Source organism: Pseudomonas sp. 05N433 (assembly GCF_056396925.1).
Map to the genome: position 1 here is coordinate 1 of NZ_JBFTML010000047.1, position 43,293 is coordinate 43,293.

A 43,293-nucleotide genomic window follows, 5' to 3' on the forward strand; every position below is an offset into this window, starting at 1 on the left:
CTACAAAGACTGGGCGGACGGCTTCCTGACCGGCTGGGCACTGGATGTCCTACAAAGACTGGGCGGACGGCTTCCTGACCGGCTGGGCACTGGATGTCGACCAGACTTTCAAAGTCGGCAATGAAGTCAGCGTGACCAAACGCAAGACCAAAACCGGTAAGGTCGAGACCTACGCGACTTGCCCCCTGGCGGGCGACTTCACGCTGATCCACATGTTCGAGTCGGCGCGCTTCGTACCGATCGGCAACACGCCAGTGAAACTGGAACCCGTCACCAAAGGCACTTTCTACGACGACGTCACCGGTCCCGTTATTGAAACAACGATCGGCCCGAGCGGCATCAAAGTGATCGACGGCTGCAAAAAGGGCCAGATGTACCGCATTACCTTTTTCCCGAACGTATCCCAAAGCAATGTCAAAGCTCTCTACGACTCTTATCAGGGCGTGATCGGCAAACTCAACGGCTGGCTGCAAAGCGAATGGTCGGGCAAGTTCCAGCCACAGTGGGCCAGCTACTCGGCAGCTGACCGCATGGGCCGCTCGGTCATTCTGCTCAAACGCGCGATGGATGGCCTGGAGAAAGCCCTGCTCCGGCTGTGGGACGACATCAAGAGCCTGTTCGAATTGCTCGCGCACCCAAAGGAAAACCTCAAAAAACTGCGCAAATATCTGTCGGACATCGAGATCGACAAACTCTATGCCGCGTCCAAGGAATCGATTGCCTCGGGGCTGTTGATCCTCAGCGACGAACCGCTGATGTTCATCTACGTCGCGGCGATTGTGGCGTGGGTCGGCATGCTGCCGCCCCAAGTGGTTGTCGACGTGGTGACCGCTATGGCGTCCGAGTTCCTGATCAACGTGCTGGTGGGTATCTGCCTAACTGGCGGTGCCGGTATCGCGGTGCGCGTCGGGACCAAGGTCCTGTCCACCGTCAAGTCCGGTGAGGCCGTCAGATACCTCGAAGAACTGGCCGCGACATTGATGAAGTTGAGTGGCGAGCACAGCTTGCCGGCGCATGCCGAGGTGTCGAAACCAGTGATCGCCAGCGCCAAGAACGTGCCGATGAAACCGACAAAAACGGCAGCGATAAAGATCGACGAAGCGGCGGCCAACGGCTCGAAGAGTCAGGTGCCGAAAACCACGGATACACCGAAGCAGGAGGTGAAGGATGCCTCTTCGTTTCCGCGTAAGAAAACCGAAAAACAAACCAAGCTGGAGCCCAAGGAAAAGGTCGACGACGCTTCTACTCAGTCGAAAACACCTGACGATAAAAGCGCTGCCTGCGCCAAGAAAACCTGCACCAATGGTTGCCCCGTATCGATGGTCACTGGCGAAGAGCTGCTGACGCTGACCGACGGTGAACTCGGTGGCCTGCTGCCCTTCAGCTGGACGCGCCTCTATCGCACCAGCGCCGCAGAAATCGACTGTGGCCTCGGTTACGGCTGGAGCCATGCCCTGGCGCAACGCGTCGACATCAACGACGATGAGGTGGTCTGGACCGACCACGAAAACCGCGTCACCACCTTCCCGTTGCCCAGCGTGCAGCGCCCGGCGATCACCAACAGCCTGTCGGAAGCGGCAATTTTCCTTGGCGACGATCCGTCCGAATTGATCCTCACCCAAGCCGGCGAACGCACCCAGTTCTACCACTTCCGCTACAACAGCAAAGGCGCGACGCTGATCGCCATCAGCGACAACTACGACAACCGCCTGCACATCACCCGTGACATTCACGGACGAATCAAACGTGTCGATAACGGCGCCGGTCGCGCCCTCCTCGTGCGTTACGACCGCAAACACATCGTCGCCATCGACTACCAGCAGTTTAGCCCGGCGGATAACCTGGAAGATGCCTGGAGCACTGTCCAGACCCTGGTCACCTATGGCTACGACGCCCAGTACCGCCTGATCGAAGCCAAAAACGCCGCCGGTGAAGCCGAGCGTTATGCCTATAACGACCAGAACGTCATTCTCGAGCGGCAACTGGCCGGAGGTGCCAGTTTCTACTGGGAATGGGAAAAAGAAGGCAAGTCAGCCCGCTGCATCCACCACTGGGCAAGCTTCTCCCAGATGGACGCGCACTACGCTTGGGATGACAAGGGCAGCGTCACCGTTACCAACGCTGACGGCAGCGAAGAAGTCTACACCCACGACGATCAGGCTCGACTGGTCRCCAAAGTCGACCCGGATGGTGCCGAACACCTGAAGGCCTACGATGACAAGGGCCGCCTGATCGCCGAAAAAGACCCCCTCGGCGCGGTCACCGAATACCAGTACAACGAAGCCGGTCGACTGGTTGCGGTGATTCCGCCAGAAGACGCCCCCACCACTTACGAGTACTACCACGGCTACGTCCGTGTGGTGAACCGTGGCCCAGCAAAGTGGACATACTGGCGCAACGATCAGGGCGACATCACCGAACAAGTCGACCCGGACGGCAATTCGACCCACTACAGTTACAACCGCCAAGGCCGTCTGCTGGAAATCCGTCACCCCGACGGCAGTCGTCATCAACTGGGCTGGAACAACCTCGGCCAACTGCTCGAAGAACAGTTACCGGACGGCGGCCAGCGCAAATATCGCTACGACGCCTTGGGCCGGCAGATCACCCGTCAGGACGAAAGCGGCGCAATCACCCACTACCAATGGGACGCTGCTAACCGCCTCGCGCAAATCACTTTGCCAGGCGGCGCTACGCGCGCATTCACCTACAACGCCTACGGCAAAGTCACTGCCGAACGCGACGAACTGGGCCGCGTCACCCGCTACGAATACGCCGATAACCTGCACTTGGTCAGTCGTCGCATCAATCCGGACGGCAGCCAGTTGCGCTATCGCTACGACAACCCGCGCCTGCTGCTCAGCGAGATCGAAAACGAACGTGGCGAGCACTATCACCTCGACTACTACGCCAATGGTCTGATCCAGCAGGAAACAGGCTTCGATGGGCGTCGTACCGCCTACGAGTACGACCTCAACGGCCAACTACTGAAGAAAACCGAATTCGGCGACGACGCCAGCGAGTTGGTCACAGAGTACCAACGCGACGCCGCTGGCCGGTTGCTGGTGAAAACCCTGGCCGATGGCGAGGAAATTCACTACAGCTATGATGCATTCGGCCGTTTGGTCAACGTCGACGACGGTCATTGGCCCCTCGCCTACGAATATGACCTGCAAGACCGCTTGATCACCGAACATCAGGGCTGGGGCACCACGCGTTACGAATACGACAAACTCGGCCAACTGAACCGCTGCCGCCTCCCCGACGGCAGCACACTCGACTACCGCCACCAACCCGGTGGACGCCTGAGCAGCATCGACCTCAACGGCTCGCGCCTGACCACGCACCAGTTCAGCGCCGGTCGCGAACAACGGCGCCAACAAGGCCTGCTGCTCAGCCAATACCAGTACGACGAACAAGGTCGCCTGCAAGCCCACACCGTCAGCCAGCAGGACCGTAACCTGTTTCGTCGTCGCTACGCCTACGACGCAAACGGCAATCTTGCGGGTATCGACGACAGCCGAAAAGGCAACCGCAGCTACCATTACGATCCGCTCGATCGCCTGATCAGTGTGYGCGGAGCTACGCCTGAAAGCTTCGCCCACGACCCGGCGGGCAACCTCCTGGGCCAAGGCGACCAGCCGGCCGCGAATCTTGCCAACGTCAAAGGCAACCGCCTGCTCATGCAGGGCGACCGCCACTATGACTACGACGCCCACGGCAATCTGATCCGCGAACGTCGCGGCACCGGGCAGAAACTCGTCACCGAATATCGTTACGACTGCCAGCACCGTTTAATCGGCGTCAGCCTGCCGGGTGGCAGCACCGCGAGCTACAAATACGACGCCTTCGGCCGACGCATCGCCAAAACCGTAGACGGCCAAACCACAGAATTCCTGTGGCAAGGCGAACGCCTCATCGCTGAAAGCGCCGACAACCGCTATCGCACTTACATTTATGAACCCGGCAGCTTCCGCCCTTTGGCGATGCTTGATGGCGAAGGCCCGCTGAGCGCTACACCTTTCTATTACCAACTCGATCATCTCGGCACGCCACAAGAACTCACCGACTACAGCGGAGAGATCATGTGGTCGGCTAAATACCGGGCCTACGGCAACCTCGCTACGCTGGATGTCGCTGAAATCGACAACCCGCTGCGCTTCCAGGGTCAGTACTTCGACGCCGAAACGGGCTTACATTACAACCGGCATCGCTACTACAATCCGGGAACTGGACGGTATCTGACGCCGGATCCGATCAAGCTTGCGGGTGGGTTGAACAACTACCAGTACGTGCCTAACCCTACGGGATGGGTGGATCCGTTGGGGCTGAGTTCAACGTGTCCTGGTCCTGATTGCAAGCTGCCCAATAATTCGGCAAATGCAACGAAACCCGACAATATTCCCATGTCCCAGGCTAAGTACGATGAAGTGATTAACCTTGAAAAAGGAAATAGGCCTGCTGACACACGTGAATATCTACCGGAGCATTATGTAAATATGCACGAAGAAGCCTTCAAGCAGCAGGGAGGCTCCTTTGTCGTTATTGACGAATGGATTGAACGCTCTAGTTATCCAACATTCCCTCCTAGAAAATTTGTAGGATTGCCATCAGAGATGGATACCGTGGTTGCCAAATACAAAGCTAGTGGGGGTAACTGGCAAGTGCTCAACAAGGAGCTCAACCTTGGTGCCTCGGACCTTTCCTCCGCCAAAATCTACCTCGTCAAAATCAAGCCTGATGATCCTAGATTTAAATATGAAATTCCAAATGGCAATGAAGCAGGTGCCTATCCAAAAGAATGGGTACCTGGAGGCGAAACAAAAAGCGGAACGAAGGAAGCTGCCCTGATCGGGTCCGAAAAAATCAATCACGGAGCTGACATGGACAAACTTCTGAGCCAATTTGACGACTGGGAACAACTCCAATGATCAGCAACTTTGAAAAAGCGCTAAATAGAGACGAATTCCCAGCCTACTTCAGAGGGGCTGGCATTTATTTCACGAAAGATCCTGACTGGGGAACTCAGCTACACATCATTAACTGGCAAGGACTTTGCGGCTTTCTAAAAACACAAAAAAGTCCAGAGCCCATATTAGCAAACGCATTCAAAAAATACGTAGCAACCATTAATAACACCGTAGAAGATGCAAATGATCTTCTCGAAAATATTGGCTGTTATTACTACATGCGAAAAAAGATTCCAGCCCTAGCTGCAAATGGGTTCGATCTAATCCGCGACTTGTCTAGAAATGAAAAGCAGATAATATCTAACTCCATGGGATTCCTGCGTCAAGAACTGAACAAAGCCAACAACGCACAAGACATTGAGCTTTACAATCGGCGAATGACAAAACTTCTAAATGATGGCGGACCAACAAATCTAGAAAATTTATAAGCACAAAATAAGGACAAAGGGACAGATTTATTTTCTAAGCGCTCATGAAAACAAACCTGAGAATCGTCTGGCCGACCTCCCCCTCCTCACGGAGGAGGCGCAAAATTCAAGGTGCGAACTTAGACTTTGCTAGGAGTATGCCAATTGCCTTATCCCGATCTGCAAAATGCTGTTCAACATGCTGGATTCACCGTCACCGAGTTCTCGGATCAGCGAGTATATTTCGGCTGTTGGTCGTTGACCGTCGAAGCTCATGGGTACACCTACTTAATAGTCAACGAAGGACGAGACGGTTGGTTAATGTTTTATCGCATGGGCACCGCAGGAACATTTACGGAACTGGACAAGAAAGTATCGACTTGGATGGACGACTCCGATAAAGCAACTCAATGCCTGATCTGGCTTTCTAGCTACCGTCCTCCCCTACAGCCCCACAAAGTCCGAAATTATTATGTGATTGCCGAAAAGGATCTTGTACCGGAGCAACCCCACAGCGCTGACTGGCCAAAATTGATCGGCTACTGCTACGACGATGACTACTTTTTGTTTTTCGAAGGCAAGGGTCATGGACTGAGTGGGACAGCAGTACCCGCTTGCGGAGGCAAAAAAGCTGAGTGGCTAAAGATATTCGCGGCACTGGACGTCGAGTGGTTTATGAGCTGGCTGGAAACACTGAAGTTCACGTCGGAGGAGGCATTTACCTTAGCGTTAACCAAGAAGACAGGCTCGCTCGGAGTTCGTCGATATTAAAAACCATGGTGGAGACAGATTTGTTTCTACGTGACCATGAAAATAATCTGTCCCCCTTTTGCTTCCGATGCATTGCCATCGACAAGTCACTCCCAAAGAAACCGGATCACCACCCAACAAAGGAATGAACCCTTGGTTACCATTGCACGACCATTCGCCATGCTTCTGGCATTGACCCTTTCTCTTGACGCCGTTGCGCTGTCACTTCGATCAGAAAAGCGCGAAGACGGTGCCACTGTGCTGCTGCTCACCAACGACCCTGCCCCGGAGCACGCACCACAGCTCAACGAAGATCCGGCGATACGGGCCGCCTTGATTGACTTCATCGGTTACGCGACAGGCAGCTACACCAACGATGGCTCGTTGATCGTGACGCAAGTACTGGAATCTCTCGATTCAGAGTTCTCGACGTTTGAGGAAGGTGTGCCTGCCGGGCGCAAGATGCTTACCGCCATGGATGACGGTAACCACGGCGACGAACGCGGCGCGCTGTTGCTGGACGAAAAGGGGCAGTTGATCGCCGTTGGGCTGGTCAATGGGCACTGTACCGTCAAATCACGCACAGAGTCGTTGTCCTGCAATCCCGGTCCAGAAACCGTGCTGACCATCTTCCAGGCGAAAGGCGCCAAGAAGAGCGACGCGGACCCAATCATTGTCTGGAGCAAACAGTTGCCGCCATTGATTGCGTATTGGGCCGAAAGTGAAGATCCCGAAACACGTGCTCGAGCGCAAAAAATTGCCACGGTCGAATACATCACCACTGACCCGAAAAAAGACTCCTGGAACGCCTCGCAATTACCTTCCGACTTCCCGAAGGCGATGCTCCCGTTGCTTCCGAAGAATGCCCATCTGGCGGGCGCCGGCGTCGATGGCGTGTACACCACGCCCGGCATGAAAGGCGCACCGATTTACGGTGATTTCGACGAATTGGCAGGCCGCCCACGACATGATTTCGAGGTCATGCTGAAAACCTATACCGAGTTCTCCGACGTCGTCGAGTTTTACAAACAGAATGCCAAGGGTGCCGAGTTAAGTGCGAACGATGAAAAGGCATTGATTGAAGGCGTTGCAGGTGGTGCCACCTACAAGATCGAGATCAAGGATAACGAGGAAGAAGGAACAGCCATCACCTTTTCCGCGTGGAGAAAAGAAGTCTGACTTTCTTTAACTAAATGATCGAACGCAATAGGCAGACTTATTCAAATCTTCGTGACGGGTAATCTAGCCTTTGCCCAATTTCGTTCAGGAGGTTCAACCATGACTCGATACGGCATCGACTGCACGATCCCGTCCCTGCTTGATCGACACCGCAGCGCCTGTCGATGTGCTGCATGCTGGATGTGGTCGGGCGGCGGTTACGGGTGCAGCTTTAATTCAGCCAATAAAAATGGGCGACTCCAGGGTCGCCCATTTTTATATCCGACGTTTAATATCATCCCTCAATTTTATACACAGAGCATTTGGCAAGAGGCTGCTAAAACTTCGCCCGCAAATTTCTTGATATAGGAGCAAAATTCTTCCAACTTCCACTATGGTGGGCTCTTCCGCAAAATCGCGACCTTCCCAAAAACCCAGAAAAACTGGCTACTCGGTCAAGTAACTTCCTCACTGATAAACAATGGTTTTCAACCAGTCTTCAATCTATGCTTGGGCTGACAGTATGGAGGCTGTGATGAATGTTCAAACTCAGACGGAAAACATGGGCTTTACTTTTGGTCTACATCGTAGGTGTCAGTGGCTATATCTACTACCTCTACGTCGAGACTCAAGGAATTCTCACTGACAACATTAATAACAAGCTGCTGCATGCCGCGCTGGGCGCGTCAGCCATTCTCGGCGACCGCTACCATGACAATCTGATCGACAAACAGTCGAAAACGGAAGCGCAAGACTGGGATACCATTCAGCGGCTTTCCAGATTCAACGAGTCCATGGGCACCGCGTTTGTCTACAGCGTGGTCAAACGCGATGGGGAAGCCTATCTGATCAGCTCCAGCGCCTCGAAAAAAGAGATTCAAGAGCAGAATTACGTACGCTTTTTCGATCCTTATCCAGATGCCAGTCAGGCCCTGCTCGACAGTTTTGAGCGCACCGAGCCCACCTGGATCGATTACTCGGATCACTGGGGAGACTTTCGCGCCGTCTTCGTCCCAATGAAATCCCAGGACGGGACGGTTTATGTGGCAGGTGCGGAGATGACGTTGGCGAACTACAACCAACAACTTAATCAGGACTCTCTGCACCATATCATCCTTGCCATTCTGGTATTTCTCGCCTTCAGTCTTTTGTTCGTGATCGACTTATTGCGCATGCGTGCTCATCTTCAGCAACTGCAAATAAACGAACAGGTATTGAGTCAGGCAAAAGATGCCGCCGAAGACGCGGATCGTTCCAAGACCCGTTTTTTAGCCACCATGAGTCATGAAATCCGCACCCCCATGTACGGTGTCATCGGTGCGACCGAGTTACTGGCCGGCTCCGCCCTGAATCCCGAGCAAAGCGCTCTGGTCAATACGATTCATACCAGCGGACGAACCCTGCTGTCGCTTATCGACAACATTCTCGACCTGGCAAAGATCGAAGCGGGCAAACTTGAATTGAGGCCTCGTGTATTCGAAGTGAGAGCATTGGTTTCATCCAGTATTGAAATGATCCGGCAAAACACTCAGGGCAAACCAATCATCATTGAGGCTCAGGTATCACCGGATGTACCGCACTGGGTCAAAACCGATACCGATTGCCTTCGCCAGATACTGATCAACTTGTTGGGTAATGCGGTCAAGTTCACCGAAACCGGAACAGTATCGCTCGTGGTCAAAACGAGCGGTGACAGCCCTCGAGCCCGACTCGAGTTCTCCATACGCGATACCGGCATAGGTATCCCTTTGGCGCGGCAAGACAGCCTGTTCAAACCCTTTGTTCAGTTCAAAGGGCCAGCCAGTCAACGCTTTACCGGAAGTGGGCTAGGTCTTTCAATTTGCAAGAATCTGGTCGAGGCGCAACAGGGGACTTTATCCTTTACCAGTGAGCCTGGTATCGGATCGACGTTTTCCTTCTCACTCCCCATGGAGCCTTTTTCCGTCTCGGAAATCCCCCTCGGGGACGATCATGCAACGGTTGGTTTCGACTCATCTTTTGCCGGGGATTACCCGCTCGATATCCTGTTGGTGGAGAACCATCCCATTAGTCAGAAAGTTGCCTTGGCGATGTTACAGGCGTTGGGTTATACACCCGCCCTTGCGTCAGATGGTCTGGAGGCGATCAACGAGTGCATGACGTCGATTCCAGATATCATTTTCATGGATATCAATATGCCTGTTATGGATGGGTTAGCGGCCATCCGTAACATCCGCGAACTACCACTGGGCGATACGTGCTACATCGTTGCGTTCACCGCGAGCGCTTTTTCGAGCGAGATAGAACGTTTCAGGGCCGCCGGTGCCAATGACATTTTGACCAAACCGGCAAACTTCCAGGCCTTGACCCAAGTACTTCAGCGTGCAGCCAACTACCGGCGACAGCTCCAGGCCAGTACTCCGGTAGTGGATGCAATTTCAAGTTGAAATGGGCTCAGGGTACAAACGCCATTACGGAAACAGGAGAACCCGACCCCTCTTTGAGTCGAAGCACGCCAATGACCAGTGTCGTGCCTTTCGCAGGTAGCTGATCGAGATTAGTCAGGCACTCCAGGACAATGCCATCTTTGGCCAGAATCTGGCTGTTGGTGGCATAAACCGTATCCTGACCTGGATCAGCGCCATGTGTATCGATACCGACACCGGCGATTTGGCGTTCTTCAAGCAGAAACCGGGTCGTAGCAGCGCCCACACCGGGAAAGTGTGGGCCTTTCGCGTCTTCATTGATAAAGCGCTTGGGATCGTTCCACAAGGCTTGCCATCCCGTATAAAACAGCACAACAGAGCCTTGGGCGATGCGCCCATTAGCCTGTTCCCATTTTTCGATGTCCTGGACGCCAATCACATAATCCGGGTTATCCCGAGCCTGGGTTCGTATATCAATCACAACGGCCGGGCGCACCAGGGACTCTGGTTTATAGGCATCAATCCCGATGGCATTGGGGTGAAAACTATTGGGCGCGTTCATATGGGTAGCGCTGTGCTCGCCGATGCTGAAACGCCGCAGGTAATAACCGTCTTTTTCCTGTGAAGCCACCACGTCGAATGTCACTGGAGGGTCGTTAGGCCACAGTGGAATCGTCGTGCTAACGACATGGCTGAGGTCAATGACCTTTCGAAACTGAATACTCTGCATTCCTTTGACTTCCTTATCCTCTGCGAAACTTTTAGCGACGCCGACCGACAGCAAAGCGGCCAGTACGCCGATGGATACCCGTTTAAAACAGCTCTTGTTTTGCTTTGATTTCGCCATGACGATTGACTCCCCTTTGATCATTAAGGACTCCTACCCTCGAGCCCAGCTGTGGCTCCAGCCATTCTCTACTCCCTGTTCGTTGATCCTGAAGAGGTTTGTGTATTGGAGAGTATCAATATTGATCGTTTCAATGCATCACCGTAACCGTCCAGGCGCCCCACTATGCATCGACTCGCGGCACTTTACGCGGGTTGGCCATCCCGTTGCAGGACGGTTGCGATTTGATGGATGTGGTCGGACAGCGCTTGCGGAAGCAGCTTTAGATCTTCCAATAAAAATGGGCGACCCCAAGGTCGCCCATTTTTATATCCGAAACTTTTAAACAGCACCTCCCAAAGAAGGTGTTCGCCCAGTGTAATGGCCTTGGCAATCCATGCACCGGTAAAGAGCCCTGACACCGGGCGAACGGGAAGGATTTTAATAGAATTTGGCAGATATGTCCTCGTGTATAAACATGAAATTTATGCACGTAATATTTCGTAAGGCCCCGCTTACACAACGTCTACAAACTTCTTAAAATCACCAGTTCGACCATTAAAATTGATTGTTCTTATACAGCTATCCGCACAAGAACAATCAATACGTACAAGTAATGATCAGCTTGGGTGCCGGCTGGTCACTTTCAGCACATCGTTACAGGTCAGCACAACGCTCTGCCCTGCTTTCAGATCTTTCAATTTCACCGAATAGTGTCGCGCCGAGAACTCCAATTCAATACCCGGTCATCTCCAGATACCCCTGCCCGCCATGACTGCCGCTCAGCCGCACCGGCCCTTCCCAATAAGGAATGCGCAAGTCCATCCAGGCCTTGGGATTAAGGGCATCGATGGTGATTTCGAGGTGCTTGCCCGGGATGTTGATCGACCAGCGCACAGGCATCGAACGCCCGGCGACCTTGGCGGTGTCTTGCGGTGTGAGGCTGATATCGTCGGCGTGCAACAACTGCGTCTGCCCCTGAGCGTCGATCCAGGTGCCGGTGAGGTATGGCGCGCCGTCCTTTTGCCGCATGCGGTAGAGCATCACTTGCTCACCGCTGTCCAGGTGCAGGGAGAACCAGTCCCAACCGGTCTGGTTGGCGGTCAGCGGTTGGCTGCTCCACTCGCGGTCGAGCCAGGCCGGGCCGTTGACCGTGTAGGTTTTGCCGTCGATTTCGAGGGTGCCGCTGGCCTGGAAAAACGGTTGGCTGTAGTAGTACGACGCCTGGCCTTGTTCGGATTTCTGGCTGAAGCCTTTGTCTCCTTGAAGCACCAGTGGCCGGGTTGAGGTCAGTCGAAGCTGGTAGCTGAACGCCTTGTCGCGGGCGCTGAGTTGCAGGTCTGCCAGCGGGTTTTCGTCGGTGGCCTGACTGCTGAAACGCCAGTCATCGATCCATGCGTTGAACGGCTTAAGGGTCACTCCGGCCTGGCCGACACCGCCTCGGGCATAGCGTTCGGCGGCATGGTGTGCGGTGGCGGATGTCACGGCCGCGTGGCCCAGCCAGATAGTCTGATTGGCCCAGCCAGGTTGCTCGGGCGTCGCTTTCAAGGCGCTGCGAAACAGCGTCCATTGCGCGCCGAACTCGTGCCCCTGATCGTCCTTGAGGTTGGCGGTGACGTACCACCATTCGATGCGAAAGCCATCGTGGGCGCCGTGGTCCGCCGGGAAACTGAACACTCGCCCGGGCACCACCGGGGTAAATGCGGTGGCCTGATGGCCGAGGCCGGCGAAGCCTTTTTCCGGCGCAGGCGTGTTGTCGCAGCCACTCAGCAACGCCAGCAGCAACACGCAGATTTTAATCTTCATGAGCAAACGTCCGCAGCAGATCCGCCGGTTGCGTGCGATACAGCGAGTACAACGGCCACGCCGACGCGAGCAACGTGGCGAGCAAGGCCAGGCCCATCAACTGCAACAGTTGCAGCGGAAACACCCGTAGCGGCAAGCGCCAGCCGAAGGCCTGCACGTTGATCACCGTGTCCAGGCACCACGCCAATGCGATGCCCAACGGCAATGCCAGCACCAATGTCAGCACCGCGAGCAACCAGGTCTGCCCGAGGTTGAGCAGCATCAACTGTCGCCGCGTCACGCCCAGCGCCCACAACGGCGCGAGTTGCCCGAGGCGACTCTGGCTCTGGGTCAGCAGGCTGATGAACAGCGCCACGCCCGCGACGCAAAGCGTCAGGCTGTTGAGTGCGGCGGTGGCGGCGAAGGTACGCTCGAACACTTGTGTGGACCAACCCTTGAGCCGGGCCTGATCGACGATGCGGCTGTCGTCCAGGGCGAAGCGCGCTTGCAGCGCGGCCAGGAACGCGGGAATCGACGCGGGCTCGATGCGCAGATTGAAACGGCTGGGTGTCAGCTGCGGCCAGCCGCGCAGCAGGTGATTGATGTTGACCAGTAGATGGCCCTTGGGATTGCCGTAGTCGGCGTAGATCCCGACGATCCGTGGCGACCATGGACCGTTGGGCGTGGCAATGGTCATGTGATCACCCAGGCGCACCTTCAACCGCCGGGCCAGTTGTTCGCTGAGCATCAGCGCGTCGTCCTTGGCCAGTCGTTCCCAAGGGTCGTCGCCCAAGGCCTCCAGCAACGGCCAGTGCTGGCGATAGGTCGGGTGATCGATCACGCCGAAGACATCCGCCGGCCAGCCCTGTAACTGAATCGACACTTGCCAGTTGGGTAGCACCGCGCTGACTTGGGGTTGTTGTTTGAGCCATGTGTAAAGCTCTCGGGCCTGGGCCGGATTTTGCGGATTGACATACAACTCGGCGGTCAGGCGTTGTTCGAGCCAGTTGTTGAAGGTCTGGCGGAAACCGGCGGTCATGCTGCCGGCGCCGATGTTCGCCGCCAGCGCCAATAACAGCGCCATCAAGGCCAGGCTCAGGGCCGGCAACTGCTGACGGCAATCGGCGACAAACCATTGGCCGAGCACCGAGCGACTGCGCCGCAGCACCCGGTTGAGCACACTGTTCAACACCACCGGCAAGGCCAGTGCGGCGCCGATCAACAACGCGGCCATCAGCACGAAACCACTGCTCAGGCTGTCGCCGAACATCAACGCCAATACCGCGATCAGCGCAGCCATCGCCGCGACCCAGCCCTGGCGCCGCAACCAGCGCGCGTGGGCCTGATGCCAGGCTTGCGGATCGGCCAGCGCCAGTAACGGCAAACGCGCCGCTCGCAGCAAACTGTTGGCACCGGCCAGCAACGCGCCGAGCAGGCTCAGACCGATGCCGCTGAACCACCACAGCGGGCTGAGGCTCAACTGTCCCGGCACTTCGGCGCCGTACAAGCCGCGCAAACTGGCGGCGACGTCCGGCAACAGCACGCCGGCCAGCAGGTAGCCGCTGACCACGCCAGCGACACCACCGATCAACGCCAGACCACCCAGCTCGACGGCGAGGCCGGCAATCAACATTCGCGCACTGACGCCACAGGCGCGCAGGGTTCTGAGCAAGCCTCGACGTTGCTCCAGCGCCAGACCGATCGCCGCGTGGACGATGAACAGGCCAACCACGAACGACAGAAAGCCCAAGGCATCGAGGTTCAGATGGAAGCTCTCGGTCAGGCGTGCAAGATTGTTTTCTTCGCCGCTGCTGATGAGCTGGAGTTGGCCCTTGAACTGATCAGGCAGGGTCGCGGTGAAATCCTTGGGCAGCAACAGACGTGACAGTTGATCGGGCAATTGCAGAATTTGCTGGGCGAAGCCGATGTCCACCAGCAACACACCGGGGGCCATGTCGGGTTGGGCACGCAGTGGCGGCAAGGCGATGCCGCTCTCGGCCGTCGGTGTTTCACCTTCGTGCAAGCCCAACGCCTGCAAGGTCTGCGGCGAAATCCAGGTGCTGCCCGGCACCGTGAAGAACTCGACGACCTGCTCGATCGGCAACGACCGGCCGGCCACTGCGGAACCGGCCGGCAGCGACACCGGTTCGATACCCATCAACTGCAAGCGCTGGTCTTCATGGCCCTTGAGCGTCACCCGGCCTCGCAACACGGGCGATACCGGCCAACCCGCGCGACGCAGGTCGATAAACAATTGCTGAGGGAACACCCCGCCGCCGGGTGCGCTCAGGCTGGCTTGAGGTTCGCCACCGATCAGCTGACTGGCCCGTGCGTAGCTTTCCCGTGCCTGACTGTTCAGCGCTTGCACGCCGGTCAGCAGACTGGTGGCGAGCCAGAGCCCGGTCAGCACACTGAAAAATTGCACCGGATGTTGCCGCCAATGGCTGAGCAGCGCCCGCAATGTCTCGCGAAAAACCCGCACTTCAGCGCTCGTCCGCGCCAGCCAGACGGCCATTGTGCAGCACCACTTTTTCCGCCAGCCGCGCGGCGACCCTGGGGCTGTGGGTGACCATCAACAACGTCGTCGGGCTGTCGTCGAGCAACTCCAGCAGCAACTTCAACACCTCATCGCTGGTGGCTTCATCGAGGCTGCCGGTGGGTTCGTCGGCCAGCAGCAGTTTCGGTTGCGAGGCCAGCGCCCTGCCAAGCGCAACTCGTTGCTGTTGCCCGCCAGACAGTTGTTCCGGATAGCGCTGCAACAGATCCACCAACCCAAGACGCTGCACCAGATGCGCTTGCCAGCGCGGGTCGTGGCGTCCGGCCAGACGCGCCTGAAACGCCAGATTGTCCTCGACCCGCAAACTGCCGATCAGGTTGAACTGCTGAAACACCAGGCCGATTTCGGTGCGCCGCCAGTGGGCCAATTGGCCTTCGTTCATCTGTTCCAGCCGATGCTCGCCACTGCGAATGCTGCCGCGATCGACCTTGTCCAGGCCGGCGATCAGGTGCAGCAAGGTACTTTTGCCACTGCCCGACTCGCCCATCAACGCCAGGCTGCTGCCGGGTTTCAACGTGAGGTCGACGCCTTGTAATACCGGCAATGGGCCTTGGGGGGTGGCGTAGCTTTTGAAGACGCCCTGGACCGAAAGCATGAGAGGAGGCTCGTTGAAGGCAGTTGGCCTAGGATAGCGGACGGCAGCAAGACCGCGTTATCGTTTATCGCGAGCCTGCTCGCGATAAGGCCAGGCCATTTCATCAAAATCTCACTGCCCCACCGCCACACTCGGCACCACCGGCCCCGGCGTCACAATGCTCTTCAGATCGATGTACTTCCACGCAGGCACAGCGCCGAGCCGCGCATTGAAGCGATAGTTGAAAGTGAAGTCATCCGCCGTCGACACGCTCAACGGTTTGCCATACACCGCCTCGATCCCCGCCAGGTCATAGCCCATCAACTGCAACAACGTCGGGAAGATGTTGTAGTGACTGGAGCGGTCCTTGTTGGCCGGCAACTGCGCCTGCCAGTCCATCGTCTTCAAATCGCTGCCCGAGATCACCACCAACGGCACCAACCCCTCTTCCTCCACCGGGTCACTGCCACAGTGGGTGTTGAGCCCCGGGTTACCGCGCTCATGCAGATCCTGCCCGTGGTCCGAGGTGTAGATCATCAGCGCATTACGCATATCCGCCTGGGCGAAAACCCGTGAGAAGAACTCGCCGACATTCCACAGCACCGTGTTTTTGTAGGCATTGCGGTACAACACCCAATCATTCGGCTGCCCATTGAAACCCTCGCGCGTGCCCGTGTCCGCCACCTCGACAAACTGCCCCCGAGGCAAGGTCGGGCGATACGCCATAAACGCGTCCGGGTATTTGTCGTGTACCGGGAAATGCGCGCCGACCTTGTTGATCACCACCAGCTCCGGTATGCCGTCGTTGAGCAGATCGATCAGCTTGGCCGCCGCAGCCATGTCTCGCTCACGCACGCTGGTCTGGTCGAATTGCACGAACTCGTCGATGTCCTGCTTCTCGGCATTGCTCATCAGGTTCTGCAAGTTGCCGCCCGTGCGCTGGGCATCGATGTAAACCGTGCGCAGCCCGGCTTTTTTCGCGTACTGCCAGATCGACGGCAGTGTGGTGTTGATCCGCATGTAATCGCCACGGGTGCCGCCATAGCGCAACGTGACGTTGGTGTCGGCGCTGCAATTGGCGATGGACGCGGCGTAGCCGTAATTGAAGATGTCCACGCCCGGGTGTGCTTCCTTGAGGTTGCTGTGCACACCGAATGGCGTGTTGATGTCCAGGTAATTACCGGAAATGCTCTCGTCGATGATCAGTACGATGTCGTAACCCACCGGCCGATCGATGCGCGCCAGGCTCACCGGCTCGCGCGGGCCGACAACGTTGTGCAGCGCTTCATAGGTAAACAGATTCAGATAGGCCAACGGCGTGTACATGATCGGCAAGCCACGGGCGCCCTCGCCGGCCCGCACGAACAGCACGACACTGAGCAGCAGCACGCCGAGCACCGGTGCCGCCGCCAACAACGCCCCCGGCAACGGCAACCGTCGACGCGGCTTGAGCCCGATACCCAACAGCAGCAACAAGCCACTGACCGTCGCACTGATGATCGCATCGCGGTACTGGTAAGCCGCTTCCTGAATGAACCCACCGGAATACACCAGCGACACAAAGCTGCTGTAGGTCAGGTAACTGGCGGTCACGTGCGTATACACGTCAAAGAAAATCGCCGAGCCAAACAGCGCCAACGCAAACAAATGACGGACCAGTGTCTGACGAATATAGGCGGTCATGAACAGCGCGATCGTCAGCACAACGAACATCCCGCCATACAGCAACATCGGCAAACCGATGCCCAATGCCTCGAGACGATCGAGGTAATAGTCGTAGCTTTTGAGTAAATACAGAACCAGCAACAGTTCCTTGAAGTATCGGATCATGGTGGATGCAGTACCTCCATGGCTGCCATTGGCAAATGGAAACCAATGATTATCAGCCATTTTCTGACACTAGCACCGAGCCATGAAAGCGCAAGAAATGCCGGTTTTTTGCCAAAAGCGTCAAAAAAACATTAACTCAAATCTGACGCTTCAAAACGCCTGTAACCCTTGTAATACAGGCCTTTCGACCGTTTATCGTTTTCTTGAAACCCCTCAAAACCGCGACAAATCCAGCAACGGCAAGCACTTGATACCAAATAGCCCATGAAATCAGGGTTTCCAGCCCGCGCTACCCGTCATTTTGCTGACACGCTTTCCCAAGGCTGGGCTATACCCCTTTTGACAGTCTCATTTCAGTTACATCCACCGTCTTACGAGGCACGCCAATATGGACGTGAACGTATTGGGTACGTGTTGCGTCGGCCTCATCCAAGCTGCGGCATTGGCAGCTCCAGAGGCGCCACGATCATGAAGATACTCGTCACTGGAGCCGCCGGCTTCATTGGTGCCCATTGTGTGTTGCGGCTTTTGAGCGACGGGCATCAGGTGTGCGGGCTGGACAACTTCAATGACTACTACGACCCGCAACTCAAACATGACCGCGTGGATTGGGTACGCGAGCAGGTCGGCGATTTCCCCCTCGCAAAAGTCGACCTGGCCGATGCCGAGGCCCTCGACGCACTGTTTGAGTGTGAACAACCGCAAGTGGTGATTCACCTCGCGGCGCAGGCCGGGGTGCGTTACTCCCTGGAAAATCCTCGGGCCTACCTCGACAGCAATCTGAGCGGGTTCCTCAACATTCTCGAAAGCTGCCGTCACCACCCGGTCAGGCACTTGATCTATGCCTCGTCCAGTTCGGTGTACGGCGCCAACCAGCACACGCCATATTCAGTCAAAGACAACGTCGACCATCCGTTGTCGCTGTACGCCGCGACCAAAAAAGCCAACGAGTCGATGGCCCACAGCTACAGCCATCTGTTCGGCATTCCCTGCACCGGTTTGCGTTTTTTCACCGTGTACGGCCCCTGGGGCCGACCCGACATGTCGCCGATCCAGTTCGCCCGGGCGATTGCCGAAGGGCAGCCGTTGAAGCTGTTCAACTACGGCCAGCACCAGCGGGATTTCACCTACATCGACGACATCATCGAGAGCATCGCCCGCCTGGTCGAACGCGCGCCGCAGCCGGCACCGGACTGGAGCCGCGAGCAACCGGACCCGGCCAGCAGCATGGCGCCATGGCGCATTTACAACATTGGCGGACAGCAGCCGGTAGCGCTCAAGGACTACCTGGCACTGCTGGAAAAGCACCTGGGGCAAAAGGCCCTCGTCGAGTTGCTGCCCCTGCAACCGGGCGACGTGCTCAACACCTGCGCCGATGCCAGCGATCTGGCACTGGCCACCGGTTTCCAGCCACGGATAGAGCTGGATGAAGGACTCGGACGATTCATCGCCTGGTTCCGTGACTACTACCCACTGCGTAGCGCCCACTCGCCATTCATGGCCGGGCTTTAGCGGAGGACTCTATGACTGGACATGAAAAAGGCATGTTGCTCGATCACATGCAGCATGATAATCGCCTGGATCCCGAGCACCGGATGCGCCTCGACAAGGCGATCCACGTGCAGGGTCACGGCTGGGTGACCGGCCGCAACGGCGGTCGGCCCTGGACCCTGTCGCGCACCAATCGGGTGCTCGCCTGCCTCGGTGCACTGGTGATCTTGCTGTTGATTTCCCCGGTACTGCTGGGGCTGGCACTGGCGATCAAGTTCAGCAGCCCGGGGCCGGTGATGTTCGTGCAACAACGCACCGGCTACCGCGGCCGCATGTTCGGCATGTACAAGTTCCGCACCATGGTGGCCAACGCCGAGGAGCTCAAGGAGTCCCTGCGGCATCTGAACAAGCACGGCGCCGACGCCATCGACTTCAAGATCGACAACGACCCGCGGATTACGCCCATCGGCAGCTTCCTGCGGCGCAGCAGCCTCGATGAATTACCCAACCTGATCAATGTGGTGAGCGGCGACATGCGCCTGGTAGGTCCACGACCCACCTCGTTCAATGCACGTCGTTACAAGGACAGCCACCTTGCACGCCTGAGCATCTACCCCGGCATGACCGGTCTGTGGCAGATCTCCGGGCGCAGCAATATCGACTTCGACCAGCGCGTTGAGTTGGACCTCACGTACATCGCCGAGCAGAGCCTGTTGCTTGATCTGAAGATTCTGTTGAAAACCCCCTTCATCGTGTTCAACGGCCACGGAGCGAGTTAAATGGACGGTTCATCGAATAACAGCCTGACCATCGCCAGCCCGAGCGAGTCCAACCTGACCTCGACCGTGCTCGACCTGGATCTGCGGATCCTTTTTCTGACCGCTGCCAACGCAGGCACGGGCACCACCACCAGTGCCCTGGCGCTGGCCACCCAATTGGCGTCAATGAGCAGCGGCCAAGTGCTGCTGGTGGACGCCAGCCAGTCGGCGAGCAACCTCACGCATCAGCTGGGGTTGAGCAAAGAGCGCGGCTTTCGCGATCTGCTGTTCAACGACTCCCCGCCGCTGCTGCAGGACTGCCTGGTGACCGTCTCCAGCCTGCCCTTCCACATCCTGCCGAACGGGCGGCACATCCGCGGCACCGAGCACCTGACCCGCGAACAACTGAGCCCGTTGCTCGAGCAACTGGGCGATCGGTATCGCTTCGTGGTGATCGACGGCGATGCGGTGTATGAGGCCGTCGACACCCTGGTCATCAGCACTTTGGTGGACGGCGTGATCATGGTGGTGCGCGCGGAAGACACCCGCTGGGAAGTGGCCCAGGCCGCGGCCCAGCGCCTGACCCAGGCCGGCGCGAAACTGGTGGGCAGCGTCTTCAACCGGCGCAAGTACTACATGCCCAAATGGCTCTACAAAAACCTGTAAGCACCCACCTGAAGGATGAAGTCATGAATGCCAAAGTGCTTGTCCTGCTGTTGCTACCGCTTGCAGGTTGCTCCAGCACCAGTGAAACCCAGAACATGCCGGTGCAGATCCTCACGGCCGAGCCGGCCAACGCCCAGGCCACCGATATGCCCAAGGTCGAACAGACCTTGCGGCCCAAGGACGTGCTGGACGTGATCTTCCACGTCAGCACCAGTGGCTCGGAGGCTTACCGCATTCAGTCCGGCGACCAGGTCGCGCTGAACTTCACCGCAGCCAGCCAGCTCAACGGCACGCAACTGGTGCTGCCCGATGGCACCATCGAACTGCCGGGGGCCAACACCTCAGTGAAAATCGCCGGGATGACCTCGGTCCAGGCCCGGGAGGAAATCCAGCGCGCCTATAACCGCAAATCCCTGTTCCAGCCCAATCGCAACCAGTTGACCGTGCAGGTCACCAGCCCGCTGAGCAACGAGCAAAACCTCAAGAGCGCCTTGAACCACCCCGCTACCGGCATGAGCCGGGAGATCACCGTGGGCAACGACGGCTATGCGAGTTTTCCGGAAATCGGCTCCGTGCCGCTGCAAGGCATGACCGTCAACCAGCTCGAAACGTTCCTCAATCAACGCTACGCGCAATTGCCGGGACGGATGACAGTCGACGTCATGCTCAAATCCACGTCGGGCAACGAAATCTATGTGCTGGGTGAAGTCGGGCAGCCGGGCTCCTACCCGATTCGCCGCCCGGTCTCGGTGCTCGAAGCGTTGACCCTGGCCCGTGGCACCAGCATCAAGGCCCGGCTCGATTCGGTGGTGATCATGCGCCGCAACGGCAACCAGGTGCAGGCTGTGCACTACGACGTGGAGAAAGCCTTGTCCGGTGACGCGTCGCAGATTGCTTACCTGCAACCGGACGACATGCTCTATGTGCCCAAGACCAAACTGGCCAGCGCCGGTGAGCTCGCACGGCAACTGGCGGACGTGGTGCTGTTTCAGGGGGTGGGCTTCAGTTTCGCCTACCGCGTCGACAACAAAGGCAGCAACCGCAGCAACTAACTCTCAGGTGACCCATCATGAATCCAAAGGAAAACTACCTGCATGAGTTCTTCAGGATCTTCTTCGCCAACAAGCGGTTGGTGAAGCGAATCTTCCTGATCTTTGCAGTGATCGCCCTGCTCCTGCCACTGGTGCTCAAACAGAGCTTCGATATCACCGCGCAGGTGCTCGTGCAGTCCAAAAAACTCTCTCAGGGCGACGCCACCACATCCCTGACCCAAGGCGATGCCTCTTTCATTCCGCCATCACTGGCGGATATGGAAACCGAGAGCAATATCCTGCGCTCGCCGGCCCTGATCCGTCAGACCATCAGTGACCTTCAGGCCAAAGGCGAATACACGCCCAACCCCGGGGCCTTCAACAAACTGGTGACCGTACCGATCCAGCGTTTCGTGACCAACCCCTTGCGTGAATACGTGATCAACCCGGTGCGCGGCGCGCTCGGGCTTGCAATCGATCCGGTGCGGGACACCTCCCTGGATACCTTCACCCAGGAGGCCATCGATAACCTGAAGATCGACACCCTGCCCGGCTCCAACGTGATCTCCATTATCTACAGCTCAAGCGATCCGGCCCAAGGCACCCGGTTTGTCGCAACGATGTTGCAAAACTACCTGGCCAGCCGTCAGGAACTGCAATCGATCGATCTGCCACAGAGCTTCTACGAAACCAAGAAGAAGCAGTATCAGGTGCGGCTCGATGGCCTGGAAGGCACTCGACTGGCGCTGCTCGAAAAGATCGGTGCGTCCGATCCGAAGGAAGAAATCACCTTCCGCCTCAACGCCATCAACACCGAGGAAGAGAACCTGAACCAGTATCAGGATCGCTTGCTGCAAAGCCAGCGCTGGCTCGACTACCTGAAAACCGCGCTGGCGGCGGCCAACAATACCTCTCGGCTCAACGACTACACCTTCCCCTTCACCTTCACCACCACGGTGGACAACATTGCCTTCGAAGACCGGGAGATCCGGCAGATCGGTGAGCAGCTGACGACTCAAGTCAGTCGCTACATGAATGACCTGGCGGTGTTCCAGCCGGGCAGCGAACCGATGCTGCTGGCCCGTGAGCAAATTACCCGCACCCGTCAGCAGTTCCTGAAAATCGTCAGCAACCGGATTCAGGAACGCACCAGCGACCTGGCGATTGTCACCTCGGTGATCAACCAGAAAACCGCGCGCATCGCCGAGTTCAAGAACCGTATCCACCAGTTGCAAGTGGCGCAGAGCAAGTTGCAGCAGATGGATACCGAGATCAATGCCTTGCACGCGGCGTTCTCCACCTACGCCCAGCGCTTTGCCGAAAGCAGCACCGCCCGCGCGCTGGACAGCGATTTGTCCAACGCCCGGGTGCTCAGCCCGCCGTTCGAACCGTCCGAGGTGGCGTTTCCCAAACCGCTGCTGATCATTCCGTTCGGAATGCTGACCGGTCTGCTGCTGGCGATTGCCTTCGTCTACGTGCGTGAGTTCTTCGATCACAGCTTCAAACATCCAGCGCAAATCACCCATGAACTGGGCTTGCCGGTGCTGTTGGTGATCAACGATCAGGACGTCCTGCCGAACAACCCGCACAAGAACTGGACCGTGCCTAGCTTCATGTATTGGGTGCGCCATTGAACGGGCCGCTCAACGCCAGCGCGCTGCCGATTATGCATTTGATCAGCAGCGGCGGCTTTTATGGCGCTGAGCGGRTGTTGCTGGACCATTGCCTGGCGACGCCAGGGCACCACCAGGTGCTGTTTCTGGATGCGCCGCCGGCCCTGATCGACCGGTTCCGCGAGGCCGGGGTCGATTGCCGCGCTTTCGCGGGACTGGGGCAATTGCTGGGTCATTTACGTTATCGGCGGGCTGAACATCCGCTGATCAATACGCACAATTTCAAAGGCCTGGTGTTTGGCTGGGTCGGCGCGACATTGTTTGACTTGCCATTGGTGATTACCCAGCACGGTTTCACCCCGCGCAGTCGCAAGCAACGCTTCTACGGCTGGCTGAGCCTGCAACTGTGCCGCACCGCGTCGGTGAATCGGGTGGTGTGCGTGGCCGAAAGCATCGCAGCGCTGCACCGCAAGGCCAGTGTTCGGAAGGAGAAGCTGCAAGTGATTCCCAATGGTCTGCCAACCGCCAACGGCTTGCTGCCCCACAACGCCAGACACCCGCGCTGGCTGGCGGGCTATGTCGGTCGGCTGACCCATGAAAAAGGCCCGGACCTGTTTCTCGATGCGCTGATTGCGCTGTGTCACCGACATCCGCAACTGGACGCAGTGATGCTCGGCGATGGCCCGGAACGGGAAACCCTGCTGGCGCGAATTGCCGCCGCCGGCTTGCACAACCGCATCACCCTGCCGGGTTACCAGACCGACATGAACCGCTGGTGGCCGCAACTCGATGCGCTGGTGATCAGCTCGCGCACCGAGGGCACGCCGATGATTTTGCTCGAAGCAATGCAGGCCGGAGTGCCGGTGGTGGCGTTCAGCGTCGGCGGAATTCCCGATGTGCTGGAGGATCGGCACAACGGTCTGCTGGCGCCCCCCACCGACAGCGTCGCCCTCGCCCGGCAGCTCGACACGCTGCTGAGTGAGCCGGTACTGGCTCGCGAACTGATCGACAACGCAAGACGTACGCAACAGGACCGTTACGACCTGAAGGCCTTGGCCGAACGCTGGTCGCAGCTTTATATCCGTACTGCACGGGAGGCACGCGCGTGATCTTTCCGCTCTCGATCGTCAGTCTGCTCGCCCTGGTCTGCCTCGGTTTGCTGGCCAGCCCTTACCCCTATCTGGCGCCCGGCGCGGTGCTCGGCATGGTCGCTGTCGGTGTGCTCTACCGAAAACCCGCCTGGGGGTTATTGGGCATCGCGGCGCTGGTGCCATTCGAAGGTTTCTTCAAGGGCAACGCGCTGTCAGGCACCAAATTCATCGGTGCGTCACTGGCACTGGTCCTGATGTTGCAACTGGCCATTCACCAGATTCCGTCCGAGCGCCTGCGCAGCAACATCTGGCGCTACCTGATCGGATTCATGGTGTTGTACGGGTTGAGTATGATCAATACCGACAGCATGGACATGTCCCAAAGTCATCTACGGGATTTGAGCGTCGGCCTGGTGCTGTTTGTGATCACCTTGCTGATTGGCCGTGATTTGAACCTCGATCTGTTCGCCCGGCTGGTGACCCTCAGCGTCGCCGCAACCTCTGTGCTAGCCATGTTCTCCACCAAGTATCAGGACCAGGGCCGTGCCGCCGGGCTGCTGGAAGACGCGAACTCGTTTGCCCTGCTGATCGCCTTCGCCGTGCCGTTGGCCCTGCTGCTGGTGATCCGCGGCCCGAACCTGTTGCACCGATTGTTCTGGGGCGGCTGCTGCATTTTGCTGTTGGGCGGCATGACCAAAACCGATTCCCGTTCCGGGCTGGTGGTCCTGTTCCTGAGCTTGATGATCGGCGCCTGGCACTACCGCGCGCAGTTGCCACGCATCCGGCCGCGCCACTTGGGTTTTGCCATGCTCGGCCTTGCGCTCGTGATCCCGGTGGGGATTTATTCGATGCCGGCCGGTTACCTCAAGCGCATCCAGTCCTTGAGCGTCTTGAAAGAAGGCGCCAAAAGCCAGGACGAATCCCTCGGCCGCCGCACGTCATACCTTGTGGTCGGCAGCCAGATCATTCGTGAACACCCGTTACTCGGCTCCGGCCCCGGCACCTTCCCGCTGCACTACGCCACCTCCGGTTACGCCAAGGTGTTTTCCGCCAACCGCAAACCCGGCGACTTGTACCGCCGTGCTCACAACACGTACATGGAAATCTTCAGTGAACTGGGGATTCCCGCCGGGTTGTTGTTCGTCGGCATGCTCGGCCTTGGGATGTACAACCTGGTCCGCGCCCGTCGAGCCTGGATGCTGCGACGGGATTGGGAACAGGCCGACCTGATCACCCACCTGGGCATCAGTTATCTGTCGTTGACACTGTTTTTGATGTTCCTCAGCGCACCGAATCACAAGTACCTGTGGATCATGCTCGCCCTGACCTGGGTGTTGCGCCTCAAGGCGGAAGAACGTCCGCCGACGGAGGCCAGGGCATGAACCGCATCAGCATTGCCATCCCGATGTACAACGAGGCCAGACACATCGGCCGCACCTTGCTTGCCGCGAAAAAAGCCGCGCAAGCTGCCGGGATGGAATGCGAGCTGATCGTGGTCGATAACGGCTCCAACGATCAGGGCCCGCACATCGCTCGCCAGCTCGGGGCGCAGGTGCTGGTGCTGCCCGGGCTGCTGATCGGCGCCCTGCGCAATCGCGGGGCGGCGATGGCGACAGGCGAATGGCTGGGCTTCATCGATGCCGATATCGAGATGCCCGAGGACTGGCTCACGCTGTTGTTGAGCATCCAACACGCGGTTCAGGTCGACGTCCTGGGACTGGACCTGCACACCCCGGCCGAAGCCCCGTGGTATGCCAATGCCTGGCAACGCCGCACGTTGCGCCCGAACGATGAAACCATGAAAGCAGTGCGATGGCTGCCCAGTTCCAACCTGTTGATGCGTCGTCCATGGTTCGACAAGGTCGGCGGCTTCAACGAAAACCTGCGCACCGGCGAAGACAAAGATTTCACCATGCGCCTTTCCCACTCTGGCGCACGCCTGCTGGCCGTCAACCAGAGCGTTGCCCTGCATTGGGGTTACGAGAGCAGTTGGCGCGAATGGATGGGCAAGGAGTTCTGGCGTCAGGGCAGTCACCTGCAATTACTGCGCAGCCACGGCATGAATCTGCGTTTACTGCGTTTCCCGATGCTGTCGATCATCGCCTGGGTGTTGGATTTCATGGCGCTATCCGCCCTGCTCAACGGTTTCCCCCTACTGGCGCTATTCATGCTGTTCGTCACCAGCCTGCCAGCGCTCGCCCAAAGTCTGCGCCAGAGCCTGATACACCGCGACCTGCGCCTGATGCTGCAACTCTGGGGCCTGCATTGGGTGCGTCTGCACCTGGCGGGTGCCGCGCTCATCCTGAGCCTYTGTCGCTGGAATGCCAGGAGACCCGCCCGTGGCTGAATTCATTTTCTGGTGGTGCCTGTTATTGCCGGTGTACGCCTGGTTCGGCTACCCGCTGCTGCTGACGCTGCTCGCGCCGTTATTTCCCGCGCGGCGTCATGGGCCGGCACAGCCGATGAACGTGAGCATCGTCATCGCCGCGCACAACGAGGCCCAGTACATCGAAGAAAAGTTGCGCATCCTGCTCGCCCAGGATTATCAGGCGCGCTCGCTACAGATCATTCTGGCCAGCGACGGCTCCACCGACGACACCGTGGCCTGCGCCCGCAAGGTCATCGACCCGCGCATCAGCGTGCTCGACCTGCCCCGTCAGGGCAAGGCAGCCACCTTGAATGCCGCCGTTGCCCTGAGCACGGGCGAGATTCTGGTGTTCACCGATGCCGACAACCAATGGTCGACCGACACCCTCGGCCAATTGCTCGCGCCCCTGGCCGATCCACAGGTCGGGGCCTGCGCCGGACACATGTTGATCCCGGTGGCGGGCCAGGGCCTGAGCCTGGGCGACAGCCTTTATCGGCACTACGAAGGCTGGCTGCGCATGGTGGAAAATCGTACCGGCTGCATGGTCTCCGCCGACGGCGCCCTGCTCGCCCTGCGTCGCGAGTTGTTCCAGAACGTGCCGTCGGAGGTCAACGATGATTTCTTTATCAGTACCTGCGCGCCGGTGGCGCACAAACGCATTGTCTATGTGCCCACAGCCCGGGTGATCGACCAGGGCGTCGATGAGATCGACAAACAATGGCGCCGTCGTCTGCGCGTCACCGTCGGTGGTTTGCAGAGCCTGGCCCAGCGCCGGGAACTGTTGAACCCATGGCGCCATGGCTTGTATGCGATTGCGCTGATCAGCCACAAACTGATTCGACGCCTGGCACCGATCCTGTTACTGCCGTTGTTGCTGAGCAACTTCTGGCTGTGGAACGTCCATGGCTTCTATCGCCTGAGCCTGATCGCGCAACTGCTCGGTTATGCGGTGGCCATCGCCGGCCTGCTGGATGTGCAACACCGTTTGCCCAAACCCTTTCGCCTCGCCGGCTTCTTTCTGGTGACCCTTGCCGGGATGAGTATCGGTCTGTGGCAGTTCCTGCGTGGACAGCGGTACGCGCAGTGGAACCCCGAGCAAAATCGTTGACAGGACCGCGCCATGGCGATCAGACAATTATTAAAACGCACCAGTGGCTGGCTCTATCTCAACTCGCCGGTAGGCCGCCACCAACTGCACGGTGCCGGGGTGATCCTGATGCTGCACCGGGTGCTGCCCAATGACCGCGCCGCCGACCTGCCTCATCGAAATGAACTGTGCGTGGGACCGAAGGCCTTTGCCCATCTGCTGCTCTGGTTGAAAAAACACTTCGACTGCGTGCCGCTGATGGAAATTCTGCAACCCGGCACCGCCATGTCGGAACGTCCCAAAGTCGCACTGACCTTCGACGATGGCTGGCGCGACAACGCGCTGAATGCCTTCCCGTTGCTGAAAAGGTATCAGATGCCGGCGAGCATTTTTCTCTCCACCGACTTCATCGGCAGCCGGCAACGCTTCTGGTGGGAAAGCCTGGGGGAAACCCTGTGGCACAGCCATGGTGAAAAAGCCCGGACGCACTTGATTGAATGCCTGCGACAGATCGGGCGACCGTTACCGGTGCTGCTCGATGATCTGGATGTGCAGCGCCGTAGCCTGGCGCTTTTGCATTTTCTGCAAAGCCTGAAAAACCTGCCGCCGGGCGAACTGAACCGGCTCACCAATCAATGCCCTGAAGAGTCGTTGCCCCAGGCCCTGGACTGGCATCAAGTGCGCGCGCTGGAAGCCAGCGGGTTGATCCGCTTTGGCCCTCACGGCGCCAGCCACACGCTACTCACCGAGCTTGACGATCAACACCTGGATGAAGAATTGAGCCGCAGCCGCAATGCACTGTTGAACGGCTGCATCCGGCCGCTGCCGGTCTATTGCTACCCCAATGGCGACCACGATGCGCGGGTGCGCGAGCATGTGGCCGACCACGACTTTGCGTTTGCCCTGGGCACCGCCAGCGGGATTTACCGTGGCGTCGAAGATCCATTGGCCTTACCACGGATCGGCATCAGCCAGCGCACGGCACGCAACCCGGAGTTGCTGTCGTGGCGCATCTACCGCGGAGCCCGGCCATGAGTCGCAGCCACTACCTCAAACACCTCGCCCTGAGCATGGGCACCAAACTGGCGATGATCGGCCTGCGCCTGCTGCGTAACGTATTGCTGGCGCGAATTCTGGGGCCCAGCGAGCGCGGCCTGTTTGCGCTGCTCAGTACCCTGCCCGACTTGATCAGCGCCGCCACCAGCGGCGGGCTGAATTCGGCGGTGGGTTATCAGGCGGCCAAGCAACGGCCCATGGGTTTGCTGCTGAGTCAGGTGCTGGTATTCGGTTGCCTGCTGGCGGGGTTGCTGACGTTGCTGGTGGTGGCGCTGACCCGCGAGTTCGGCAGCGAACTCGACATCACCACACAACTGGGATTGCTCGCCTGGCTGTTGCTGCTGGCGGTGCCGTTGACCGTGCTCAAGAGCGGCCTGCTGACATTGCACAACGCGTCGGGCGGTGTGGTGGCGTTCAATGCCTTGCGGCTGGTGGAGTCGCTGGCGCCACTGCTGCTGTTTATCGCCTTGTTCTGGATGTGGAAAGACGCCGCGCTGGAAGCGGCGCTGATCAGTTGGCTGGCCGGCATCAGCCTGGTGGTGCTGGCTGGCTGGGTCTGGCTCAACCGTGCGCAACCCCTGACGTTGCAATGGGACCGCGCCAGCCAGAAAGAACTGTTGCGCTACAGCGCCCGTAGCCATCCCGATTTGTTGTTCCAGCAAGTCATTCTGCGCTCCGACTACCTGTTCATCGGTGCCTTGCTCGGCAGTACGGCATTGGGTCATTACGCCATGGCCAGCGCTGCCGCCGAGTTGCTGCTGATCGTCCCGGAAGCGGTGACCACACCCCTGATGAAACGCCTGCTGCAACAGGACGAAGGCATGGAACGCCTGACGCCGTTGGCCTTGCGCCTGACCGCCACGGTGATGCTCGGTGCCTGCCTGACCATGGCCGTGATCGGGCAATGGCTGATCGTCACCCTGTTCGGCATTGCCTATCAACCGGCCTACCCGGCCTTGCTGGCCCTGCTGCCGGGGCTGCTCGGTCTTTGCTATGCGAGCATCCTGCGCCTGGACTTGCTGGGCAAAAATCGACCCGGCACGGTTTCGCTGCTGGTGGGCCTCGGCGCGCTGCTGAACCTGGCCCTGAACCTGTTGCTGATCCCGCTGTATGGCATCGTCGGTGCTGCGGCGGCATCGTCCATCGCCTACCTGGCGGTGACCGTCGCGCTGCTGGTGATGTACTGCCGGTTGAGCGGCGTACCCTTCTGGCAAACCCTGATCATCCTGCCCAGCGATGTGGCACCGATGCTTCAGATACTGCAACGGAAATCAGCATGAAACCCCTGGTGCTGCTGTTGAGCCTGGGCCTTGGTTTGAGTGCTCAGGCGGCGCCCATGCGCTGGACCGACATTCGCGACGGCAGCCTGTACCTGCAAGCGGATCGCCCCGACACGTTGACCATCCAGTGGGTCCCGGCGTGGCAGGCCGATGCCAACGAAGAACACCTGTACCTACTCGACGGCAACGGCAACCTGAAGGGTGATCGCCTGATCGCCGCCAGTGAAACCCGCGGCAAGCAGAGCTGGCCGCTGGCGCCGGGTGCCGCCAGTTATCGACTGGAAATTCCGGGCTACAGCTTCCGCCGCTACACCGTCGAACATGACGAACACACCGTGGCGTTATTCGCCCCGGCCAAGGTGCATTTCAGCGCCGAAGCCCGTGGCGGCGATGAGCTGTATTTCAAAATCGCACCGGGGGAACACGCGGTACTGGCCGGCAAGTTTCATGGTGGAGTCGGCGCCCTGCAGGCGCAGCGTGTGGGTGATAACAAACAAGTGTCGCTGATACTCAAGCCCTATCGCGCCTATTGGCAATTCGATCAGCTCGAACTGCCCGTCACCCAGGACGAACAAGTCTGGCGCCTGCGCCTGCAAGGCAGCGGCAAGGTCGCGTTCTGGCTCGATGGCACGGCAAACCTGTTCGCCCAGAACCCGCAGCAACTCAAGCCGCTGCGCGAGGACGCTGGCCAGACCCGGCTGACCCTGCATAAAGAGACGCTCGGCCCGACCCCGAACCTGGGCATTTATTTGCCCTACGTGCTGCCGCCGCAATCCAGTTTCGCGGCGCTCGACGCCCTCAAGCCTCAGGCGGGTTCCTACTACAGTTTCGTCGACGTCACGGCGCAAAATCCGCACCACGAAGATGCGTTCCGCCAGCTCTATCAGAACCGCTTTGGCATCAAGCAGGACATCACGCTGTTGGCCGGCAGCCAGCGTCAGGCCGATCTGCGCGCCGACACCGTGAGCAACGCCGGCCTTGACGCCTGGCTCACCGCCACCCGTGCCCTCGGTGGTGGCGGCACTCACTACATCGCGTTCGCCGACGAGCCGAATCTCAACTACTCGAGCTACGCCAACTACCAGGCGATCTTCAACAGCATGGCCCGGCAAGTGCGCAGCGATCCTGCCAACGCCAAGGCCGGCATTCGCATTGCCATGCCCGCCAGTTCGCGCTTCGTCAACGGCCCGTTCACCGACGATGCTGCCGACAAGCGCGGTATCGACTGGGCACGGCGCCTGCTGGCTGAATCCGGCGGGCAGATCGACGCCCTCGCCTGGCATGAATGGATGGTTCGCGACCTGCTGGCGACCCGGGTCTACCGCGACAGCGTGCGCCGCGCCGCCGAACTGGTGGGCCTCGATGCCAAGGGCCGGCCACGCAAGGCCTTGCTGCTGGACCAGACCAACCTGTCCAGCGGCTCAAGCCTGAGCCCCTACGATCAGGAAACCCATTTCGCTTCGCTGTGGTGGGCCTCGGTGGTCATCAACTCGGCGCAGGACGGCTTGCTGGACATGCTCAACTGGTTCCAGGCCGCCGACGAACCGAACTACCCCAAAGGCATGGTGCGGGTGCTGGGCGGCGATCGCTTCGAGCTCAAACCGGTGGGCCTGGCCCAACAATTCATCCGGCAGCACTGGCTGAAAAACGTCATGCGCCTGGACAACGACGCCTTCGAAGTCGACGTGCTGGCGATGGCCACCGAACACCAACGCAGCCTGTTGGGCGTCAATAAGGGCGCGCGCTTGCAGCGTGTCGATCTGGCCGGGGCGACCTGCCCGCTGACCAAGGGAGCGCTGGTGTATTTCGGTGCCGACAGCCGCAGTCGCGAAGGCAAATTCAACTGTCAGGACGGTCGCGTCAGCTTCGACCTGCCAGGGCAAACCCTGTTCGCCCTGAGCTGGAGCGCCTCATGAACGTCCATGAGTTATGCGGCGGTCTGAATCTATGATGGCTCGATTCGAATGGCGCACGTCGTTGTGCGCTCCGGACTTTCCAACAACCGCTTATGAGGGGTTGCGCTGGCGCGTGACGGACAATACGCCGTTCAACACCCTCGCCTGGCTGCGCGCATCGGAACAGGCACTGCTTGCCGGGGAACGCTTGCACGTTCTGCTCGGCTGGCACGGCGATGAATTGGCCTTGTGCCTGCCGCTGGTGGTGTCCGTGGAGCGCTTTGGCGGGCTACCGTTTCGAGTCCTGCATCACCTCGGTTACCCCCTCACCGATCGCCTGGCCCTGCTCAGTTGCCTCGATGCCGAGAGCATGCGCAAGGCGCTGGTGATCATCCGCCGTCGCGTGCCCCATGCGATGCTGCAACTCAATGAATTGTGCGAACCCATCGGCGAAGAAAGTGCACTGACCACCTGGATGGCCCACAGCTCGACCGGCGAGCGCCGCCTCAGCTGTCGGGTGCCGGTGCACCTGATCAGCGAGGCCGACCATCAGGAAGTGTCCGGCGACCCCCGCTACAAACTGCGCCGTGCACGTAAACGCATCGCGGCTTGCGGTGCCGAGATCCGACGGCTAACCCCCGACGCCGCCACCATCAGGCCACTGTTGCGGACCCTCGGCAAAGTCGAAGCGCTGAGCTGGAAAGGCCTTCAAGGCGTTGGGATTTTCACCAATGACCGCTACCGGCAATGGATCGAGCAAGCCTTCACCGCCCTCGCCGAAGAAGGACTAGTGCGGGTGGTGGTGCTGGAGCTGGACGGGCGTTGCATCAGCTACCGCATCGGCTTGCTGGAACAGGGTCGGCTGTACGACTACAACCTGGCGTTCCTGCCGCAACACGCTGACCTGGGCAGCGGTCGTGTGCTGCTTGAAGAGTGGATCCGCTGGGGGCTGGACGACAACTGGCACTGGGTCGACGCCTCGCGGATCAGCCTGGAAAACTCCAGTCATCAACTCCTGGAGCGCATGACCGGCCAACTGGAGCACTGGCGCTGGAGTTTCTACTCCTGGCGCCCCAGCGGCCTCGCCCTGGGGCTGGCCCTGCGACTCTGGCACCGAATCAAACCCGGGTTAAAAAAGTGGCAGGCCAGGCGTGCAGCAACGCTGGTTGCTCCTACGCTTACACCTATACAGGCACCTATTGTCGCCAAAGACGCTGCACCCACCGAACAAGAAAGAGAGGGCAGCCATGCCTCGCCAAGTCATAGTCAACGCTGACGATTTCGGCCTCAGTCCGAGCGAAAATGCGGTGATACTGGGTGCCTTCCACGCTGGAGTCATCAGCTCCGCAACCGCCATGGCCAACATGCCGGCCTTCGAAGCGGCCTGCGTCCTGGCCCGGCAACCAATGCTCAAGGGGCGGATCGGGCTGCACTTCAACCTCACGTATGGCCGGCCGTTGAGCCCGTCGATTCTGGCGCGTTCGACGTTCTGCGACAGCCAGGGTGAGTTCGACCTCAGCCTGCCCCGCCACAGCCTCTGGCTCAACCGCCTGGATCGCGACGCGGTGCTGGAGGAACTCGAAGCTCAATGGCAACGCTGCCTGGACAACGGCCTGCACCCCAGCCACCTCGATTCCCATCAGCACGTGCACAACATCTGGCCCATTGGTGAAATCGTCGCGCGGTTTGCCGCCCGCCAAGGGGTGCCCGTGCGACTGGCGCGCGATCTGGGAAGTAACCTGAGCGTGCCCAAGCGAGTGTTCAAGACGTTGCTCAACCATCGCCTGAACAGCCTGTCCGGAGCGACCGCCCAGAACGTATGCACCCCGGTCGACCTGCGCACTGTGGCGATGCCAATCGACGGCTTGCTGGAAATCGTCGTCCATCCGATCCATATCGGCGCCGATTTTGGCGATGCCTATCTGGACCCGGGCGAGTCGCTGAGCCATGTGCTGGAGCAGCGTCTTGCGGGTGTTCCGAGAGTGTCCTATGCCGTGGTGCCGAGGGCATCCAAAGAGGAGCCGCAATACCCGACCGAACTGCACCCGTTGAAATCCTGATTTTTCGCCATCGAAAACGTTACCCACCACACCCAGGCTTCAGCCTCGGAGGACTTCATGAGCGCCATCGACAAGATTCGCGAACGCATCAAACAAAAAGGCCTGCTCCACACGCTCCAGTCGCTCTGGAAGCGCTACGTGTATTTCCATAGGGAGCTGCTGTGGCTGGGGCGCGACCTGGTGACCCCGGTGGCGCCGCACAATATGCGGCCCTATTCGGGCCTGCGCCTGGTGATCATCACCCCGGAAAACGCCACCGCGTTCACCAAGTACTACGGCAATCGCGTCAAGGCCATGGCCGAAATCGCCGCCGAGGGTCACACCGGACACATGTACGTGAACGAGGAAGGTGATGCCATCGGATTCATCTGGGGCAGCGCCAGGGACTACTTCGACCGGCACTATTACGGCTGCTGGTTCCGGATCAACCCTGGTGAGTTTTTCGAGTTCGGCGGTGAAATGATCCCTCAATACTTCGGCACCAGCCTGTCGATGGACGCCCAGTTCAAACTCTGGGATGCGATGCGGGCCAAAGGGTGCAACAAGATCGTCGACGTCTGCGATACCCGCAACATCCAGGCGATGAAAATGCACATCCGCATGGACTACCAGGAGCAAGGGCGCATCACCCACGTCTACGACCTGTTCGGCCGCTGGCGCTTCTTCCGCGAAACCTACTACACCGGCTCGCGGCTGACGGCACTGCGCAAACCGGAACAACGGCCGGTGACGGCGGCGCAGGCGTGATTGGCTTCCACATTTGATCATATTTCCGTGTGCGAGCTTGCCCGCGAAGGCGTCATGTTGCCTACGCAGTTTAGGGAAAAGTACACGCTGGAGCAGAGAATGACCTGACTGCTCGTCTGTATTCATATGGATACAGTCGAGCAATGAATTATCTTATTCAACAAACCACAATCTTCGTGGCATGGCATGCCTCAATTCGCGACTTGCGGGCGAAGGTTGCTATTGCTCGTCGCATTGACCGTGCCTCTACGGGTAATCTTGGCGATATCAAATCGGTGGGTGATGGTGTCTCCGAAATGCGCGTGGACGTTGGCGCTGGCTATCGGGTCTACTTCACTTTGCGAAATGGCGTAGTCATCGTATTGCTGGCCGGTGGTGACAAGTCCTCGCAAAACACTGATATCCGACGGGCGAAAAAATTGGCAAGGGAGGTTTGAACATGGGCCAGACTTTGACTGCTTTCGACATGGCGGCACTGCTCGACAGTGACGAAGCCATCAGCGAATACCTCTCTCAGGTATTGGCAGACGGCGACAACGAAGAGTTTCTTCGTGCTATCGGCTACGTGGTAAAGGCTCGCGGCATGACACAAATTGCCAAAGATTCCGGAATGGGGCGCGAAAGCCTGTACAAGGCCTTCGCACCCGGGGCGAAACCACGTTTTGATACGGTTCTAAAGGTCATTCATGCCTTGGGCATTGATCTCTGCGCGCAACCAGGGCACGCGGCAAATCACTCAACGCTCTGAAAATACCCCAGGCACTACGTCGCTCGCTCCACCGCCACCAACGTGTAACACAACGGCAACTGCGCCTTTTGCTGCTGATACTTGTCGTAGAGTTCTTCGCGATTGGAATGCGGGTACTCCTTGAAATGGCATATCTGCAACCCCGCTTCGACGGCACCGGTGAAGATCGCGCCCAGGGTGTGGACGAACCAGTAGGACGCCGAGGCCTGCTGTTCGACTTTGCCTTCGTAGACGATCGGTTGGTCCTGGACGAAAGGCTCACTGCGAAAATACGAGCTGTCCGGGCGATAGGGATCGGCTGACTCGGGGTCGAACATTTCCAGGAACGGGTGGGTTTCGTAAATCACCAGGCTGCCGCCGGGCTTGAGGGTTTGCGCGGCATGGCGCATGAACTCGCCGATGTCCGGCATCCAGTTCAATACGCCGATGGTGATCAGCGCCACGTCGAAGCGTTGGTGCAGCTCTGTCGGCAGGTGATGGATATCAGCCTCGATGAATTCGGGCTGATGAGGCGAACGGGATGCCAGCTCCCGGGCCTGATCGAGAAAGGCTCCGGACTGGTCGACGCCCACTGCGCTGCGGGCCCCCAGCGCAAACAGTGAAAGGCTTTCCCGGCCATTGTTACAGCCCAGTTGCACCACATCCTTGCCGTCGACACCGACCTGTTGGAGCAACCCGGTGAGGGTGTCATCCAGGCAGGAAAAGTCGCCATGGCTCACCGCACTCAAACGGGCCTGCCATTCGGGGGTGTCTTTGTGGTGTTGGGCGGAGTCATTCCATGCATCGCGATTGCTGGCGATGGCTTTTTCCTTTGTCGGCATTTCCATTGCACGCTCCAGATTCCGGGCCTTTGATTGACCGGCACGAGTCTAGATCAGCGTCAGGAAAAACCACATCAGGGGTTTGTTGCGATCTTGTAATCAACGATGGCGTGCACCCTCCTATTGGTTCAACCGCTCACGCAAGAACTCGATCAACGCCTGCACCGGTCGCGAGGCCTGACGGTGCTGCGGGTAGACCGCCGATAAGGTCAGCGGCTCGGGGCGGAAATCATCCAGCACCGGCACCAACCGACCGTCCTCCAGGGCCGAATCGACGATGAAGGTCGGCAAGTACGTGATGCCCATGCCGGCGATGGCCGCGTCCTTGAGCAGTTCACCGTTGTTGACCCGCATCCGCCCGGTGACATTGACGGTCAGCGGTTTGCCCCGCCCTTCGAACCGCCATTGCACCTGGCGGCCATGGCCGTACGGCAGGCAATCGTGGCTGTGCAACTCCTCGGGTTCAAGCGGCGTGCCACGTTCGGCCAGATACGCCGGGCTGGCGCAGTACACCCGCTCGATGACGGCGATGCGCCGGGCGATCAGTGTCGAGTCTTCCAGCACGCCGATGCGCAAGGCCAAATCGTATCCCTCACCGAGCAAGTCCACCGGACGATCACTCAGGTCGACCTCGACGGTGACGTCGCGATAACGCTGCAAAAATACTGGCAGCAAACAGCCCAAATGCGCCACGGCAAACGACAACGGTGCACTCAGGCGAATGGTCCCGCGAGGCTCGATGGTCTGGCCGGCGATGCCCTGCTCCACTTGCTCGACTTCACTGAGCAGGCGCAGGGCCGATTCGTAATAACTCTGCCCCAGCGGGGTGACGTCCAGCCGTCGGGTGGAGCGATTGAGCAGGCGCACACCGAGGCGCTCTTCGAGTTGCATCAGCCGACGGCTGACGAACTGCTTGGACAGGCCCAACTGATCGGCCGCCGCCGTGAAGCTGCCGGAGTCCATGACCTGGCAAAAAATACGCATGTCTTCGAACGGGTTCATTGTCACTCTCTGGTTGACAGTTAATCGCTTTATAGCCGCTTTTTCGCTTTCAGACATCTTATTAATCTGTGCTCACGGTGTTGCTGAGGCCTGAACCCCAGCGCCACAGCAGCCCGATCCCAAGGCATAAAAACTCAAACGATTTAAAAAGGATTTGCACATGAACATCAAGAAAACCCTCGCCACTTCCGTTCTCGCCCTGTCCATCGGCAACGCATTCGCCGCTGGCAGCCCCGGTGTCGAACACAACACCCAGGCCTTCCTCGATGCCCTCGCCGCCGGCGGTGGCAAACCGCTGGAACAACTGAGCCCGAAAGACGCCCGCGCGGTGCTGACCGGTGCCCAGGCTTCGGTGAAGGTAGATCTGTCGGGTGTTGAAGTCAGCGACAAGGCGATCAAGGTCGACGGCCAGACCATCAACCTGAAAGTGGTGCGTCCGGCCAAGGTCAAGGGCGAGTTGCCGGTGTTCATGTTCTTCCACGGTGGCGGCTGGGTACTGGGCGACTTCCCGACTCACCAGCGCCTGATCCGTGACCTGGTGGTGGGCTCCGGCGCAGTCGCGGTATACGTCGACTACACGCCGTCGCCGGAAGCGCACTACCCGACCGCCATCAACCAGGCCTACACCGCGACCAAATGGGTGGCCGAGCATGGCAAAGAGATCGGTGTCGATGGCAAGCGACTGGCGGTGGCCGGCAACAGCGTCGGCGGCAACATGGCGGCGGTCGTGGCGCTGATGGCCAAGGAACAGAAAACCCCTGCCCTGCGCTTCCAGCTGTTGATGTGGCCGGTGACCAACGCGCAGTTCGACGACGGCTCGTACCAGCAATTCGCCGAGGGGCACTTCCTCACCAAAGGCATGATGCAGTGGTTCTGGGACAACTACACCACCAACCCGGCCGAGCGTGCGCAGATCCATGCCTCGCCGCTGAATGCCAGCGCCGAACAACTCAAGGGCCTGCCTGCGGCACTGGTGCAGACCGCCGAATTCGACGTGCTGCGTGACGAAGGCGAAGGTTACGCCCGCCACCTCGATGCGGCCGGTGTGCCGGTGACCTCGGTGCGCTACAACGGGATGATTCATGACTTTGGCCTGCTCAATCCGCTGAATCAGATTCCGGAAGTCAAAGCGGCGGTACGTCAGGCCGCGGCTGAGCTCAAGACGCATCTGAACTAAGCCCAACCTCTCGCCACACCTCAGGGTGTGGCGAGTTTTTTTGTGCCCGCTGGAGTGCAATCCATGAGCCTTTTCTCTGCCCACCTGTTGCCTTGGAGCGCCCTGCTGCTGGTGCTCGACGCCCTGCTCTGGCACCTCGTCCCGTTCAAGCATCGCGCGCCAAAGGTCGGTGTGCGGCTGGTGCTGTTTCTGGCGTTCAGCGCGCTGATTATCAACGCTGGCGTCAGCCCGTTGCAGACACCGTTGGTTGCCGATGACCAGGTGGCGCAACTCGGTGCAACGGCGCTGGGGATTATCTGGTGGTTGTACGCCGCACGAGTGCTCACCGAGGTGTTCGGTCTGGTGCTGATGCGTCGCATAGGTCACAGCGGCCGTTTGCTGCAGGACGTGATCGGTGCGCTGGTGTTTCTGGCCTCTATCGTCGCGGCCGCCGGTTATGTGCTCGATCTGCCGGTCAAGGGTCTGCTGGCGACTTCCGGCGTGTTCGCCATCGTGGTCGGTCTGGCGCTGCAAAGTACGTTGGCTGACGTGTTCTCCGGCATTGTGCTCAACACCACCAAACCCTATCAGGTGGACGACTTTGTGGTGATCGATGGCGTCGAAGGCAAAGTGCTGGACATTAACTGGCGCGCCACGCACCTGTTGAGCAGCGCCGGCACGATGGCCGTGGTGCCGAACTCGGTGGCGGCCAAGGCCAAGATCGTCAACCTCAGCCGCCCGAACAACCTGCACGGGGTGTCGATCAGCATCAAGGTGGCGAACCACATCCGCCCACGCCGGGTGCTCGACGCCCTCGACCGCACGCTGCAAGGCAGCAGCAGTCTGTTGCTCTCGCCCGCGCCAAAAGCGGTGCTCAAAGAGGCTGGCGAAGAGATGTCCGAATACGTGGTCAGCGGGTTCATCGCCGAACTGGGCAAAAAGAGCGACGTGCGCAATCAATTGTTCGACCTCGCCCATCGCCATCTGGAAGCGGCCGGCATCTCGCGACACCCCGACGGCGTGATCGAGCCCTCGACCCGCGCCCGCGCACTGCTCGATGAAGTGAAGATTTTCCGCTCGCTGAGCCATGAGGAACGCGACCGCCTCGCCGAATCGATGGTCGCGCAACAATACGCCGCCGGTGAGGTGGTGCTGGATCTGGCTGAAGTGCCGGACAGCCTGTTCGTGATCGCCACTGGCGTCGTCAGCGCCAGCGTGCCGGACGGCAATGGTTTCACCGAGGCCGGTCGCATGGGGCCAAGCGAAGTCATGGGCGAACAGAGCATCTTGGCCGATACGCCGTCACAGGCGACGTTCACCGCACTGACATCTTCGATCATCTACCGTCTCGACAAGAACCTGACCCGACAGTGCATGGAACAGCGCAGCGAAGTGGGCCGGGCATTGAACAAGTTGCAGGCGGTGCGCCAGCAGAACAGTCGGCAGGCGTTGATGGCCAAACCGGTGCCGATCAGGAAAGGTGGGTTTCTGGGATGGTTGCAGAAGCGCTGATGCAGCGAACATTCGATCAGTACAAAAAAATGCCCGCACATCGCGGGCATTTTTCTTCAGCGCCTTACTTGGCGGTGAACTTGGTGTAGCTGTTGATCAGGTTGCGGTAGTTCGGCAGACGCTGGGACAACAGGTTGGCCAGGCCTTCCATGTCGTTGCGCCAGTCGCCTTGCAGCTCGCAGGCCACGGCGAACCAGTTCAGCAGGTGTGCACCCGCCGCCGACATGCGTGCCCACGCCGCTTGTTGCACGGTGGTGTTGAAGGTGCCGGAAGAGTCGGTTACCACGAATACTTCAAAGCCTTCGGCAATGGCCGACAGGGTCGGGAACGCCACGCAGACGTCAGTCACCACACCCGCGATGATCAGTTGCTTGCGACCGGTGGCCTTGATGGCTTTGACGAAGTCTTCGTTGTCCCAGGCGTTGATCTGGCCTGGACGCTGAATGAACGGCGCGTCCGGGAATTGCTCGCGCAGTTCAGGTACGATCGGGCCGTTCGGGCCTGCGTCGAAACTGGTGGTGAGGATGGTCGGCAGGTTGAAGAATTTGGCGATGTCGCCCAGGGCCAGCACGTTGTTCTTGAATTCGTTGGGCGAGAAATCCTGCACCAGAGAGATCAGGCCGGTCTGGTGATCGACCAGCAGCACAACGGCGTCATCTTTGTTCAGACGTTTGTAAGGAACGTTGCTCATGTGAAACTCCTCGGAGGGTGATGAGTGAAGCGTCGACCACACATGGCCGACGCTTTTGTTGCAAGACTCAGAACGCGAAGCAGGAACAGCCGAAGGCGCCCCAGAAACCGGCGAAGTCACTCACCGGCACGTTCGACATACGGGCCTTCTCATGGCTGTGGGTATGCACGGCGCACGGGCCGCTGCACTGGTGCACCTGCGCCTGCATCGGCGCGTTCGGCCGCCAGTGTCCCGGAACCTTCGCCACCGGCGACCAGTCCGGCAGCACCGGCAGGCTGACAGGCCCGAGTTTTTCGAAGTCGCCGGCGGCGTACACCACCTTGCCGCCGACCACGGTCAATACCGACTCGATCCACTTGATCGCTTCTTCCTCGACGCTGAAGAAGTCCGCGCTCAGTGCTACCAGGTCCGCCAGTTGCCCGACCTTGATCTGGCCTTTCTTGCCTTGTTCCGACGAGAACCAGGCGCTGCCGTGGGTGAACAGTTCCAGTGCAGTGGTGCGCGGCAAACCTTCCTCATACAGCGCCAGACCACCGACGGTACGGCCGCTGACCATCCAGTACAGCGAGGTCCACGGATTGTAGCTGGACACTCGCGTGGCATCGGTGCCGGCGCCGACCGGTACACCCTCGGCCAGCATGCGCTTGATCGGTGGCGTAGATTCGGCGGCCTGCTTGCCGTAGCGGTCGACAAAATATTCACCCTGGAACGCCATGCGGTCCTGGATCGCAATGCCACCGCCCAGCGCCCTTACCCGCTCGATGTTCTGTGGGGTGATGGTTTCAGCGTGGTCGAAGAACCATGGCAGGCCGTTGAACGGAATGTCGCGGTTGACCTTCTCGAACACGTCGAGCATGCGGCTGATCGATTCGTTGTAAGTGGCGTGCAAACGGAACGGCCAGCGCTGTTCCACCAGGTGGCGAACCACCGGCTCCAGCTCCTGCTCCATGGTCTGCGGCAGGTCCGGACGCGGTTCGAGGAAGTCCTCGAAGTCCGCCGCCGAGAACACCAGCATCTCACCGGCGCCGTTGTGCCGCAGGTAGTCGTCGCCCTGGTGCAACTTGACGCTGCCAGTCCAGTTCTGGAAATCGGTCAGCTCTTCTTTCGGCTTCTGGGTAAACAGGTTGTAGGCGGCCTTGCGACCAACATGCCGGTCGGATTGCCGTTGGCATCACGCACGATTTCGCCACCCGGCGGGTTCGGCGTGTCGCGGGTGTAACCGGCAACCCGCAATGCAGCGCGGTTGAGCAAGGCGCGGTCGTACAAATGCAGCACGAACACCGGGGTGTCCGGCGCCGCCTGGTTGAGCTCTTCCAGGGTCGGCATGCGCTTCTCGGCAAACTGGAATTCGTTCCAGCCACCGACTACCCGTACCCATTGCGGCGTTGGTGTGCGGTCGGCTTGCTCCTTGAGCATGCGCAACGCATCAGCCAGGGACGGCACGCCTTCCCAGCGCAGTTCGAGGTTGTAGTTCAAACCGCCACGGATCAGGTGCAGGTGCGAGTCGTTGAGGCCAGGGATGACACAGCGACCCTTGAGGTCGATCACCTGGGTGCCCGAGCCGCGCAGGGCCATGGCTTCGGCGTCGGTGCCGACCGCGACGAAGCGGCCGCCCTTGATCGCCACGGCGCTGGCGAGGGGCTTTTCGCGGTCTACGGTATGAAATTGACCATTGAACAGAATCAGATCGGCGTTCATCGCAGTTCCTTCGTCATCAGTGAAATGAAGCAAAAAAGCGCCGGCTCAGCGCGGCGAATTTGCGTTGGATTCGAGGTGCTCCCGTGGCTGACTGGCCGTCAGCCACGGCGCAAACAAGCGAGTCGCGGCCGGCATGCACACGTACACCACCGACACCACGATGGTCAGGGTGATCAGGAACGTGGCGACCAGGTAGTTGGAGAGAAAAGCGTTGAGTTTGAGCAGCGGCCCCCAGAGCAACGGCACCAGCAAGGTGTGCGGCAGAATCACCAGCAACGACACCACGGCCTGCTTCCAGCGCGGTGGCGGCGAAGCAGCATCGGCCAGCGGCGCGAACCAGAATTCGTTGACCGGGTTGACCTCGGTCTGGTCGCCGTCGGCCAGCATCGGCGCGGCTTCATCGATCAACGACTGACGTTGCGGCGAATCGAGCCAGTGCTGCATGGCCTCGGTGGAGCAAAAGCGCAGCACGCAGGTGAACATGTCCAGGCCAGCGTTCTTGCCGCGGATCACGTCCACGCCCAGATGCCCTTCCGTGCGCCCCGCTACGCTGACGATGTTGCGCAGCCAGGCTTCATAGGCTGCTTCGAAACCGGCCTTGACCCGGTGCTTGACGATCAGCGTCACGATCTCATCGGACCCCGGCGCTTTTTGAGTTTGGGCTTCAGACATAACGGAGCACTCCGGGCAAACGAACATTGAGCGCCAGCCGTCCAGGCCCGGCGATAAACACAGAGGTGAAGATGATCAACAACAGCCAGCCGAACTGCCCTTCGGCCACACTCCATTGCGGGTGCACGACCAGCAGCGCCACCAGCAGCACAAACAGAATAGGCAAGCACGCCAGACGCGCCAGAACACCAGCGACAATCAGCAGCGGGCACAGCACTTCGGCGAAAATCGCCAGGCTGAGGGTGAGGTGGGCACCGAGGTGGAACGGGTCTTCGATCAGTTGCAGTTGCGCACTGAAGTCCAGCAGCTTGGGCAAGCCGTGAACCCACAGCAGAAACAGACCACCGCTGACCCGCAGAAACAGCAGCCCGACATCCCGCGCCTGTTCATCCCTTTGCGAAGCGTTCATGACTCACCCCTGTTCAATCATTGGATTGAATAGTGCCGCCAAGGGGTAGGGAAAAATTGAATGTACGTGCTCTCTTTGTACCGCGGGAATTGTGGCGAGGGAGCTTGCTCCCGCTGGGCTGCGAAGCAGCCCCAAAACCATTCGACCCAATTGCATCAGGTAGACCGCATGTACAGGGT

Annotated in this window: 33 protein-coding genes and 2 pseudogenes; 24 read left to right on the forward strand and 11 right to left on the reverse strand. The window is 59.3% G+C overall.

Annotation, left to right across the window (positions count from 1 at the left end):
* Window positions 1-50: 50 nt before the first annotated feature.
* The 5 genes and pseudogenes from AC1DIS_RS22340 to AC1DIS_RS22360 all read left to right on the forward strand — a co-directional run.
* Window positions 51-4,931, forward strand: a pseudogene (locus AC1DIS_RS22340) (RHS repeat-associated core domain-containing protein); the annotation flags it as partial.
* On the forward strand, window positions 4,928-5,398 hold the full coding sequence (locus AC1DIS_RS22345; RefSeq protein ID WP_428634054.1) for a hypothetical protein: 471 nt from the start codon (window positions 4,928-4,930) through the stop codon (window positions 5,396-5,398). The pseudogene AC1DIS_RS22340 and the gene AC1DIS_RS22345, both read left to right, overlap by 4 nt.
* Window positions 5,399-5,542: 144 nt before the next feature.
* Window positions 5,543-6,148: a hypothetical protein gene (locus tag AC1DIS_RS22350; RefSeq protein ID WP_428634051.1), complete on the forward strand. Its 606-nt coding sequence runs from the start codon at window positions 5,543-5,545 to the stop codon at window positions 6,146-6,148.
* Window positions 6,149-6,307: 159 nt separating this feature from the next.
* Window positions 6,308-7,306, forward strand: coding sequence for a hypothetical protein (locus tag AC1DIS_RS22355; RefSeq protein ID WP_408981128.1), 999 nt, complete (start codon window positions 6,308-6,310; stop codon window positions 7,304-7,306).
* Between the two features lie 518 nt (window positions 7,307-7,824).
* Window positions 7,825-9,711, forward strand: coding sequence for an ATP-binding protein (locus tag AC1DIS_RS22360; RefSeq protein WP_477743682.1), 1,887 nt, complete (start codon window positions 7,825-7,827; stop codon window positions 9,709-9,711).
* Between the two features lie 7 nt (window positions 9,712-9,718).
* Here AC1DIS_RS22360 and AC1DIS_RS22365 read toward each other — a convergent pair whose 3' ends face one another.
* From AC1DIS_RS22365 to AC1DIS_RS22385, 5 genes are all read right to left on the reverse strand, one after another.
* On the reverse strand, window positions 9,719-10,561 hold the full coding sequence (locus AC1DIS_RS22365; RefSeq protein WP_477748844.1) for a cyclase family protein: 843 nt from the start codon (window positions 10,559-10,561) through the stop codon (window positions 9,719-9,721).
* A 690-nt stretch (window positions 10,562-11,251) separates the two neighbouring features.
* Entirely contained in the window at window positions 11,252-12,322 is a 1,071-nt protein-coding gene (locus AC1DIS_RS22370; protein ID WP_477743684.1) for a lipocalin-like domain-containing protein, read from the reverse strand.
* On the reverse strand, window positions 12,312-14,783 hold the full coding sequence (locus AC1DIS_RS22375; protein ID WP_477743821.1) for an ABC transporter permease: 2,472 nt from the start codon (window positions 14,781-14,783) through the stop codon (window positions 12,312-12,314). The genes AC1DIS_RS22370 and AC1DIS_RS22375 overlap by 11 nt, the downstream gene beginning before the upstream one ends.
* Window position 14,784: 1 nt before the next feature.
* Window positions 14,785-15,453, reverse strand: a complete 669-nt coding sequence (locus AC1DIS_RS22380; RefSeq protein ID WP_018925581.1) for an ABC transporter ATP-binding protein — start codon at window positions 15,451-15,453, stop codon at window positions 14,785-14,787.
* Window positions 15,454-15,564: 111 nt separating this feature from the next.
* Window positions 15,565-17,262 (reverse strand): sulfatase-like hydrolase/transferase, encoded by a 1,698-nt coding sequence (locus AC1DIS_RS22385; protein ID WP_477743685.1) that lies wholly within the window; start codon window positions 17,260-17,262, stop codon window positions 15,565-15,567.
* Window positions 17,263-17,730: 468 nt separating this feature from the next.
* Between AC1DIS_RS22385 and AC1DIS_RS22390 the strand changes: the two genes are divergently transcribed.
* The 17 genes from AC1DIS_RS22390 (at window position 17,731) to AC1DIS_RS22470 (ending at window position 35,153) form a co-directional block, all read left to right on the forward strand.
* A complete protein-coding gene (locus AC1DIS_RS22390; RefSeq protein ID WP_018925579.1) occupies window positions 17,731-18,774 on the forward strand; it encodes an NAD-dependent epimerase in 1,044 nt (347 codons plus the stop codon).
* 11 nt (window positions 18,775-18,785) lie between these two features.
* Window positions 18,786-19,532 (forward strand): sugar transferase, encoded by a 747-nt coding sequence (locus tag AC1DIS_RS22395; protein WP_018925578.1) that lies wholly within the window; start codon window positions 18,786-18,788, stop codon window positions 19,530-19,532.
* Window positions 19,533-20,177 (forward strand): CpsD/CapB family tyrosine-protein kinase, encoded by a 645-nt coding sequence (locus AC1DIS_RS22400; RefSeq protein ID WP_064618731.1) that lies wholly within the window; start codon window positions 19,533-19,535, stop codon window positions 20,175-20,177. It begins immediately after the preceding gene.
* Window positions 20,178-20,200: 23 nt separating this feature from the next.
* Window positions 20,201-21,229: a polysaccharide biosynthesis/export family protein gene (locus AC1DIS_RS22405; protein ID WP_086944963.1), complete on the forward strand. Its 1,029-nt coding sequence runs from the start codon at window positions 20,201-20,203 to the stop codon at window positions 21,227-21,229.
* A gap of 17 nt (window positions 21,230-21,246) precedes the next feature.
* A complete protein-coding gene (locus tag AC1DIS_RS22410) occupies window positions 21,247-22,842 on the forward strand; it encodes a GumC family protein (RefSeq protein WP_018925575.1) in 1,596 nt (531 codons plus the stop codon).
* 32 nt (window positions 22,843-22,874) lie between these two features.
* Window positions 22,875-23,930 (forward strand): glycosyltransferase family 4 protein, encoded by a 1,056-nt coding sequence (locus AC1DIS_RS22415; protein WP_477781085.1) that lies wholly within the window; start codon window positions 22,875-22,877, stop codon window positions 23,928-23,930.
* A complete protein-coding gene (locus AC1DIS_RS22420) occupies window positions 23,927-25,294 on the forward strand; it encodes an O-antigen ligase family protein (RefSeq protein WP_111454040.1) in 1,368 nt (455 codons plus the stop codon). The genes AC1DIS_RS22415 and AC1DIS_RS22420 overlap by 4 nt, the downstream gene beginning before the upstream one ends.
* Window positions 25,291-26,259, forward strand: coding sequence for a glycosyltransferase family 2 protein (locus tag AC1DIS_RS22425; RefSeq protein ID WP_018925572.1), 969 nt, complete (start codon window positions 25,291-25,293; stop codon window positions 26,257-26,259). Before AC1DIS_RS22420 ends, AC1DIS_RS22425 begins: the two co-directional genes overlap by 4 nt.
* Window positions 26,252-27,388, forward strand: a complete 1,137-nt coding sequence (locus AC1DIS_RS22430) for a glycosyltransferase (protein WP_028941302.1) — start codon at window positions 26,252-26,254, stop codon at window positions 27,386-27,388. The genes AC1DIS_RS22425 and AC1DIS_RS22430 overlap by 8 nt, the downstream gene beginning before the upstream one ends.
* A 12-nt stretch (window positions 27,389-27,400) precedes the next feature.
* The gene (locus AC1DIS_RS22435) at window positions 27,401-28,402 is read left to right on the forward strand and encodes a polysaccharide deacetylase family protein (protein WP_064618741.1); all 1,002 of its coding nucleotides are present in this window, start codon (window positions 27,401-27,403) and stop codon (window positions 28,400-28,402) included.
* Complete coding sequence (locus AC1DIS_RS22440) at window positions 28,399-29,703, forward strand: oligosaccharide flippase family protein (protein WP_064618743.1); 1,305 nt, start codon at window positions 28,399-28,401, stop codon at window positions 29,701-29,703. The genes AC1DIS_RS22435 and AC1DIS_RS22440 overlap by 4 nt, the downstream gene beginning before the upstream one ends.
* The gene (locus AC1DIS_RS22445; protein WP_477743687.1) at window positions 29,700-31,619 is read left to right on the forward strand and encodes a hypothetical protein; all 1,920 of its coding nucleotides are present in this window, start codon (window positions 29,700-29,702) and stop codon (window positions 31,617-31,619) included. Before AC1DIS_RS22440 ends, AC1DIS_RS22445 begins: the two co-directional genes overlap by 4 nt.
* Before the next feature lie 31 nt (window positions 31,620-31,650).
* Window positions 31,651-32,874 (forward strand): GNAT family N-acetyltransferase, encoded by a 1,224-nt coding sequence (locus tag AC1DIS_RS22450; protein WP_477743688.1) that lies wholly within the window; start codon window positions 31,651-31,653, stop codon window positions 32,872-32,874.
* Entirely contained in the window at window positions 32,846-33,658 is an 813-nt protein-coding gene (locus tag AC1DIS_RS22455; protein ID WP_477743689.1) for a ChbG/HpnK family deacetylase, read from the forward strand. The genes AC1DIS_RS22450 and AC1DIS_RS22455 overlap by 29 nt, the downstream gene beginning before the upstream one ends.
* A gap of 57 nt (window positions 33,659-33,715) precedes the next feature.
* Complete coding sequence (locus tag AC1DIS_RS22460) at window positions 33,716-34,405, forward strand: N-acetyltransferase (protein WP_477743690.1); 690 nt, start codon at window positions 33,716-33,718, stop codon at window positions 34,403-34,405.
* A 143-nt stretch (window positions 34,406-34,548) separates the two neighbouring features.
* Window positions 34,549-34,842: a type II toxin-antitoxin system RelE/ParE family toxin gene (locus AC1DIS_RS22465; RefSeq protein WP_018925564.1), complete on the forward strand. Its 294-nt coding sequence runs from the start codon at window positions 34,549-34,551 to the stop codon at window positions 34,840-34,842.
* Window positions 34,843-34,844: 2 nt separating this feature from the next.
* Window positions 34,845-35,153, forward strand: a complete 309-nt coding sequence (locus AC1DIS_RS22470) for an addiction module antidote protein (protein WP_018925563.1) — start codon at window positions 34,845-34,847, stop codon at window positions 35,151-35,153.
* Window positions 35,154-35,167: 14 nt separating this feature from the next.
* Here AC1DIS_RS22470 and AC1DIS_RS22475 read toward each other — a convergent pair whose 3' ends face one another.
* On the reverse strand, window positions 35,168-35,980 hold the full coding sequence (locus AC1DIS_RS22475) for a class I SAM-dependent methyltransferase (protein WP_477743691.1): 813 nt from the start codon (window positions 35,978-35,980) through the stop codon (window positions 35,168-35,170).
* 114 nt (window positions 35,981-36,094) lie between these two features.
* Window positions 36,095-36,976, reverse strand: coding sequence for a LysR family transcriptional regulator (locus AC1DIS_RS22480; protein ID WP_064618753.1), 882 nt, complete (start codon window positions 36,974-36,976; stop codon window positions 36,095-36,097).
* A gap of 160 nt (window positions 36,977-37,136) precedes the next feature.
* Here AC1DIS_RS22480 and AC1DIS_RS22485 point away from each other — a divergent pair, with 160 nt between their 5' ends.
* Together AC1DIS_RS22485 and AC1DIS_RS22490 are read left to right on the forward strand one after the other, a co-directional pair.
* Window positions 37,137-38,153 (forward strand): alpha/beta hydrolase, encoded by a 1,017-nt coding sequence (locus AC1DIS_RS22485; RefSeq protein WP_018925560.1) that lies wholly within the window; start codon window positions 37,137-37,139, stop codon window positions 38,151-38,153.
* A gap of 63 nt (window positions 38,154-38,216) precedes the next feature.
* The gene (locus tag AC1DIS_RS22490) at window positions 38,217-39,644 is read left to right on the forward strand and encodes a mechanosensitive ion channel domain-containing protein (protein ID WP_477743692.1); all 1,428 of its coding nucleotides are present in this window, start codon (window positions 38,217-38,219) and stop codon (window positions 39,642-39,644) included.
* A gap of 64 nt (window positions 39,645-39,708) precedes the next feature.
* Here AC1DIS_RS22490 and ycaC read toward each other — a convergent pair whose 3' ends face one another.
* From ycaC to AC1DIS_RS22510, 4 genes and pseudogenes are all read right to left on the reverse strand, one after another.
* Entirely contained in the window at window positions 39,709-40,335 is a 627-nt protein-coding gene (gene ycaC / locus AC1DIS_RS22495; RefSeq protein ID WP_028941293.1) for an isochorismate family cysteine hydrolase YcaC, read from the reverse strand.
* Between the two features lie 67 nt (window positions 40,336-40,402).
* Window positions 40,403-42,033, reverse strand: a pseudogene (locus AC1DIS_RS22500) (amidohydrolase).
* A 45-nt stretch (window positions 42,034-42,078) separates the two neighbouring features.
* The gene (locus AC1DIS_RS22505; protein ID WP_018925556.1) at window positions 42,079-42,705 is read right to left on the reverse strand and encodes an antibiotic biosynthesis monooxygenase; all 627 of its coding nucleotides are present in this window, start codon (window positions 42,703-42,705) and stop codon (window positions 42,079-42,081) included.
* The gene (locus AC1DIS_RS22510) at window positions 42,698-43,114 is read right to left on the reverse strand and encodes a DoxX family protein (RefSeq protein WP_064618759.1); all 417 of its coding nucleotides are present in this window, start codon (window positions 43,112-43,114) and stop codon (window positions 42,698-42,700) included. The genes AC1DIS_RS22505 and AC1DIS_RS22510 overlap by 8 nt, the downstream gene beginning before the upstream one ends.
* Window positions 43,115-43,293 lie beyond the last annotated feature (179 nt).

Excerpts from the sequence above, each read along its gene's own strand:
- AC1DIS_RS22345 (WP_428634054.1), top strand. The coding sequence starts at position 4,928 with ATGATCAGCAACTTTGAAAAAGCGCTAAATAGAGACGAATTCCCAGCC.
- AC1DIS_RS22480 (WP_064618753.1), bottom strand. The coding sequence starts at position 36,976 with ATGAACCCGTTCGAAGACATGCGTATTTTTTGCCAGGTCATGGACTCC.
- AC1DIS_RS22445 (WP_477743687.1), top strand. The coding sequence starts at position 29,700 with ATGAAACCCCTGGTGCTGCTGTTGAGCCTGGGCCTTGGTTTGAGTGCT.
- AC1DIS_RS22465 (WP_018925564.1), top strand. The coding sequence starts at position 34,549 with ATGAATTATCTTATTCAACAAACCACAATCTTCGTGGCATGGCATGCC.
- AC1DIS_RS22475 (WP_477743691.1), bottom strand. The coding sequence starts at position 35,980 with ATGGAAATGCCGACAAAGGAAAAAGCCATCGCCAGCAATCGCGATGCA.
- AC1DIS_RS22450 (WP_477743688.1), top strand. The coding sequence starts at position 31,651 with ATGATGGCTCGATTCGAATGGCGCACGTCGTTGTGCGCTCCGGACTTT.
- AC1DIS_RS22505 (WP_018925556.1), bottom strand. The coding sequence starts at position 42,705 with ATGTCTGAAGCCCAAACTCAAAAAGCGCCGGGGTCCGATGAGATCGTG.
- AC1DIS_RS22360 (WP_477743682.1), top strand. The coding sequence starts at position 7,825 with ATGTTCAAACTCAGACGGAAAACATGGGCTTTACTTTTGGTCTACATC.
- AC1DIS_RS22385 (WP_477743685.1), bottom strand. The coding sequence starts at position 17,262 with ATGATCCGATACTTCAAGGAACTGTTGCTGGTTCTGTATTTACTCAAA.
- AC1DIS_RS22470 (WP_018925563.1), top strand. The coding sequence starts at position 34,845 with ATGGGCCAGACTTTGACTGCTTTCGACATGGCGGCACTGCTCGACAGT.
- AC1DIS_RS22400 (WP_064618731.1), top strand. The coding sequence starts at position 19,533 with ATGGACGGTTCATCGAATAACAGCCTGACCATCGCCAGCCCGAGCGAG.
- AC1DIS_RS22440 (WP_064618743.1), top strand. The coding sequence starts at position 28,399 with ATGAGTCGCAGCCACTACCTCAAACACCTCGCCCTGAGCATGGGCACC.
- AC1DIS_RS22365 (WP_477748844.1), bottom strand. The coding sequence starts at position 10,561 with ATGATCAAAGGGGAGTCAATCGTCATGGCGAAATCAAAGCAAAACAAG.
- AC1DIS_RS22460 (WP_477743690.1), top strand. The coding sequence starts at position 33,716 with ATGAGCGCCATCGACAAGATTCGCGAACGCATCAAACAAAAAGGCCTG.
- AC1DIS_RS22510 (WP_064618759.1), bottom strand. The coding sequence starts at position 43,114 with ATGAACGCTTCGCAAAGGGATGAACAGGCGCGGGATGTCGGGCTGCTG.
- AC1DIS_RS22455 (WP_477743689.1), top strand. The coding sequence starts at position 32,846 with ATGCCTCGCCAAGTCATAGTCAACGCTGACGATTTCGGCCTCAGTCCG.
- ycaC (WP_028941293.1), bottom strand. The coding sequence starts at position 40,335 with ATGAGCAACGTTCCTTACAAACGTCTGAACAAAGATGACGCCGTTGTG.
- AC1DIS_RS22380 (WP_018925581.1), bottom strand. The coding sequence starts at position 15,453 with ATGCTTTCGGTCCAGGGCGTCTTCAAAAGCTACGCCACCCCCCAAGGC.
- AC1DIS_RS22370 (WP_477743684.1), bottom strand. The coding sequence starts at position 12,322 with ATGAAGATTAAAATCTGCGTGTTGCTGCTGGCGTTGCTGAGTGGCTGC.
- AC1DIS_RS22435 (WP_064618741.1), top strand. The coding sequence starts at position 27,401 with ATGGCGATCAGACAATTATTAAAACGCACCAGTGGCTGGCTCTATCTC.
- AC1DIS_RS22410 (WP_018925575.1), top strand. The coding sequence starts at position 21,247 with ATGAATCCAAAGGAAAACTACCTGCATGAGTTCTTCAGGATCTTCTTC.
- AC1DIS_RS22485 (WP_018925560.1), top strand. The coding sequence starts at position 37,137 with ATGAACATCAAGAAAACCCTCGCCACTTCCGTTCTCGCCCTGTCCATC.
- AC1DIS_RS22390 (WP_018925579.1), top strand. The coding sequence starts at position 17,731 with ATGAAGATACTCGTCACTGGAGCCGCCGGCTTCATTGGTGCCCATTGT.
- AC1DIS_RS22355 (WP_408981128.1), top strand. The coding sequence starts at position 6,308 with ATGCTTCTGGCATTGACCCTTTCTCTTGACGCCGTTGCGCTGTCACTT.
- AC1DIS_RS22405 (WP_086944963.1), top strand. The coding sequence starts at position 20,201 with ATGAATGCCAAAGTGCTTGTCCTGCTGTTGCTACCGCTTGCAGGTTGC.
- AC1DIS_RS22490 (WP_477743692.1), top strand. The coding sequence starts at position 38,217 with ATGAGCCTTTTCTCTGCCCACCTGTTGCCTTGGAGCGCCCTGCTGCTG.
- AC1DIS_RS22395 (WP_018925578.1), top strand. The coding sequence starts at position 18,786 with ATGACTGGACATGAAAAAGGCATGTTGCTCGATCACATGCAGCATGAT.